The following is a 57,671-nucleotide window of genomic DNA, read 5'->3' as shown; positions in this document are numbered from 1 at the left end:
GGGCCCTCGGTGAGCGCGGTGCCCAGGCCGTACCTCTGCCGCTGCCCGGGGCCGCCACGCGCGCCACGGTCGCCCAGCGGCTGCGCACGGCGCTGGTGAGCCACGGCGCCCCGGCCGGTGTGCTGTCGCTGCTGGCCCTCGATGACAGCCCGCACCCCGAACACCCCGCCCTCTCCGCCGGACTGGCCCTCAACCTCGGGCTGGTCCAGGCGCTGGGCGACACCGGGATCGACGCCCCGCTGTGGCTCGCCACGGTCGGTGCGGTGTCGGTGGGCGGCGCCGACCCCGTTGCCAGTCCGGAACAGGCGGCCACCTGGGGCATGGGACGGGTCGCCGCCCTGGAACATCCCGGGCGCTGGGGCGGGCTGGTCGATCTCCACGCGCGTGCCGGTCTCCACGCGGATGCCGACCTCCACGCGGAGGTCGACGACCGGACCGCGGACCTGCTGTGCGCCGTCCTGGCGGGCATCGCCGGAGAGCGCGGCACCGAAGACCAGTTGGCGATACGTGACGCGGGGGTGTTCGCCCGGCGGCTCGTCCGGGCGCCGCTGCGCACACCGGGCGGCGAGAGCTGGAAGCCGCACGGCACGGTGCTGATCACCGGCGGCACCGGAGGGCTCGGCGCCCAGGTGGCCCGGCGGCTGGCCCGTACCGGCGCCGAACACCTGGTGCTCACCAGCCGCCGTGGTCTCGACGCGCCCGGCGCCGCCGAACTGCGCGACGAGCTCATCACGTTGGGCGAGGGCGCCGTACGGGTCACGGTGGCCGCGTGCGACGTACGCGACCGGGACCAGGTCGCCGCGCTGCTCCGCGGTGTCACGGCCGGGGGCGATCCGGTCAGCGCGGTCTTCCACGCCGCCGGTGTGGTGGCGTTCTCCCAGCTCGCCGACAGCACCGTGGCGGACTTCGCGGAGATGGCGGACGGCAAGGTGCTGGGCGCACGCCACCTGGACGAGCTGCTCGAGCCGGACCACCTCGAGGAGTTCGTGCTGTTCTCCTCGATCGCCGCCTCCTGGGGGAGCGGCGGACAGAGCGCCTACGCCGCCGCCAACGCCTTCCTGGACGCCCTCGCCGAACACCGCGCGGCGCGCGGTCTGCCCGCCACCTCCATCGCCTGGGGGCCGTGGGCCGACCGGGGCATGATCGAGCAGGGTGAGGTGGCGGAGCATCTGAGCCGACGCGGTCTGCCCGCCATGTCACCGGAGTTGACGGTCACGGCGCTCGGTGAGGCACTGCACACCGGGGAGACCTCGCTCGTCCTCGCCGATGTGTGCTGGGACCGGTTCGTCCCCGGATTCACCGCGGCGCGCCAACGCCCGCTGATCGGTGAACTGCCGGAGGTGCGCGCGGCCCTCGCCGCCACCGACGGGACCGACGGCGCGGCACCGGACGACCACGGGCACGGCTTCGTCGGCAGCCTGGCGGGCCTGTCGGACGACGAGGTGGACCGGGCCCTGCGGGACCTGGTGCACACCCAGGCGGCGGCCGTGCTCGGCCACTCCTCGTCCGACGCGGTCGCCACCGGACGTGCGTTCAAGGAGCTGGGCTTCGACTCGCTCACCGCCGTCGAGCTGCGCAACCGGCTGAGCGCCGTCACCGGGCTCGACCTTCCCGCGGCCCTCGTCTTCGACTATCCGGCGCCCGCGCCACTCGCCGCCCATCTACGGGCCGAACTGTCGCTGAACCGGACGGTGGACGCCGACAGCGTCCTCGACCACCTGGACACCTGGGAGTCAGCGCTGCCGGAGCTGCTGGCCGACGACGCGGTGCGCGAGCGGGTGACCGCCCGGCTCCACACCCTCATGACGAAGCTGGGCGGGCCGCCCGCGGAGTTCACCGCGGAGCCATCCGCCCACACCGATCTTCTGTCCGCGACCGCCGACGAGGTCTTCGACTTCATCGACAACGAATTCGGGGCCTCCTGATGGCGAACGAAAACGAAGAGAAACTCCTCAGCTACCTGAAGCGGGTCTCCTCCGACCTCAAGCAGGCCCGTCACCGTCTCGACGAGATCGAGCACGCGGAGCGGGAACCGATCGCCGTCGTCTCGATGGGCTGCCGCTTCCCCGGCGGTGTCCGCTCCCCGGAGGACCTGTGGCGGCTGGTGGCCGACGGACGGGACGCCATCGCGGAGTTCCCCGCCAACCGGGGCTGGGATGTCGAGGGGCTGTACGATCCGGATCCCGGCCGTTCCGGCACCTGCAACACCCGCGAAGGCGGATTCGTCTACGACGCCGACCGGTTCGACCCCGCGTTCTTCGGGATCTCCCCGCGCGAGGCCCTGGCCATGGACCCGCAGCAGCGGCTGCTGCTCGAAGTGTCCTGGGAGGCCATCGAGCGCGCGGGCATCGACCCGCTGTCGCTGAAGGGGGCCGAGGCCGGGGTCTACGTCGGCCTCGCCTCGTTCCACTACGGCGGAGACCCGCAGTACGCGCCGCGGAGTGTCGAGGGACATCTGCTCATCGGCAATGTCACCAGTGTCGCGTCCGGCCGGATCGCCTACACCCTCGGCCTCGAGGGGCCAGCGATCACCCTGGACACCGCGTGCTCGTCCTCCCTGGTGACACTGCATCTCGCGGCCCAGGCGCTGCGCCGTGGCGAATGCTCGCTGGCGCTCGCGGGCGGTGCGGCGGTCATGTCCACCCCGGGTGTTTTCGTCGAGTTCAGCCATCAGCGCGGACTGGCCGCCGACGGCCGCTGCAAGTCCTTCGCCGCGGGCGCCGACGGCACCGGCTGGGGCGAGGGCGCGGGCATGGTGCTGCTGGAACGGCTGTCGGACGCGCGAGCCAACGGCCACCCGGTGCTCGCGGTGCTGCGGTCCAGCGCCATCAACCAGGACGGTGCGAGCAACGGCCTCGCCGCGCCCAACGGCCCCGCACAGCGCCGGGTCATCGAAGCGGCGCTGTCCGGCGCCGGACTGTCGGTGGACGACATCGACGCCGTCGAGGCCCATGGCACCGGAACGGCACTGGGCGACCCCATCGAGGCGGGCGCCCTGCTCGCCACCTACGGAAAGGGCCGCTCGTCCGGCCATCCGCTGTGGCTGGGCTCATTGAAGTCCAACATCGGCCACACCCAGGCGGCGGCCGGAGTCGGCGGGGTCATCAAGACGGTGATGGCGCTGCGCCACGGAGTGCTGCCCAAGACCTTGCACGCCGACGTGGCGTCGCCCGCCGTGAACTGGTCCTCGGGCGCGGTCGAGCTGCTCACCGAGGCCCGGCCGTGGCCGGACCGGGGCCGTCCGCGCCGCGCCGGGGTGTCCGCGTTCGGGGTGAGCGGCACCAACGCGCATGTGATCCTCGAACAGGCCCCGGCCGACGAGGAGAACGAGCCGGAGCACACCGACCCGGAACCCGGTGGGACCGCCCTCGGCGGTGCCGCGGTGCCCTGGGTGCTCTCGGGCCGCGGCGAGGCCGCCCTGCGGGCGCAGGCCGAACAACTGCTGTCCCAGGTGGTCCAGTGCCCGGAGCTGCCCCCGGCCGCTGTCGGCCACTCACTGGTGGCGGGCCGGTCGGCCTTCGAGTACCGCGCCACCGTGGTGGGCGGCGACCGTGACACCCTGCTCGGCGGGTTGGAGGCGCTGGCCTCCGGTACCGCGGCCCCGCAGGCCGTACGGGGCGAGGGCGCGACGGTTGCCGAGGCGCGTCCGGTGTTCGTGTTCCCCGGGCAGGGCTCGCAGTGGGCCGGGATGGCGGTCGAACTCCTCGACAGCTCTCCGGTGTTCGCGCGCCGGTTCGCGGAGTGCGAGATCGTCCTGTCGGTGTTCGTGGACTGGTCGCTGACCAAGGTGCTGCGGGGCGACGGCCCGGGGCTGGACCGGGTGGATGTGGTCCAGCCCGCTCTGTGGGCGGTGATGGTGTCGCTGGCCGAGGTGTGGCGGACGCACGGAGTGACACCCGCCGCCGTCACGGGCCATTCACAGGGTGAGATCGCGGCGGCCGTGGTGTCCGGTGCGCTGACGTTGCAGGACGGGGCCCGGGTGGTGGCGCTGCGGTCGCAGGCCATCGCCCGCGGACTCGCGGGCCACGGCGGCATGATGTCCGTCGCGCTGCCGGTGGAGGCACTGCGCGAGCGCATCGAGGCGTGGGACGGGCGGATCTCGCTGGCCGCGGTCAACGGCCCCGGTGCGATGGTCGTGTCCGGCGAGCCGCAGGCGCTGCGCGAATTCCAGGCCGAGTGCGAGTCCGAGGACATCCGCGCCAAGCTGATCCCGGTGGACTACGCCTCGCACTCCGCACAGGTGGAATCGATCCACGACGAACTGCTCGGCCTCCTCGCCCCCATCCGGCCGCGCACCTCACGCGTCACCTTCCACTCCACCGTCACCGGTGAGGCGATGGACACCGCGGGGCTCGACGCCGCGTACTGGGCGCGCAACCTGCGCGAGACCGTACGGCTCGAAGCGGCCACCCGTGGACTGCTCACCAGTGGCCACCGGCTGTTCGTCGAGGTCAGCCCGCATCCCGTACTGGCCGCCGCCATCGAGTCCACCATCGAGGACGCCAAGGGCGCGGCGGCCGTCATCGGCACCCTGCGTCGCGAGGAGGGCGGTCCGCGGCGGATGCTGCTCTCGCTCGCCCAGGCGTACGCCCACGGCGCGGAGGTGGACTGGCGGGGGCTGTTCGCCAACCGCGGCACGGCCCGGGTGGACCTGCCCACCTACCCGTTCCAGCGCGACCGCTACTGGGTCGAGCCCCAGAGGGCGCACACCGCCGCCACGGCGGCGGGCCCGTCCGACGCCGACTTCTGGGCCGCCGTCGACAACACCGACCTGGAGACCCTGACGGCTGAGCTGGGCGCCGAGGCGGACACCCCGCTCAGCGCCGTGGTCCCCCTGCTGTCCTCCTGGCGGTCCCGGCGGAACGACCAGGCCGAGCAGGACGCCTGGCGCTATCGCATCGGATGGCAGCCCCTCGGCGCCCCCCGGAACCCGGCCGTGTCCGGGGCATGGCTGGTGGCGGCCCCCGCAGACGGCGCCACGGCTCCGGTCGTCGAGGCCGTCACGGCCCATCTCGCCGAATGCGGCGCCACGGTCGTCCTCGTCGGCGTCGGCGCCGAGGACACCGACCGCGCCCGGTTCGCCACCCGGCTCACCGACGTCCTCGGCCGGGCCCAGGACCTCGGTGGCGTACTGTCGCTGCTCGCCCTCGACGAGACCCCGCACCCCGCGTGGCCGGACGTCCCCACCGGCTGCGCCACCACCCTCGCCCTCGTCCAGGCCCTGGGGGACACCGGAGTCGACGCGCCCCTGTGGTGTGTCACCAGCGGCGCGGTCTCCACCGGTGGCGCCGACCGCCCGGCCGCCCCACGCCAGGCCCTGATCTGGGGGCTCGGCGGTGCGGTGGCCCTGGAACACCCGCAGCGCTGGGGCGGTCTGGTCGATCTGCCCGGAACGCTCGACACCTCCGCGCTCATGGCCCTCGGCGGCGCCCTCACCCGCCAAGACGGTGAGAATCAGCTGGCGATCCGCCCATCCGGCACCCTCGCCCGGCGGTTGCGGCGAGCCGGTGCCACCCCGCCCGGCGCGGGCTGGCGGCCCCGTGGCACCGTCCTCATCACCGGTGGCACCGGCGGTGTCGGCGCCCAGCTCGCCCGCACCCTCGTCCGCGACGGCGCCGAACACGTGGTGCTGGCCGGCCGCCGCGGCCCCGACGCCCCGGGCGCATCCGAGCTGGCGGCCGAACTCACCGCCCTCGGCGCCCGCGTGACCGTCGCCGCCTGCGATGTCGCCGACCGCCACGCCCTGGCCACCCTGCTGGACACCCTCACCGGCGACGAGGTGGGCCGCCCGCTGACCGCCGTGGTACACGCCGCGGGCACGCTGGACGACGCCACCGTGGACGCGCTCACCCCGGCCCAGCTCCAAGGGGTGCTGCGCCCCAAGGTGGCGGGCGCCCACCATCTGCACGAACTCACCCGGGATCTGGACCTCGACGCGTTTGTCCTGCTCTCCTCGATCGCGGGCACCGTGGGCGCCGCGGGCCAGGGCAACTACGCGGCGGCCAACGCCTGTCTCGACGCACTCGCCCAGTCGCGCCGCGCCGACGGTCTGCCCGCCACCTCCGTGGCCTGGAGCGCATGGGCCGGAGGCGGCATGATCGACGGCGAGGTGGCGGACCAGCTCCGGCGCCGCGGGGTGACCCCGATGGACGGCGAACGGACCGCCGGGATCCTGAGCCGGACGGTCGCCCGGGGCGATGCCTTCCTCGTGGTGGCCGACATCGACTGGGAGCGGTTCGCCCCGGCCCTGTCCGCCACCCGGCGGCTGCCGCTGCTGGCCGACATCCCCGAGGCCGGTGGCGCCACCGGAGCGGAGACTGAGGGGGCCGCCCAGGAGGAGAACGGTGGCGGCGCCGCGCTGCGCAGGCGGCTCGCCGAACTGAGCCCGGCCGACCGCGACACCGCGCTGGCGGAACTGGTGGCCGAACAGGCCGCCGCCGCGCTCGGCTACACCGACGCCGCGGCGGTCGAGCCCGGACGGCCCTTCAAGGAACTGGGTTTCGACTCACTCACCGCCGTCGAGCTGCGCAACCGGCTCAACGCCGCCACCGGGCTCCGGCTGCCGGTCACCCTCGTCTTCGACTACCCGACCGCCGACGACCTCGCCGGACTGCTGCGCGATGAACTCCTGCCATCACACGGGGTCACCGGGAGCACCGAGGGCACCGGGGTCACCGGGGTCACCGGGGTCACCGGGGTCACCGGCGAGGACACCGCCCTCGCCGTGCTCGACCGTGTCCAGTCCACGCTCGCCGCACTGGAGATGGACGACATCGAAGCGGCCACCGACGACGAGATGTTCGACCTGCTCGACGAGGTGTTCGAGCTGCTGGAGCGGGACCTCACGGCCTCATGACCCGCCGCCCGACCCCCACGGCCGCCACCGGCATTCCGGCCCTCTTGAGGAGCTGACGACAGATGGACAACGAGAAGAAACTGCGCGACTACCTCAAGCGGGCCACCGGTCACCTCCGCGCCGCCCACCGGCGCATCCAGGACCTGCAAACGCCCGAACCCATCGCCATCGTGGCCATGAACTGCCGTTACGCGGGCGACATCCGATCCCCCGAGGACCTGTGGGACGCCGTCGCCGAAGGCCGCGACGGCATCGGCGACTTCCCCGCCGACCGCGGCTGGGACCTCGCCAACCTCTTCGACCCCGACCCCGACAGCGAGGGTCGCACCTACGCCCGCCAGGGCGGATTCCTCTACGACGCCGACCGGTTCGACCCCGCCTTCTTCGGGATATCACCGCGTGAGGCCCTGACCATGGACCCGCAGCAGCGGCTGCTGCTCGAGGTCGTCTGGGAGACCTTCGAACGGGCCGGGATCGACCCCGGCACCCTGCGCGGCACCGACACCGGCATCTTCATGGGTGCCACCGACTTCGACTACGCCCGCGGCCTGACCCGGCTCCCCGAAGGGCTCGAGGGCCACATGTCCATGGGCGCCTCCGGCGCCATCCTCTCCGGCCGGGTCGCCTACACCCTGGGCCTCGAGGGCCCCGCCGTCACGGTCGACACCATGTGCTCGTCCTCGCTGGTGGCCCTGCACATGGCCTGCCAGGCGCTGCGCCAGGGCGACTGCGCGATGGCGCTCACCGGTGGCACCACCGTGATGTCCACCCCGGGCGGCTTCATCGAGTTCAGCCGCCAGCGTGCGCTTTCCGCCTCCTCCCGCTGCCAGGCGTTCTCCTCCACGGCCGACGGCACCGCCTGGGGTGAGGGCGTCGGTGTGCTGCTGCTGGAACGGCTGTCCGACGCGCGTCGCAACGGCCATGAGGTGCTGGCGGTCGTCCGCGGCTCCGCCGTCAACCAGGACGGTGCCAGCAATGGCCTCACCGCCCCCAACGGCCGTGCACAGCAGCGGGTGATCCGCCGGGCACTGGCCAACGCCGCCCTCTCCGGGGGCGAGGTCGACGTCGTGGAGGCACACGGTACGGGGACCTCGCTCGGCGACCCGATCGAGGCCACCGCGCTGCTCGCCACCTACGGCCGGAACCGGCCCTCGGACCAGCCGCTGTGGCTGGGCTCGCTGAAGTCCAACATCGGCCACACCGCGGCCGCCGCGGGTGTCGGCGGTGTCATCAAGATGGTGCAGGCCATCCGCCACGGCATGCTGCCCAGGACGCTGCACATCGAGGAGCCGTCGCCCAACGTCGACTGGTCGTCCGGCGCCGTGGAATTGCTCACGGAGGCACGCCCGTGGCCGGAGACCGGCCGCGTCCGCCGCGCCGGGGTGTCCGCCTTCGGCGCCAGTGGCACCAACGCCCACGCCATCATCGAACAGGCCGCAGAGGGACAGCCGTTGACGGACGGCTCCGCCGTCAGCCCGGTGGGGGACGTGGCGGTGGCGTGGATGGTGTCGGCGAAGAGCGAGGCCGCCCTGCGGGCGCAGGCGGAGCGGCTGCTGTCGCATGTGGAGGCGCGGCCCGAACTGTCGCCCATCGATGTGGGGTACTCCCTGGCCACCAGCCGCGCCACCTTCGACCACCGCGCGGTGGTGGTCGGGCAGACCCCAAAGGACTTCCGCGCCGGTCTCACCGCGCTCACCCGCGCCGAGCCGGGGGGCTTGGTGGCCCAGGGTATCGCGGGGCCCGTCGGCAAGCCCGTGTTCGTCTTCCCGGGGCAGGGGTCGCAGTGGGCTGGGATGGCGGTTGAACTCCTCGACTGCTCCGTGGTGTTCGCTGAGCGGTTGGGTGAGTGCGAGTCGGCGTTGTCGGCGTTTGTGGACTGGTCGCTGGCGGGTGTGTTGCGGGGTGAGGGTCCGGGGTTGGAGCGGGTGGATGTGGTGCAGCCCGCGTTGTGGGCGGTGATGGTGTCGTTGGCCGGGGTGTGGCGGGCGTGTGGGGTGGAGCCGGCGGCGGTGGTGGGGCATTCGCAGGGTGAGATCGCGGCGGCTGTGGTGGCGGGCGCGTTGTCGTTGGAGGACGGGGCGCGGGTGGTGGCGCTGCGGTCGCAGGCCATCGCCCGTGGACTCGCGGGCCGCGGTGGCATGATGTCCGTCGCCGAGACGGCCGACCGGGTCCGTGAGCGGATCGCGGCGTGGGACGGGCGGATCTCCGTCGCGGCGGTCAACGGCCCCGGTTCGGTGGTGGTGTCCGGCGAGCCGGAGGCGCTGCGTGAACTCCAGGCCGAGTGCGAGGCCGAGGACGTACGCGCGAAGCTGGTCCCGGTGGACTACGCCTCGCACTCCGCACAGGTCGAGGAGCTCCGCGAGGAACTGCTCGGCCTTCTCGCCCCCATCCGTCCGCGCACGTCACGCATCACCTTCCACTCCACCGTCACGGGTGCGCCGGTCGACACCGCCGGGCTGGACGCGGGGTACTGGTTCACCAATCTGCGGGAGACGGTGGAGCTGGAGTCGGCGGTGCGGGGGTTGTCGGCCGCTGGGTTCGGGACGTTCCTGGAGATGAGTCCGCATCCGGTGTTGACGCTGCCGGTTCAGGCCGCGGTCGAGGATGCGGTCGTGGTGGGTTCGTTGCGGCGTGATGAGGGTGGTCCGGCGCGTTTGCTGGCCTCGCTGGGTGAGGCGTTCGTGCGTGGTGTGGCGGTGGACTGGGGTGCGGTGCTGTCGGGGGTGGGCGCGTCGGTGGTGGAGCTGCCGACGTACGCCTTCCAGCGGCAGCGGTACTGGCTGGAGGGTTCGGCCCAGCCGTCGGCGGCCGAAGTCGACCCGGCGGACGCGGAGTTCTGGGATGCGGTGGAACGGCAGGACCTCGAAGCCCTCGTCACCGAACTGGACGTCGACCCCACCGCCGAACGGTCCCTCGGGGCGGTGCTGCCCGCACTCTCCTCGTGGCGCCGGGCCCGCCGTGAGCGTTCCGTTCTCGACTCGTGGCGCTACCAGCTCACCTGGAACCGCGTACCGGACCCGTCCTCGGCCACCCTCGGCGGCACCTGGCTGCTGGCGGTCCCCGCGGCCCGCCACCGCGACACCGGCCCGGCCGACACCGGCCTGACCGACATCGATCTGATGCACACCGATCTCATCGACGCCGTACGCACCGGGCTGAGCGATCACGGCGCCACCGTCCTCACCGTCGAGCTGGACGAGGCCGACCGCGCCGCGACCGCCGCCCGGCTCACCGAGGCCACGGCCGGTGCCGCCCCGTCCGGAGTGCTCTCGCTGCTCGGCGTCGCCGACACCCCGCACCCCGTACGCCCGGGGGTGCCCACCGGCCTCGCGCTCACCCTCGCCCTCGTCCAGGCCCTCGGCGACACCGGTATCGAGGCCCCGCTGTGGCTCGCCACCCGGGGCGCGGTGTCCACCGGCGGCACCGACACCCTGGACAGCCCGGCCCAGTCGGCCGTCTGGGGACTCGGCCGGGTCGCCGCCCTCGAACACCCCCAGCGCTGGGGCGGCATGATCGACCTGCCCGGCACGGTCGACGGCCGGGTGACCACCCGGCTGTGCGGAGCGCTCGCGGGCGGCCTCGGCGACGAGGACCAGCTCGCGCTGCGACCCTCCGGAGTGTTCACCCGCCGTCTGGTGCGCGCCGCCCCGGACCGGTCCCGGTCCGGCCCCGCCTGGACCCCCAAGGGCACCGTGCTGCTCACCGGCGGCACCGGTGGTGTCGGCGCCCAGATCGCCCGCTGGCTGGCCCGTAACGGCGCCGAGCACCTGGTGCTCACCAGCCGCCGAGGCCCCGAGGCCCCCGGCGCGGACAAGCTCACGGCCGAACTCACCGAGCTGGGCGCCAAGGTGACCGTGGCCGCGTGCGACGTGGCCGACCACCGGGCGCTGGAAGCCCTCGTACGGCGCGTCGAGGCCCAGGGCCCGCCGATCCGCACCGTGATGCACATCGCCGGGGCGGGTGTCCTCGTCCCGCTCGCCGACACCGACCTGGAGGAGTTCGCGGACACCGCGGAGGCCAAGGTCGCGGGCGCCGCCAACCTCGACGCCCTCTTCGACCGGGACACCCTCGACGCGTTTGTGCTCTTCTCCTCCATCTCGGCCGTCTGGGGCAGTGGCGAACACGGCGCCTACGCCGCGGCCAACGCCTACCTCGACGGGCTCGCCGAACACCGGCGCGCCCGCGGTCTGACCGCCACCTCGGTGGTGTGGGGCATCTGGAGCCCGGAGGAGGGCGGTATGGCCGCCAACCTCGCCGAGGAGCAACTGCGCGGCCGGGGTATCCCGTTCATGTCCCCGAAGCTGGCCATCGACGGCTTCCAGCGGGTGCTCGACCGCGACGAGACCGTGGTCGTCGTCGCCGACGTCGACTGGGAGCGGTTCGTCCCCGTGTTCACCTCCGCACGGCCCAGCCCGCTGTTCGGCCAGGTGCCCGAAGTGGCGCGGATCCTCGCCGCCGACACGGACCCGGCGCCGGCCGGGGCCGGGGAGTCCGCCTCGCTGCGCGACCGGCTGGCCACGATGCCCGCGGCCGACCGGCGGACGGCCGTGCTCTCCCTGGTACGCGCCCAGATCGCCACCGTGCTGGGCTATCCGGGCCCCGAGGCCGTCGAGGTCTCCCGTGCCTTCCGGGAGCTTGGGTTCGACTCCCTCAGCGCCGTCGATCTGCGCAACCGCCTGGGCACCGCCACCGGACTGCGTTTCCCCGTCACCGTCGTCTTCGACTATCCGAGCGCGGCGGAACTCGCCGGACACATCGGCGCCGAACTCTTCCCCGGCGACACGGCGGACACCGCGCTGGATCCCGAAGAGGCGGAGGTCAGGAAGGCGCTGACGGCCATTCCGGTGCACCGCCTCCGGGCGTCTGGGCTGCTGGACGAACTGCTGCGGCTCGCCGACGCCCGCGAGCCCGCCACCGGACCGGCGGACGAGGAAGCCACGGAGTCCATCGACGACCTGGACGTGGATGACCTCGTCCGCATGGCCTACGACAAGAACGACCTCTGACGAGACGCGAGTGCGGAGCTGACCATGGCAAACCCCACCGACAAGATCGTTGGCGCACTGCGGGAGTCTCTGAAGGAGACGGAACGACTGCGCCGGGCCAACCAGCAACTCACCGCGGCCTCCCGCGAACCCATCGCCATCGTGGCGATGAGCTGCCGCTACCCGGGCGACGTACGCGGCCCCGAAGACCTGTGGGAACTGGTCACCGGGGAACGCGACGCCATCTCCGGCTTCCCCGGCAACCGCGACTGGGACCTGGAGAACCTCTACGACCCGGACCCCGACCGCCAGGGCACCGTCTACGCCACCGAAGGCGGCTTCCTCCATGACGCCGACCGGTTCGACCCGGCCTTCTTCGGGATATCGCCCCGCGAGGCCACCGTAATGGACCCCCAGCAACGGCTGCTGCTGGAAACCTCGTGGGAGGCGTTCGAACGCGCCGGAATCGACCCGGGCACCCTGCGCGGCAGCCGGACCGGTGTTTTTGTGGGCGCGGCCTACCAGGGCTACGTCCCCGACTGGCCCCATATGCCCGAGGGGCTCGAAGGCCACCTGGTCACCGGTATCTCCGCCAGCATCATGTCCGGCCGGATCGCCTACACACTGGGCCTGGAGGGCCCGGCCGTCACCCTCGACACCGCGTGCTCGTCCTCGCTGGTGGCCCTCCACCTGGCCTGCCAGTCACTGCGCCAGGGCGACTGCTCCCTGGCGCTCGCGGGCGGCGCCGCCGTGATGGGCGCCCCCATGGGGCTCATCGGCTTCGCCCGGCAGCGCGGCCTCGCCCGGGACGGCCGCTGCAAGGCGTTCGCCGAGGGCGCCGACGGCATGGGGCTCGGTGAGGGCGTCGGCATGCTGCTCCTGGAACGGCTGTCCGACGCGCGTCGCAACGGCCATGAGGTGCTGGCGGTCGTCCGTGGCTCCGCCGTCAACCAGGACGGTGCCAGTAACGGCCTCACCGCTCCCAACGGCCGTTCCCAGCAGCGGGTGATCCGCCAGGCGCTGGCCAACGCGTCCCTGTCCCCGGAGCAGATCGACGCGGTCGAGGCACATGGCACCGGCACCCCGCTGGGCGACCCGATCGAGGCCGGTGCGCTGCTCGCCACCTACGGCCAGGACCGGCCGTCGGACCGTCCCGTGCTGATCGGCTCGCTGAAGTCCAACATCGGCCATCCGCAGGCGGCCGGAGGCGTCGGCGGTGTCATCAAGATGGTCCAGGCGATGCGCCACGGGGTGCTGCCCAGGACCCTGCACGCCGAGGAGCGCTCCTCCCGGATCGACTGGTCCGCGGGCGCGCTGGAACTGCTGACCGAAGCCCGGGCCTGGCCGAGCACCGAGGAGCCCCGCCGCGCCGGTGTCTCGGCCTTCGGGGCCAGCGGCACCAATGTGCACACCATCATCGAGGAGGCGCCCGAGGTCCCCGAGGCCACCTCCGAACCGTCCGCGGGCCCGGCCGAAGTGGCCCCGGTGGGCGGGGGAGTGGTGCCGTGGACACTGTCGGCCAAGAGCGGCGCGGCGCTGCGGGCGCAGGCGGAGCGGCTGCTGTCGCATCTCACGGCGCGGCCCGAGCTGTCCCCGGCCGATGTGGGGTACTCGCTCGCCACCAGCCGCGCCACCTTCGACCACCGCGCGGTGGTGGTCGGCGACAGCCGTGCCGCGCTGATGAGTGGCCTGGAGTCCCTGGCGTCCGCGGGCGCGTCGTCGGCGGTCGTACGCGGCGAGGGCACCCTCGCCGCCGACACCCGGCCCGTGTTTGTGTTCCCCGGGCAGGGGTCGCAGTGGGCTGGGATGGCGGTTGAACTCCTCGACAGCTCCGTGGTGTTCGCTGAGCGGTTGGGTGAGTGCGAGTCGGCGTTGTCGGCGTTTGTGGACTGGTCGCTGGCGGGTGTGCTGCGGGGTGAGGGTCCGGGGTTGGAGCGGGTGGATGTGGTGCAGCCCGCGTTGTGGGCGGTGATGGTGTCGTTGGCCGGGGTGTGGCGGGCGTGTGGGGTGGAGCCCGCGGCGGTGGTGGGGCATTCGCAGGGTGAGATCGCGGCGGCTGTGGTGGCGGGCGCGTTGTCGTTGGAGGACGGGGCGCGGGTGGTGGCGCTGCGGTCGCAGGCCATCGCCCGCGGGCTGGCGGGCCGGGGCGGGATGATGTCCGTCTCGCTGCCCGTGGACGAGGTGCGCGAGCGCGTCACCGCCTGGGACGGGCGGATCTCCGTCGCGGCGGTCAACGGCCCCGGTTCGGTGGTGGTGTCCGGCGAGCCGGAGGCGCTGCGTGAACTCCAGGCCGAGTGCGAGGCCGAGGACGTACGCGCGAAGCTGGTCCCGGTGGACTACGCCTCGCACTCCGCACAGGTCGAGGAGCTCCGCGAGGAACTGCTCGGCCTTCTCGCCCCCATCCGTCCGCGCACGTCACGCATCACCTTCCACTCCACCGTCACGGGTGCGCCGGTCGACACCGCCGGGCTGGACGCGGGGTACTGGTTCACCAATCTGCGGGAGACGGTGGAGCTGGAGTCGGCGGTGCGGGGGTTGTCGGCCGCTGGGTTCGGGACGTTCCTGGAGATGAGTCCGCATCCGGTGCTGACGCTGCCGGTTCAGGCCGCGGTCGAGGATGCGGTCGTGGTGGGTTCGTTGCGGCGTGATGAGGGTGGTCCGGCGCGTTTGCTGGCCTCGCTGGGTGAGGCGTTCGTGCGTGGTGTGGCGGTGGACTGGGGTGCGGTGCTGTCGGGGGTGGGCGCGTCGGTGGTGGAGCTGCCGACGTACGCCTTCCAGCGGCAGCGGTACTGGCTGGAGGGTTCGGCCCAGCCGTCGGCGGCCGAAGTCGACCCGGCGGACGCGGAGTTCTGGGACACCGTCGAGCGCGGAGACCTGGAAGCCCTCGCCACCGCACTGGACGTGGACGCCGAGGAATCTTCGCTGGCGATGGTGATGCCGGCGCTCGCCGCATGGCGCCGGGCGCGCCGTGAGCGTTCCGCCCAGGACGCCCTGCGGTACCACATCACCTGGAAACCCCTGGGCGATGTGCTCGCCACCTCGCAGATTCCGCCGTCGTCCGGTGCCACGTGGCTCATCGCGGCCCCGGCCGGTGTCCCCGAGGGCGAGCTCATCGCCGGGGCGCTGCGGGCCCACGGCGCCGCTGCCCGGGTACTGGAACTGACCGAGGCCGACGCCGTACGGGGCACGCTCGCCCAGCGCCTCGGCCCGGAGACGGCGGACACCCCGCCGACCGGTGTGCTCTCCCTCCTCGCCCTCGCCGAGCAGCCGTACGGCGCGGACACCGCCCAGCCGACCGGCCTGGCCCTCAACCTCGCCCTGCTCCAGGCCCTCGGCGACACCGGCGCCGACATCCCGCTCTGGTACGCCACCCGCGGGGCGGTGTCCGTCGGCGGCGCGGACCCGCTGGACCACCCGCTCCAGGCCCTGACCTGGGGGCTGGGCCGGATCGCGGCCGTGGAGTACCCCCAGCGGTGGGGCGGACTGCTGGACCTGCCCCATACGCTCGACGACCGCGCCACCGCCCGGCTGTGCGCGGTGCTCGCGGGCGCGCTGGACGGCGAGGACCAGGTGGCCGTCCGCGGCTCCGGCACCTACGGACGCCGGCTGGTCCACGCCGCCACCGCGGCCCCCGCCACCCCCGGCCGATGGCAGCCGCGCGGCACCGTACTGGTCACCGGCGGAACCGGCGGTCTGGGCGCCCATGTGGCGCGCTGGCTGGCGCACGGCGGCGCCGAACGCCTGGTGCTCACCAGCCGCCGCGGCCCGGACGCCCCCGGCGCCGTCGAACTCGCCGACGAGCTGCGCGCGTCGGGCGTCCGCGTGACCGTGGCCGCGTGCGACGTGGCCGACCGCGACGCGCTGACGGCACTCCTCGCCCGGCTGGACCACGACGAGGCGCCGCTCGACGCCGTGGTGCACGCCGCGGGCGTCCTGGACGACGGGGTGCTCGACACCCTCACCCCGGAGCGGGCCGACGGTGTGCTGCGTCCCAAGGTGGACGCGGCCCTGCATCTGGACGAACTGACCCGGGACCGCGAGCTGTCGGCCTTCGTGCTCTTCTCCTCCTTCGCGGGCACGCTCGGCGGCCCCGGACAGGGCAGCTACGCGGCCGCCAACGCCTTCCTCGACGCCCTCGCCCAGCGGCGCCGCTCCCAGGGCCTCGCCGCCACCTCCGTCGCATGGGGCGCGTGGTCCGGTGGAGGTCTGGTCGACGAGGCGGTCGAGGCACGGCTGCACGCCACCGGTATGCCCGCGATGGCACCGGAATCAGCCATCAGCGCCCTTCAGCGCGCCCTCGGTGTGGCCGACACCTACGTGGCCGTGGCCGACATCGCATGGGACCGGCTCATCGCCGCCACCCCGGCGTCGGCGTCCGCCGCCGTTCTGCGTGAACTCCCCGAGGTGCGAGAGCTGTCGGAGCGGGGAGCGGACACGGTGGACACCACCGCGGGCGACGCGGCGGCCCCCCTCGCGCGGCGGCTCGCCGGACTCTCCCCCCAGGAGGCAGAAGAGGCCCTGACGGACCTCGTCAGCACCGAGGTGGCCGCCGCGCTCGGCTACCCGGACGCCTCCGCCGTCGAAGCGGGCCGCGCCTTCCGCGAGCTGGGCTTCGACTCCCTGACCGCCGTCGATCTGCGCAACCGGCTCGGCGCCGCCACCGGGCTGCGGCTGCCGGTCACCCTCGTCTTCGACTATCCGAACGTCACCGCCCTGACGGGCTTCCTGCTGGCCGAGACCGGTGCCGCCGGTCCCGACGAGGCCGACGCCCCGGTGGGTACGGCAACCGTGGGCGCGGCGGCGGACGCCGACCCGATCGCGATCGTGGCGATGAGCTGCCGTCTCCCCGGTGGGGTCCGTACCCCCGAGGAGCTGTGGCAGCTGCTCATGGACGGCCGCGACGCCATCGGTGACTTCCCCACGGACCGTGGCTGGGACATCGACGGCCACTTCGACCCCGACCCCGACAAGCCCGGCACCTTCTACGCCACCGGTGGCGGTTTCCTGTACGACGCCGATCACTTCGACCCCGAGTTCTTCGGTATCTCCCCGCGCGAGGCCCTGGCCATCGACCCACAGCAGCGGCTCCTGCTCGAGACGACCTGGGAGGCCTTCGAACGGGCCGGGATCGACCCCGCCACGGTGAAGGGCAGCCGCACCGGCGTGTTCATCGGCGCGAGCTACAACGACTACGGATCGCGATTCCAGCGCGCGCCCGAGGAGTTCGAGGGCTACCTCGCCACCGGCAGCGCGAGCAGCGTGGCCTCCGGCCGTATCTCGTACGTCTTCGGGCTGGAGGGCCCGGCCGTCACCACCGACACCGCCTGCTCGTCGTCGCTGGTCGCCCTCCACCAGGCGGCGCAGGCACTGCGGCAGGGCGAATGCTCGATGGCGCTCGCGGGCGGGGTGGTGGTGATGTCCACCCTGGACACCTTCATCGAGTTCAGCCGTCAGCGCGCCATGGCCCCCGACGGCCGCTGCAAGGCGTTCTCCGCCGACGCGGACGGCGCCGGGTGGGCCGAAGGCGTCGGCATGCTGCTGCTGGAACGGCTGCCGGACGCGCAAGCCAACGGCCATGAGGTGCTGGCCCTCGTCCGCGGTTCCGCCGTCAACCAGGACGGTGCCAGCAACGGCCTGACCGCTCCCAACGGACCGTCCCAGCAGCGGGTGATCCGGCAGGCGCTGGCGAGCGCGGGACTCACGGCCACCGGGGTGGACGCGGTCGAGGCACACGGCACCGGCACCTCTCTGGGCGACCCCATCGAGGCCCAGGCTCTGATGGCGACCTACGGCCAGGGGCGGGACACCGACCGGCCGCTGTGGCTGGGCGCGCTGAAGTCCAACATCGGCCACACACAGGCCGCGTCCGGTGTGGCCGGGGTCATCAAGATGGTGCTGGCGCTGCGGCAGGGGCTGCTGCCCAGGACGCTGCATGCCGATGAGCGCTCGCCGAACGTGGACTGGTCGGCCGGTGCCGTGGAGCTGCTGACCGACGCCCGGGACTGGCCCGAGACCGGAGGACGGCCACGGCGCGCGGGTGTCTCCGCCTTCGGTGTCAGCGGGACCAATGCGCATGTGGTGCTGGAGCAGGGCCCGGTGGCGGAGCTCGCTGAACCGGCCGTGCGGCCGTCGGTGGTCACGGACGTGGTGCCGTGGGTGGTGTCGGGTCGTGGTGAGGGGGCGTTGCGGGCGCAGGCGGAGCGGTTGCGGGCGTATGTGGTGGCGCGGCCGGAGCTGTCGCCGGTGGATATCGGCTACTCACTGGCGCTGAGCCGTTCCGCGTTCTCCCACCGGGCCACGGTGGTCGGCTCCGACCGTGAGGAACTGCTGCGTGGGCTGGCGGACCTGGCCTCGGGTGTGGTGCCGGGGGCCGCGGCCGTGGACGGAGCGACCGCGTTTCTGTTCACGGGTCAGGGTGCGCAGCGGTTGGGGATGGGGCGTGAGTTGTATGGCGTTTTCCCGGTGTTCGCTGAGGCGTTTGATGAGGTGTGTGGGGAGCTGGATCGTCATCTGGATGGTTCGGTGCGGGAGGTGGTGTTCGGCCAGGATGCCGGGGTGCTGGATCGGACGGTGTTCACGCAGTCGGGGTTGTTCGCCTTCGAGGTGGCGTTGTTCCGGCTGGTGCAGTCCTGGGGTGTGGGTGCGGACTTCCTGGTCGGGCATTCGGTGGGGGAGCTGGTGGCGGCGTGTGTGGCGGGGGTGTTCTCGTTGGAGGATGCCTGTGTTCTGGTGGCGGCTCGGGGCCGGTTGATGCAGGCGTTGCCGGAGGGTGGCGCGATGGTGTCCCTCCAGGCCGCGGAGGCCGAGGTGCTGCCGCATCTGGAAGGTCTTGAGGGCCGGGTGAGTGTGGCCGCGGTCAACGGGCCCGCCGCGACGGTCATCTCCGGTGATGAGACCACCGTGTTGGAGATTGCGGAGGCGGTGGGTGTCAGGAGCAGGCGGCTGCGGGTGTCGCATGCGTTCCACTCGCCGCTGATGGAGCCGATGCTCGCCGAGTTCGCCACGGTCGCGCACAGCATCGGCTATGGGGCACCTGCGGTCCCGGTCGTGTCGAATGTGACCGGTGAGCCGGCGGGTGGGGAGTTGTGTTCGCCGGAGTACTGGGTGCGTCATGTCCGGCGGGCGGTGCGTTTCGCCGACGGTATCCGCACCCTGCAGGCCCAGGGCGTGAGCCGTTTTGTGGAGCTGGGTCCGGCCGGTGTGCTCTCCGGTATGGGTCAGGAATCCGTGGCCGGGACCGAGGCCGTGTTCGTTCCGTTGCTGCGCAAGGACCGTGGTGAGGTCGAGGCGCTGCACTCCGGGATCGGCCGGGTGCATGCTCATGGTGGTCCGGTCGACTGGGAGCGGGTGTTCGCCGGCCGTGGCGCCCGTCGCGTCGAGCTGCCCACCTACGCCTTCCAACGTCAGCGCTACTGGCTGGACGCGCCCGCCACCGTGGGCGATATGACCTCGGCCGGTCTGGGGGCGGCGGAGCATCCGCTGCTGGGCGCCTCCGTCGAACTGGCCGGTACCGACGGTCTGGTGCTGACCTCGAGCCTGTCCGTGCGCAGCCAGCCGTGGCTGGCCGACCACGCCGTGTCCGGTGTGGTCCTCTTCCCCGGCACCGCCTTCCTGGAGCTGGCCCTCCAGGCCGGTGACCAGGCCGGCTGCGACCATGTCGAGGAACTGACCCTCCAAGCGCCACTGGTCCTCCCCGAGCGCGGCGCCGTCACCCTCCAGCTGGTCGTCGATCCGCCGGACGAGAGCGGCGTCCGTTCGCTGACCGTCTACTCCCGCCCGCAGGACACCAGCACGGGCGCGGGCGCGAACACCGGTGCGGAGCTGCCGTGGACCCAGCACGCCAGCGGTGTGCTGGCCCCCGGCGCGGCCGACGGCTCGTACGACCTGGGTGGCGTATGGCCCCCGCGCGGTGCCGAACCGATCGATGTCACGGACCTGTACGAGCGGTTCGCCGAGCACGGCTTCGACTACGGCCCGTCCTTCCGGGGGCTGCGCGCTGCCTGGCTGCGCGGGGACGAGGTGTTCGCCGAGGTGCGGCTGGCCCCGGAGCGGCAGTCCGACGCCACCGCGTACGGGCTGCATCCGGCCCTGCTGGACGCCGCGTTGCACACCATCGCGCTCGGCCCGATGCTCCAGGCGGGAGAGGGACGGCTGCCGTTCTCCTGGACCGGGGTCTCGCTGCACGCCGCCGGGGCGGGCGAGGTGCGGGTGCGGCTGACGCCGAACGGCACCGACACGGTCGCGCTGACCGTGGCCGACGCCATCGGGCGACCGGTGGCCACGGTCGAGTCCCTGGTGCTGCGCAAACGTCCCGAACGGCTCGGCGACGCGGGCCCCGGCGGCCTCGGCGATGCGCTCTACCGGCTGGACTGGGTGGCCGCGTCCGGGGAGCCCGCCGAGCCGGAGCGGCTCACCACCGAGGACTGGGGCCTGCTCGGCGACGACGATTTCAAGCTGGTCGGCCTCGATGTGCGCGGCTACCGTGACCTTTCGGCGCTGCTCGCCGAGGCCGCCGAGATGCCCGCCACCGTGCTGGTGCCGTGTGTGCCGGAGCCCGGGGGAGTGGCCGACTCGGTACGGACCGCATGCCGCCGGGCGCTGGAACTGGTGCGGGCGTGGCTGACCGAGGAGCGGTTCGCGGATTCCCGGCTGGTGTTCGTGACCCGTGGCGCGGTGACCGTCGAACCCGGCGCCGATGTCCCCGATCTGGCGCACGCCGCCGTCTGGGGGCTGGTGCGCTCCGCGCAGTCGGAGAACCCCGACCGGTTCACCCTCGTCGACCTTGATGAACACGACCGCTCCAGCTCCGCCCTGACCACCGCCCTGGCGCTGGACGAGCCGCAGTCGGCGATCCGTGAGGGTGTTGTCAGCGTGGCTAGGCTGACCACGGCAAGCAGGTCCGCCACCACCCTCACGCCCGCGGAGTCCACTGACGGGGCGCCCGCGTGGGATCCGCGGGGCACCGTGCTCATCACCGGCGCCACCGGCACCATCGGCGGGGTCATCGCCCGCCACCTGGCCGCCGAGGGAGGTGTGCGCCATCTGCTGCTCGCCGGGCGGCGTGGCCCGGAAGCCGACGGTGCCGCCGAACTCGTCGCCGAGCTCACCGAGTTGGGTGCCGATGTCACCCTGGCCGCATGCGATGTGTCCGACCGGGAGGCGCTGGCGAAGCTGCTGGCCACCGTCCCCGAAGCACATCCGCTGACGGCGGTCGTGCATGCGGCCGGGGTACTGGACGACGGTGTGGTCTCCTCGCTCACCCCCGAGCGGGTGGACCGGGTGCTGCGGCCGAAGGTCGACGCCGCCGTGAACCTGTACGAGCTGACCCGCGAGCTGAACCTCTCCGCCCTGGTGCTGTTCTCCTCCATCGCGGGCACCTTCGGCGGTATGGGCCAGGGCAACTACGCGGCGGCCAACGCCTTCCTGGACGCCTTCGCCCAGCACTGCCGTACCCGGGGCCACCCTGTCCAGGCGCATGCCTGGGGGCTGTGGGCCCAGCGCAGTGAGATGACCGGCAAGCTGGCGGACACCGATCTGACCCGGCTGGCGCGCGGTGGCATCGTGCCGTTCTCCTCGGCGGACGGGGCCCGGCTCTTCGACGCCGCGCGGGCCGTGGACATCGCGGTCGTCCTGCCGATGCGGCTCGACACCGCCGCGCTGAGGGCGCGCTCCGGGCCGGTCCCGGCGCTGCTGCGCGGGCTGGTGCGGACCTCCGCGCGGCCGCCCGTCCGGCGGGCCGCCGCGGGCACCGCAACCGGTGGCGGCCCCGACGGGCCCGAAGGGCTCAAGAGGCATCTGTCGGGCCTGCCGGAGGCCGAGCGCGGCCGCTTCCTGCTGGATCTGGTCCGTACGACCGTGGCCGGGGTGCTCGGCTACGAGGGGGTGTCGGCCGTCGAGGCGGAGCGCGGACTGCTGGATCTCGGCTTCGACTCGCTCACCGCCGTCGAACTCCGCAACCAGCTGGGCAAGGCCACCGGGCGTCGGCTGCCGGTGACCCTGCTCTTCGACTACCCGACCTCGAAGGCGATCGCCCAGTTCCTGGAAGCCGAGATCGCGCCGGAGGCGTTCTCCGCCGCCGGCACCGGCTTCCCCGAACTCGACACCCTGGAACGGGGCCTGGCCCGTATCACCGCGGACGACGGGGCGCGCGAGGCCCTCGCCTCCCGGTTGCAGGACCTGCTGGCCCAGCTCGGCCAGGTCCAGGAGAACGCGGACGACGCGGTCTCCACCCGCATCGACGCCGCCTCGGACGATGAAATCTTCGACTTCATCGAGAACGAACTCGGCCTGTCCTGACGGTGCTCAAGTGCTCACGAACGGAATTCAGACAGATGGGCGGTAAACGGTGAGCGAGGCAAAGCTCCGCGACTACCTCAAGCGCGTGACCACGGATCTGCACCGTACGCGCCGGCGCGTTCAGGAGCTCGAGGACAGGGACCGGGAGCCGATCGCCATCATCGGGATGGCGTGCCGCTACCCCGGTGGGGTGGCGTCGCCCGAGGAGCTGTGGGAGCTGGTGGCGAACGGCCGTGACGCGGTGTCCGCCTTCCCCGCCGACCGCGGCTGGGACCTGGACGCGCTCTACGACCCGGACCCGGACAAGCCGGGGACCAGCTATGCGCGCGAGGGTGGTTTCCTCGACGGCGCCGACCTCTTCGACCCGGCGTTCTTCGGGATCTCGCCGCGCGAGGCCCTGGCCATGGACCCCCAGCAGCGGCTGCTGCTGGAGACCGCGTGGGAGGCCATGGAGCGCGCCGGGATCGACCCCGCCACGCTGCGCGCCGGCCGCACCGGTGTGTTCGCCGGGGTGATGTACCAGGACTACGCCACCCGGCTGCGGCAGGTGGCCGACGATGTCGAGGGATACGTCGGCAGCGGTGGTTCGGGCAGTATCGCCTCCGGCCGGATCGCCTACACCTTCGGTCTGGAGGGCCCCGCCGTCACCGTCGACACGGCCTGCTCCTCCTCGCTGGTGGCCCTGCATCTCGCGGCGCGGGCACTGCGCAACGAGGAGTGCGGGCTCGCCCTGGTCGGCGGGTCGATGGTGATGTCCACCCCGGTGGCCTTCGTCGACTTCAGCCGCCAGCGCGGACTGGCCTCCGACGGCCGCTGCAAGGCGTTCTCCGCTGACGCCGACGGCACCGGCTGGGGCGAGGGCGTGGGCATGCTGCTGGTGGAACGCCTGTCGGACGCACGGCGCAACGGACACCGGGTGCTCGCGGTCGTCCGGGGCAGCGCCGTCAACCAGGACGGTGCGAGCAGCGGGCTCACCGCACCCAACGGCCCCTCCCAGCAGCGGGTCATCCGCCAGGCGCTCGCCGACGCCGGACTCACCGCCGCCGAGGTGGACGCGGTGGAGGCACACGGCACCGGCACCTCACTGGGCGACCCCATCGAGGCGGGCGCGCTGCTCGCCACCTACGGCCGGGAGCGGCCCGGGGGCCATCCGCTGTGGCTGGGCTCGCTGAAGTCCAACATCGGCCACACCCAGGCGGCGGCCGGGGTCGGCGGGGTCATCAAGACGGTGATGGCGCTGCGCCACGGGGTGCTGCCCAGAACCCTGCACGCCGAGAAGCCGACCCCCAACGTCGACTGGTCCACTGGCGCGGTGGAGCTGCTGTCCGAGGCCAGGGCGTGGCCCCGGCCGGAGGACGAACGGCCGCGCCGCGCCGCGGTGTCCGCCTTCGGATTCAGCGGCACCAACGCCCATGTGATCCTCGAGCAGGCACCTCCGGAAGAGACCACCGAAGCGGAGACCACCGAAGCGGAGGGCACTGCCACGGCGGAGGCCACGCGGCCCGTCGCCGTGGGCGGTGTTGTCCCCTGGCCGGTGTCCGGGCGGTCCGAGGAGGCGCTCCGGGAGCAGGCCGAACGGCTGCGCGCGTACGTGGAGCGTTCGCCCGAGGTGTCCCCGGTGGACATCGGCTACTCGCTGGCGGTCACCCGCTCCGTCTTCCCGCACCGCGCCGTCGTCACCGGACGTGACCGGGAGGAGCTGCTGAGCGCGCTGGAGCGGCTGGCCACGGGCGTCGACTCCGGCGCGGTGGCCGCCGCCGGCGGGACCGCGTTCCTGTTCACCGGGCAGGGCGCACAACGGCTCGGCATGGGACGTGAACTGCACACCGCCTTCCCCGTGTTCGCCACCGCCTTCGACACCGTCTGCGCCGCACTCGACCGCCGTCTGGGGGGCCATGCCGACCGCCCGGTGCGCGATGTGGTCTTCGGCGAGGACGCCGGGGCCCTGGATCGGACCGTGTACACCCAGACCGGCCTGTTCGCCGTCGAGGTGGCGCTCCACCGGCTGGTCGAATCCTGGGGAGTGGCCCCGGACTTCCTGGTCGGCCACTCGGTGGGCGAACTGGCGGCGGCCCATGTGGCGGGCGTGTTCTCGCTCGAGGACGCCTGTGCCCTCGTCGCGGCCCGCGCGCGGCTGATGGACGCGCTGCCCGCCGGGGGTGCGATGGTCTCCCTCCAGACCGGTGAGGCCGAGGTGCTGCCCCATCTGGAGGGCTACGAGGACCGGGTGACCCTGGGCGCGGTCAACGGCCCGGCCGCCACCGTGATCTCCGGCGAGGAGCGGGCGGTCCTGGAGGTCGCCGCCGCCGTCGGCGCCAGGAGCAAGCGGCTGCGGATCTCCATCGCCTCCCACTCCCCGCTGGTGGACCCCATGCTCGCCGCGTTCGGCGAGGTGGCCGCCTCGATCACCTACGCCGCGCCCCGAACCGCGGTGATCTCGAACGTGACCGGGAAACCGGCGGGCGAGGAGCTGTGCACCCCCGAATACTGGGTGCGCCATGTGCGCCAGGCGGTGCGGTTCGAGGACGGCATCCGTTCCCTCGAGGCCCAGGGCGTGACCCGCTATGTGGAGATCGGCCCCGCCGGTGTGCTGTCCACCATGGCGCAGGAGTGTGTGTCCGACGCCGAGGCCGCCGCGTTCGTACCGCTGCTGCGCAAGGACCACCCCGAGGCCGAGGCGCTGCTGTCCGGCATCGGCCTGCTGCACGCCCATGGCGGCCACATCGACTGGGAAAGCGTGTTCGCGGGCCGTGGCGGGCACCGCGTCGAGCTGCCCACCTACGCCTTCCAGCGGCAGCGCTACTGGCTGGACGCACCCGCCACCGCGGGCGACATCGCCTCCGCGGGTCTGGGGGCCGCCGGCCATCCGCTGCTGGGCGCCGCCGTCGAACTGGCCGAATCCGACGGTCTGGTGCTCACCGGAAGGCTGTCGCTGGCCGCCCAGCCGTGGCTGGCCGACCACGCCGTCGCCGGCACGGTCCTCTTCCCCGGGACCGCCTTCCTCGAACTGGCCGTCCAGGCGGGCGACCAGGTCGGCTGCGACCAGGTGGAGGAGTTGACCCTCCAGGCGCCGCTGGTCCTCCCCGCACGGGGCGCGCTGACCCTCCGGGTGACCGTCGGCGCGCCCGACGACGGTGGAAGGCGCCCGCTGCACGTCCACTCCCGCCCGGACGGCGCCGGGTTCGGCGAACCGTGGACCCCGCACGCCAGCGGCACCCTCGCCACCGGCGAACCGGTGACCCCGGAGGAGCTGACGGCCTGGCCCCCGCCGGACGCCACCGCACTCGACGTCGACGACATGTACGAGCGGTTCGCCGCGAGCGGCTTCGGCTACGGCCCCGCCTTCCAAGGCCTGCGGGCGGCCTGGCTGCGCCGCGACGAGGTGTTCGCCGAGGTGCGGCTCGGCCAGGAGCAGCGGCAGTCCGCCGCCGGGTACGGCATCCACCCCGCCCTGCTCGACGCCTCGCTGCACGGCATCGCCCTGGGCACGCTGTTCGACGGCGAGGCCCCGGACACCGCGCAGGGGCGGCTGCCGTTCTCCTGGACCGGGGTGTCCCTGCACGCCACCGGGGCCGACGAGGTCCGGGTACGGATCTCCCCGGCCGGAGCCGACACCGTGGCGCTCGCGGTGGCCGACCCCGAGGGCCGCCCGGTGGCCACCGTCGACGGCCTGCGGCTGCGGAAGATGACCGGTGACCAGCTCAGCGGGGCCCGCGCGGCCGCCAGTGAGTCGCTGTTCCGGCTCGACTGGCCCGTCCTCGCCACCACCGCACCGGCCCCTCCGCTCAGCCGCGCCGCACTCATCGGCGACGACGGGCTCAAGGTGACCGAGGACCTCTTCGAGGCCGGGGTCCACCTGGAGTCGTACGCGGACCTGGAGTCGCTGGGGGCCGCGGTCGACGCGGGTACGGCCGCGCCCGCCGCGGTCCTGATCTCCTGCGCCCCCGAGCCCGCCGAACTGGCCGGTGCGGTACGGACGTCGGTACACACCGCGCTGGATCTGGCGCAGAGGTGGCTGGCCGACGAGCGGTTCGCGGATTCCCGGCTGGTGTTCGTGACCCGTGGCGCGGTGGCCGCCGGACCCGGCGCCGATGTCCCCGATCTGGCGCACGCCGCCGTCTGGGGGCTGGTGCGCTCCGCGCAGTCGGAGAACCCCGACCGGTTCACCCTCGTCGACCTCGATGAACACGAGGACTCGGTGCGCGCCCTCCCTGCCGCGCTGGCCTCCGGTGAACCCCAGACGGCGCTGCGCGCCGGGCGGCCGCACACCCCGCGGCTGGCCCGAGCGCAGGGCGGCGGTGCCACGGACCGCGTACTGGACCCCGAGGGCACCGTCCTGATCACCGGCGCCACCGGCACCCTCGGCGGTCTGCTCGCCCGCCATCTGGTGACCGGGCACGGTGTCCGCCATCTGCTGCTGACCAGCCGCCGCGGGGCCGCCGCCGGGGGTGCCGGTCAGCTCCGCGACCAGCTCGTCGCGTTGGGTGCCACGGTGACGGTCGCGGCCTGCGACACCGCCGACCGGGAGGCCCTGGCGGCGCTGGTGGCCCAGGTGCCCGCCGACCGTCCGCTGACCGCGGTGTTCCACACCGCCGGGGTACTGGACGACGGGGTGGTCTCCTCCCTCACCCCGGAGCGGGTGGACCGGGTGCTGCGGCCGAAGGTCGACGCCGTGCTCAATCTGCACGAGGTGACCCGGGACCTGGATCTGTCGGCGTTTGTGCTCTTCTCCTCCGCGGCCGGTGTCCTCGGCGGCGCCGGACAGGGCAACTACGCGGCGGCCAACGGCTTCCTGGACGCCTTCGCCCAGCACCGCAGGGCGCTGGGGCTGCCCGCCCACTCCCTGGCCTGGGGGCTGTGGGCGCAGACCAGCACGATGACCGGGGCGGTGGACACCGCCCAGGCCGCCCGTTCGGGAGTGGCCGCGCTCTCCTCCGAGCAGGGCATGGAACTGCTCGACACCGCCCTCGCCCTCGACACCCCGCTGCTGGTCCCGATGCGGATCGACCTCGTGGCGCTGCGCGCGGGCGCCGGATCGGGATCGGTGCCGCTGCTGCTGCGCGGACTGGTCCGCACCCCGGCCCGGCGGGCGGGCGCGGCCGCCCGGGAGGGCGCCTCCGGTGGCACAGCGGCGCTGTCGGACCGGCTGGCCGGGCTCTCCGAGGACGAACAGTCCGCGATGCTGGTCGAGTTGGTGTGCGCCCAGGTGGCCACCGTGCTCGGCCATCCGGACCCGTCCGCCGTCGGTCCCGGCCACGAGTTCGTGGACTCCGGCTTCGACTCGCTCACCGCGGTCGAACTGCGCAACCGGCTGAACGCGGCCACCGGTCTGCGGCTCCCCGCCACGCTGGTGTTCGACCACGAGACCCCCACCGATCTGGCCGCCCGGCTCCGCACCGAGCTGGCCGCCGCCCGGCAGTCGGCGCCCGCGGACGGCGGTGCGGCACCGGCGCGGACCGCATCCGCCGGGTCCGGGGAGTCGACCACGCTCAGCGCGCTGTACACCCAGGCGTTCGAGACCGGGAAGTGGAAAGAGATCTTCGATCTGCTGCACGCCACCGCCGCGCTGCGGCCGAGGTTCACCTCCACCGCCGAGCTGGAGAGGCTGCCCACGCCGGTCAGACTCAGCAAGGGCCCGGCCGAGGAGCACCTGTTCTGCTTCTCCTCCTGCCTGGCGGTGGCGGGCATCCACCAGTACGCCCGGTTCGCCGCCTCACTGCGCGGCCGCCGCAATGTGTCGGCCCTGGCGCTGCCGGGCTTCGGCCGCGGTGAGGCGCTGCCGGAGACCGCGGGCGCGGTGGTGGCCGCGCAGGCCGAGGCGGTGGCCCAGGCAGCCGACGGGGCGCCGATCGTACTGCTCGGCTCCTCGGCGGGCGGCTGGTTCGCCCAGGCCGCGGCCGGACATCTGGAGCGGATGGGCCTCAGCCCCGCCGCCGTGGTGCTGGTGGACACGTACGTGCCCAAGAGCAGCATCCTCAACCAGTTCGGACTGTCCCTGATGGACGGGATGACCGAGCGCGAGGGCGTGTTCGTCACCATGGACGACGACCGGCTGTCGGCCATGGGGTGGTATCTCAACCTGTTCGGCAGCTGGGAGCCGGAGCCGATCCGCACCCCCACCCTGCTCGTCCGCGCGCTGGAGCCGCTGTCCACCGGGTCCCTGAAGCTGGAGGAGCTGCCCGACTGGCGGTCCTTCTGGGAGCTGCCGCACGACATCGTCGATGTGCGGGGCAATCACTTCACCATGATGGAGGACCACTCCACCCCCACCGCGCAGGCCATCGAGGACTGGCTGGAACGCCTCGCGCGCGACCGGCGCTGATCCGCGCCACGGGTGCTGACCGCCTCCGCACGGCTCCGTACGCACCGCTCCCTGCCCACCGTTCCGCCCCGCTCCGTACGCACCGCGAAAGGAACACCGACAGCCATGGCGTTGCCCGCTGCCGACGAGAGCCTGTGGTTCCGCCGGTTCCACCCCCGCCCGGAGGCCGAGATCAGCCTGGTCTGCCTGCCGCACGCCGGAGGGGCCGCGAGCTTCTGGTTCCCGCTCTCGGAGCTGCTGCCGCCGACCGTGGAGGCCCTGGCCGTCCAGTACCCGGGGCGGCAGGACCGGCGGCACGATCCGCATATCGAGAGCGTCCACGAGATGGCCCGCGAGGTCTTCGAGGCGCTCGAACCCCTGGCCGCCGAACGGCCGTTGGCGCTCTTCGGCCACAGCATGGGCGCCAGCGTGGGGTTCGAACTGGCCCGGCTGCTCGAAGCGGAGCGGGACACCGTGCCCGCGGTGCTCTTCGCCTCGGGCCGGCCCGCGCCCTCACGCCACCGCAGCAGGGGCATCCACCGGCTCGACGACGCCGGGATCATCTCCGAACTCCAGCTCGTCAGCGGCACCGACGCCCGGATCCTCGGCGACGCCGAACTGCTGCGACTGGCGCTGCCGTCCATCCGGAGCGACTACAAGGCGGCCGAGACCTACGCGTACCGGCCCGGCCCCAGGCTGCGCTGCGACATCGTCGGGCTCATCGGCGACAGCGACAACCGGGTCGCGGTCGAGGAGGTGGCGAGCTGGCAGGAGCACACCTCCGGCTCCTTCCGGCTCGAGGTCTTCCCCGGCGGCCACTTCTACGTCGGGGAACAGAAGGCAGCGGTGGCCGGGGTCATCGCGGACACCCTGCGGGCGTACACCGCCCGCGACGGTCTACCTATCGACTGAGAGAGAAGCCGACGATGCGTATCCTTTTCACGACGGTGTCCGAGAAGTCGCACCTGTACACCATGGTGCCGCTCGCCTGGTCCCTGGTGGCCGCGGGCCACGAGGTGCGGGTCGCCAGCAACCCCGCCCTCACCGAGGCCATCAAGAGCACCGGTCTGACCGCCGTTGCGGTGGGCAAGGACCACAACCTGCACGAGATGCTGACCCAGAACCGGGACTCCCTGGAGAACCCGCTGTCCGACTGGTCCACCCCGGACCTCGAACACCACTCCTGGGAACAGGTGCTGATGAAGTTCAGGGTCAGTGTGATGTTCGCCTACCAGACCTACAACGACTGCATGGTCCACGAGCTGGTGGCCTACGCTCGCGACTGGCGGCCGGACCTCGTCATCTGGGATCCGGTCACCTATGCCGGACCGGTGGCGGCCAAGGTGTCCGGCGCCGCCCACGCCCGGCTGCTGTGGTGCATCGACATCTACTCCGCGATGCGCGACGTGTTCCTGGAACGGCTCGCGGAGCAGCCCGAGGAACGCCGGGAGGACCCCCTCGCCGACTGGCTCGGCGGCATCCTCGCCCGCTACGGCTGCGCGCTCGACGAGGAGGACGTGGTCGGTCAGTGGACCATCGACCAGATCCCCGCCAGCCTCCAGCTCCCGCTGACCGTCGACCGCGTCCCGGTGCGCTATCTGCCCCACAACGGCCCCTCCGAGATCCCCGACTGGCTGAGCGAGCCCCCGGCCCGCCCGCGGGTCGTCCTGACCTCCGGGGTGTCCGCCCGCGCCGCGCTGGGCGGCACCTTCATGCCCCTCGCCGACATGATCGGCACCCTGGGGGAGATGGACATCGACGTGGTGGCCGCGGTGCCGCCGGAAGAGGTGGCGGCCCTGGAGACGGTCCCCGCCAACACCCGCGTCGTGGACTTCGTCCCGCTGCACGCCCTGCTGCCCGGGGCCTCGGTCCTCATCCACCACGGCGGCTTCGGCTCCTGGGGCACCGCACTGGTCAACGCCGTACCGCAGTTCATCCCCACCATGCGCTACGCCGACTGGTGGAACAAGGCGACGAGTCTGGCGGAGGCCGGGGCCGGGCTGGCCGTCCACGCCTCCGAACTGACCGCCGAGGGGCTGCGGGAGAGCGTGACCCGGCTGCTGGAGGAGGACTCCTTCACCAAGGCCGCCGAACGGCTGCGGGAGGAGAACCTGGCCGCCCCCACCCCACACGACCTGGTGCCCGTACTGGAGCGACTCACCGCGGAGCGCCGCCGGTGAAGATCCGTGAGCTGGCGGTGCCCGGCGCCTGGGAGATCACTCCGGATGTGCACCGCGACGACCGCGGCGCGTTTGTCGCGCACTACGTGGCCTCCGCGTTCACCGAGGCCATCGGCCACCCGCTGCGGCTGGGCCAGAACCACCACAGCGTCTCCCGGCGCGGTGCCGTCCGCGGGGTGCACTACGCGGACGTTCCACCCGGCCAGGCCAAGGTGGTGACCTGCACCGGCGGCGAACTGCTCGATGTGGTGGTGGACCTGCGGACCGGATCGCCCACGTTCGGCCGCTGGGACAGTGTGCTGCTGGACCCGGTGTCCTGCCGCGCGGTCTATCTGGAGGAGGGGCTCGGCCACGCCTTCGTCGCCCTCCAGGACACCACGGTGGCCGCCTATCTGAACTCCGAGGAGTACCACCCGGCCGCCGAGCACGAGATCAACCCCTTCGATCCGGCGCTCGGCCTGCCCTGGCCCGACGACATGGAGCATCTGGTCTCCGAGCGCGACCGGAACGCCCCGACGCTGGCCGAGGCCGAGCGCGCCGGAGTGCTCCCGTCCTACGCGGTGTGCCGGGCGCCGCACCGGCGGGGTGGCTGATCCGGTATCCACCGATCGGCTGATGCGGCCCATCGGCCGGTCGGTGGAGGGAGGATCAGCCCGGCGGGCGGCCGATGGGCCGATCCGCCGGGGGCACCCCGTTCCTACGGTGGAAGGGTGGGCGAACCGAGCGAGGAGGACGCGGACCGATGCCGCTGATCGAGGTAGAGAACCTCCGGAAGGAATACCGCAACCACGTCGCCGTGCAGGACGTGTCCTTCTCCGTCGAGGAGGGCGAGATCTTCGGCATCCTCGGCCCCAACGGCGCGGGCAAGACCACCGCCGTGGAGTGCGTCGAGGGCATGCGCAAACGGGACGGCGGGCGGATCTCCGTGATGGGCCTGGACCCGCTGAAGGACGTGGCCGAGCTGCGCGAGTCCATCGGGATCCAGCTCCAGCAGAGCGAACTGCCGCCGAAGATGAAGGTGTGGGAGGCGCTGGAGCTCTACAGCACCTTCTACCGCGACCCCGCCGACTGGCGCGAGCTCATCAAGGACTGGGGCCTTTCGGCCAAGGCCGACGCCGCCTACGGCTCGCTCTCCGGCGGACAGCAGCAGCGGCTGTCCATCGCCCTCGCCCTCGTCGGCAACCCCAGGATCGCCGTCTTCGACGAGCTGACCACCGCACTCGATCCGCACGCCCGCCGCGAGACCTGGAAGCTGATCGAGAAGGTCCGCGAACAGGACGTCACCGTGCTGCTGGTCACCCACTTCATGGAGGAGGCCGAGCGGCTCTGCGACCGGATCGCCATCATCGAATCCGGCCGGGTCGTGGCCCTGGACACCCCCTCCGGACTGGTCTCCCGGGTCAACGAGCAGCAGATCATCCGCTTCAAGCCGTCGGTGCCGCTGGACGACGCCCTGCTGACCGCGCTGCCCGAGGTGGACAGCGTGACCCGGTCCCGCTCCCAGGTGACGGTGACCGGCAGGGGCAATGTCGTCTACGCCGTGATCTCCGTCCTGGCCCGCAATCAGATCGTGGCGAACGAACTGCGTCTGGAACAGGCCAGCCTCGATGACGCCTTCGTCGCCCTGACCGGCGCCCAGCCCGCCGCCCACTGACCCCCCGAGGAGATCCGTCCCATGTCCGGGCGCACCAAGCTCACCTACGTCGAGAGCAAGCTGTTCCTGCGCGACCCCACCGCGGTGTTCTTTGTGATCGCGCTGCCGATCATGCTGCTGACCATCTTTCACTTCGTCACCGCCAAATCGGACGACGACGCCGCCACCAAGGCGTCCATGGCCGCGTTCGTCCCCGCGATGGCCATGTCGCTGTGTCTGACCATGCTGGCCCTGAACCTGCTGCCGACCACCCTGGCCACCTACCGGGAGAAGGGCATCCTGCGGCGCATGGCCGCCAGCCCCGTCCACCCGGGCAATCTGCTGGTGGCCCAGCTGGTCATCAACCTGGTCACCGCGGCCGTCTCCGCCGTGCTGGTCATCGCCGTCGGCACCGCCGCCTTCGACACCGATCTGCCGGGCGACATCCCCGCGTTCCTGATCAGTTTCGCCCTCGGCACCTGGGCACTGTTCTCCGTGGGCCTGGTGGTGGCGGCCGTGGCGCCCAGCAGCAAGTCGGCCACCGCGATGGGGCTCTCGCTGCTCTTCCCCAGCCTCTTCTTCGGCGGGGCGTTCCTCCCCAAGGAGGACCTGCCCGGGACCGTCGCCACCATCGGCGACTACACCCCGCTCGGCGCCGCGCTCCAGGCGCTGCGCGACTCCTGGGAGGGCCAGTGGCCGCAGAGCCTGCATCTGTCCGTGCTCGGCGCGATCGCCGTGGCCGCCACCGTGGCGGCGGCCAAGCTCTTCCGCTGGGAGTGAGGTGAGCGCGGCCAAGGACGACGGCGGACGGTGGGAGCGGCACTCCGACATCCTGTTCGGAGGGCTGCCCTACCTCCTCCTGCTGCTGTCCACCGGGCTGAGCCTGCTCCACGGCGGCCAGGCGGACCGGCACCGGCTGACCACCCTCGGTCTGGCGGCGGTGGCCGCCGCCTGGATCCTGGGCACCTACACCCTCCAGACCGGACGGCGCAGCCGCCAGGCGTACGGCACGGTGCGGACGGCCGTGTACTTCGCCGGGCTGCTGGTCGTCGCCGCCGTGCTGATGGCCCGCGACACGGTGTTCATGCTCTTCGCCGCCACCGGCTTCCTCCAGGCCCTGGTGCTGCTGCCCACGGTCTGGGCGTTCGTGTGCGTGGCGGCCACCTCGTTCGTCGTCAACACCGTGCCGGACGGCTTCCCCGAGCCCTCCACCACCGCGGTCGTCGGCTATCTCGCCGGTATCGCCTTCCAGACCGTGGTGATCGGCTGGATCAACCTCCTGTCGAGCCGGCTGAACGAACAGCACCAGCGGCGCAAACGCACGGTGGCCGAACTGCGGTCCGCGCTCGCCGAGAACGCGGGACTGCACGCCCAGCTGATCACCCAGGCCCGTGAGGCCGGAGTGCACGACGAACGCCAGCGGATGGCGGGGGAGATCCATGACACCCTCGCCCAGGGGCTGGCCGGAATCATCCGCCAGCTCGAGGCCGCCGAGGACGCCGAACACGACCGCGAGCGCTTCCGGCGTCATGTGGTCGCCGCCAAGGACCTGGCCCGGGAGTCCCTGGCCGAGGCGCGCCGCTCGGTGCAGGCGCTGCGCCCCGAGCAGCTGGAATCCCGGACCCTGCCAGACGCCCTGGAGGCGCTGGCCCACGGGTGGTCGGACGAGCGCGAGCTGAGCGTCGGGTTCGAGACCCACGGCACCGCCGCACCCCTGCACGCCGAACTGGAGGCCACCTTGTACCGGGTGGCACAGGAGGCACTCACCAACATCGCCAAACACGCCGAGGCGTCGAAGGTGGGCATCACCCTGTCCTACATGGACGACCTCGTGGTCCTGGACGTCCTCGACGACGGCGTCGGTTTCGACCCGGTGTCCGCGGCGGCCGCGGCGGGCCGCTCCGGCGGCCACGGCCTCGGTCTGGTCGCGATGCGCCGCCGACTGCGCCGGGTCGCCGGTACGTTGGACATCGAAAGCGCCCGCGGAGAGGGCACCGCCATCAGCGCGGCCGTCCCCGTCATCCCCCTGGAAGCCGGTGAATGAGCGGAAACCGTCACAGCAGGAACAGCGCTCCGCACACCCCCGTCCGCATCCTCATCGTCGACGACCACCCCGTGGTCCGCGACGGGCTGCGCGGGGTGCTGGAGCGGGACCCGGACTTCACGGTCACCGGCGAGGCCGGTGACGGCGCCGAGGCCGTCGAGCTGTACACCTCGGCGCCGGCCGATGTGGTGCTGATGGATCTGCGGATGCCACGGATGGGCGGGGTGGAGGCCATCAAACGGCTGCTCGGCCAGGACCCGGAGGCCCGCATCCTGGTCCTGACCACCTATGACACCGACAGCGACGTCATGGGCGCGCTCGCCGCCGGGGCGACCGGCTATCTCCTCAAGGACACCCCGCGCGAGGAGCTGACCCGGGCCGTGCGGTCCGCCGCCGCCGGCCAGTCCGTCCTGTCCCCCGCCGTCACCGGACGGGTCCTGGGCCAGGTGCGCAAACCCACCCAGGGCCCCTTGAGCGAACGCGAACTCGAAGTCCTGAAACTCATCGCCGACGGCGCCACCAATCGACAGGCCGCCGCCCAATTGTTCATCAGTCAGGCGACCGTCAAGACACATCTTCTCCATGTCTACGAAAAGCTCGGGGTGAAGGACCGGGCGGCGGCTGTCAGCGAGGCCCATAAGCGCCATCTGTTCAGCTAGGAAAGCCTGCTCGCACCCGGGGTAGGGGTACCGGATAGGGGTGGGTCAGGGTAGGGGTTGTTCGGCGCGAAGCGGCGACCGTACGGTTGACGATATGGCCATTTCGCGCAATCGGCGGGCCGTCGTCGTCGGCGGCACCGGATTCATCGGGCGGCATATCTGCCGGGCTCTGGCCAGGCAGGAATATGACGTCCTGGCAATGGCGAGAAAACCCGCTGAAGCGATTCCCGGAGTCGCGTTTCTGGCGCTGGACGCGGTGGCCGCGCCGATCGGCGAGATCGCCGCGGCGATGGGGTCCGCCGACCTCGTCGTCAATGCCGCGGGCGACAGCTGGGAGGGCGACGGGGAGCGGATGACGGCCTCGCACATCCCGCTGGTCGACCAATTGGTGAGCGCCGTCGCCACCCTTCCCCGGCGGCCCCGGCTGCTGCACCTGGGCTCCGTGCACGAATACGGCCCCGTCCCCGACGGCACGGCCATCGCCGAGGACCACCCGACCGCCCCCGGCACCCCCTACGCCCGCACCAAACTGGTCGGCAGCCGGATCGTGCTGGACTCCGCGGACGCCGGGCGGGTGGACGGCGGTGTGCTCCGGGTGACCAACGTCTGCGGACCGGGCGCCCCGTACGGCAGCTTCCTCGGCCGGCTCGCCGCCCGGCTGCGCGAGACCGGCGAGGACACCCCGCTCACCCTCACCCTCGTCGACGACCGGCGGGACTTCATCGACGTACGCGATGTCGCCGACGCCGTGGTGCTCGCCGCCGGCGCACCGGTGACCGGCCGGGCGGTCAACATCGGCCAGGGCACCGCCACCGGGATGCGCGAACTGGTCGGGCTGCTGATCTCCGCCTCGCGGGTGCCCCCGCGGCTGGTGCGCGAGGAGGACGCCCCGGTGCACAGCAAGGGCGGCAGCTGGACCCAGGCCGACATCCGGCTCGCCCGCACCCTGCTGGGCTGGTCCCCGAAGGTGCCCCTGAAGGAATCCCTGTACGACCTGTGGGCGGCCTCCGCCCGGCGTCGACCGGCCGCCGCGGCGGCCCGTACCGAAGGACACTGATGCAGTACACCCATCTCGGCCGCACGGCCCTCATGGTGAGCCGGGTCTGTCTGGGCACCCTGAACCTCGGGATCCGGGCGAGCGACGAGGAGAGCTACGCCATCCTGGACACCGCCCTGGAGCGCGGGGTCAACTTCGTCGACACCGCCAACCAGTACGGCTGGCAGAAGCACAAGGGCTACACCGAGGAGTTCCTCGGCAGCTGGTTCGCGCAGGGCGGCCGCCGCCGCGAGAAGACCGTACTGGGCACCAAGGTCTTCAACCCGATGAGCGACTGGCCCAATGAATCCGGGCTGTCCGCCCGTCACATCATCGCCTCCTGCGAGGACTCGCTGCGCAGGATGCGCACCGACTGGATCGACCTGTTCCAGATGCACCACATCGACCGCCATGCCCCGTGGGAGGAGGTGTGGCAGGCGATGGAGACACTGACCCGGCAGGGCAAGGTGCGCTATGTCGGCTCCTCCAACTTCGCGGGCTGGCACATCGCCGAGGCCCAGGAGGCCGCCACGCGCCGCCACTTCCTCGGCATCGTCTCCGAGCAGAGCGTCTACAACCTGGTCACCCGCCATATCGAACTGGAGCTGATCCCCGCCGCCCAGCGCTACGGGGTCGGGGTGCTGGCCTGGTCACCGCTGCACGGCGGACTCCTCGGCGGAGCGCTGCGCAAACTGGCCGACGGCACGGCCATGAAGACCGCCCAGGGCCGCGCCGCCCAGGCGCTGGAGCGGCACCGGGACGCCATCACCGGCTACGAGAAGCTGTGCGCGGACCTCGGTACCGACCCCGCGGAGGTGGGGCTCGCCTGGGTGATGCAGCGCCCCGGCATCACCGCGCCGGTCATCGGACCGCGCAGCTTGGACCAGCTGGAAGGGGCCTTCCGGGCGCTCGAACTCACCCTCCCCGACGAGGCGCTGACCGAACTCGACACGCTCTTCCCGCCGATCGGCAACGGCGGCCCGGGGCCGGAGGCATGGGCGTGGTGAGCACGCTCCAGGAGCGGCTGGTCCGGTCCGCGGCCGCCGTGGACAGCCCGGTCGGCCAACTGGCCGACGCCCAGGAGTGGTTCCGTGAGCGCGCCGCGGCCGATACCTCCCGCGTCGAGGTCATTCCGTTCGAGGCGCTGCGCGGCTGGCACTTCGCGGCGGACACCCACAACCTGGTCCATGAGACCGGCCGGTTCTTCACCGTCGAGGGGCTGCGGGTCCGGATGCCCGGCGCCCCGGTGGAGAAGTGGACCCAGCCGATCCTGCACCAGCCCGAGATCGGCATCCTCGGCATCCTCGTCAAGGACTTCGACGGTGTACCGCACTTCCTGATGCAGGCGAAGATGGAGCCCGGCAACCACGGCGGGCTCCAGCTCTCGCCCACCGTGCAGGCGACCCGCAGCAACTACACCCGGGTGCACCGGGGGCGGGCGGTGCCGTATGTGGAGTACTTCCAGCGCAGGGACCGGCACCGGGTGCTCGCCGATGTTCGCCAGTCGGAACAGGGCAGCTGGTTCTTCCGCAAGCGCAACCGCAACATGCTCGTCGAGGTCGCGGCCGACAGCGATGTCGAGGCGCATGACGACTTCCGCTGGCTGACCCTCGGCCAGCTGCACCATCTGCTGGCCGTGGAGGACCTGGTGAACATGGACGCCCGCAGCGTCCTGGCCTGTCTGCCGCGGATGACCGGCGGCAGCGATGGCACCGGCGGCACCGGCAGCCCGGCCCGAGAGCGCCGGGGGAGTGTCCACCGCACCGCCGACCTCCTCAGCTGGATCACCGGACTGCGCACCGACCGCGAGGTGGAGACCGAGCGGATCCCGCTGCGCGAGACCGACCGGTGGCACCGCACCGACCACCGGATCTCCCATGAGAGCGGACGCTATTTCAGCGTCATGGCCGTGGACGTCCGGGCGGGCGGCCGGGAGGTGCGGAGCTGGACCCAGCCCATGATCGAGCCGCATGGCCCGGGGGTGGCCGCCTTCCTGCTGGCCCACGCCGACGGGGTGCCGCATGTGCTGGTGCAGGCCCGCGCCGAACCCGGCTACACGGACGTCGTGGAATTGGCGCCCACCGTGCAGTGCACCCCGCGCAACTACGCCCATCTGTCCGGGGCGGCCATGCCGCGCTTCCTGAGCGAGGTGCTTCAGGCCCCGGCGGACCGGGTGCGCTTCGACACCGTGCTCTCCGAGGAGGGCGGACGTTTCTACCACGCCTCCAACCGCTATCTGGTGGTGGAGACCGCCATGGACATCGCCCCGCCCGAGGATCCGGATTTCCGCTGGATGGCACTGCACCAACTGCTCGATCTGATAGGCCACAGCCACTACGTCAATGTCGAGGCCCGCACGCTCATCGCCTGTCTGCACAGCCTCCTCGTGAAATAGGGGCCCCTTTCAGGGGTCCCCCGGCTAGGGGTTATTCGGGCCGCGTTCGCTGCCCTAGCCTCCTCAAGCGTCGGGCACCCGGACCGGTACAACGGAGGACACGTCATGCAGGAGATCATCAGCGCCGCGTTGGCCGATGACGCGGAGGACGGGGATTTCTCCGCCGCGAAGATTCCGGATTCCTATCGGGGCGCGGTGATCCTCAAGGAAGAATCCGAGATGTTCCAGGGGATGGCCACCTCGGACAAGGACCCCCAGAAGTCACTGCACGTGCGTGAGGTGCCGACCCCCGAACCGGGGCCGGGCGAGGCGGTGATCGCGGTCATGGCGAGCGCGATCAACTACAACACCGTCTGGAGCGCCATCTTCGAACCGCTGCCCACCTTCGGCTTCCTGGAGCGCTACGCACGGTCCGACGACCCCCAGGCGGCCCGCCACAACCAGCCCTACCACGTCCTCGGCTCCGATCTGTCCGGCATCGTGCTGCGCACCGGCCCCGGGGTGCGCCGCTGGAAGCCGGGTGACCGGGTGGTGGCCCACTGCCTGTCCGTCGAACTCCAGTCGCCGGACGGCCACGACGACACCATGCTCGACCCCGAACAGCGCATCTGGGGCTTCGAGACCAACTTCGGCGGCCTGGCCGAACTCTCCCTGGTCAAGGCCAACCAGCTGATGCCCAAGCCCGAACACCTGACCTGGGAGGAGGCCGCCGCCTCCGGTCTGGTCAACTCCACCGCCTACCGGCAGCTCGTCTCCCGCAACGGCGCCCAGCTGAAACAGGGTGATGTGACCCTCGTCTGGGGCGCGGCCGGTGGCCTCGGCTCCTACGCCACCCAGCTGGCGGTCAACGGCGGGGCGGTTCCGGTGTGCGTGGTCTCCGGCGGACACAAGGCCGAGCTGGTGCGTTCCATGGGCGCGGAGCTGGTGATCGACCGCGCCGAGGAGGGCTACCGCTTCTGGAAGGACCCCGCCACCCCCGACCCCCGGGAGTGGAAGCGGTTCGGCGCCCGGATCCGCGAACTGACCGGCGGCGAGGACCCGGACATCGTGGTGGAGCACCCCGGCCGGGAGACCTTCGGCGCCAGTGTCTACGTGGCGCGCCGCGGCGGCACGGTGGTCACCTGCGCGGCAACCTCCGGCTACCGGCACGAGTACGACAACCGCTATCTGTGGATGGGGCTCAAGCGGGTCGTCGGCACCCACTTCGCCAACTACCGTGAGGCCTGGGCGGCCAACCGCCTGATCGAGAAGGGGATGGTCCATCCGACCCTGTCCACGGTCCATCCGCTGGACTCGGTCGGCACCGCCACCCAGGACGTCCACCGCAACCGCCACTCCGGCAAGGTGGGGGTGCTGTGCCTGGCTCCGCGGGAGGGCCTGGGCGTACGCGACCACGAACTGCGCGCCCGCCACCTGCCGTCCATCAACCGCTTCCGCCGGGACACCGTCGCGCCGGAGCTCACCGGGCCGGTGTGACCGGCCGTCAGGACGGTACCACCGGCCGCCAGGGTGCGAACGGGCTCACGCCGCGCGGCAGCAGCCCCGCCAGCTCCGGGCAGTGACGCAGGATCACCGAACTCATACTGCCCTTCTCCACCCAGTCCAGCCCCAGCGGGGTGTACACCTCGGGACGGAAGTCCGCGGTGAGGAAACGGTCGCTCTGGATCCGCCGGGTGGCCATGAGCAGGAAGATACGGAACGCGGTGTCGCTGAAGCCGAAGCCTTCGGGCGGGTTCTCCGCGAACAGCCCCACCATGGTGTCGATCTCGTCGACCGAACCGTAGACGTCCTCGAGCCGGGCGGCGGTGTCGGGGTCGCCGGCCAGTTCCCCGAAGGAGCGGATCCGCGGCTTGTGCAGCCCGGCCCGGAAGTCGTTGTACCGCGGCACACCCCGGCGCCGGGTCCGCACCAGATCGACCACCGACAGATCGATGATCTCGCCGTCCCGTTCGAAGCGGCGCAGCGCGTGCGGGAAGTTGTTGAGGGTGATCGCACCGGGGTGGGCGATCCCGAAGGAGTAGAGGGTGCTCGTGAGCCCCGTCTTGCGCAGCACCACCTCCGCCGCCGGGCCCCGCACCCCGTTGAAGTCCAGCGACTCCAGCCGCTGCCCGAAGCGGTGGTCGCACAGCTCGATGTCGTCCGGGATCAGCGGATGCATCCGGTAGACGGTCACGAAGTCCTCGGTGAGCGCGTACGGGACGCCGTGGTGCTCCGGCAGGGTCCGCGGGATACCGCCCAGCGCCTTCGCCTCGAACAGCCACAGCCCGAGTTTGCTCAGCCAGCGGTCGGGCGGGCCCTGCCAGTTGGTCTTCAGCCCGATGTCGATGACCTCGGTGGCGAGGATGGCCGGGGTCCACTCCACCGTATGGATCTTGGCGATGAGCGCGGAGACCACCAGCCGGGCCGTGTGGTACACCGATTCCTCGCCCATCGCCGGATAGCTGCGGCGCAGCGCCTCGCAGACCGCGTTGTGCTCCCGGGCGAAGAGGGTGTGCAGCACGCTCAGGCCCAGCCACCAGTTCTGGGTGAAGCCGGTGAGCGGCACCCCGCCCGCGCCCAGCGGCAGATGGCCGTCCTCCAGGCGCAGTGCGGCGCCACCGTCCGGTTCGCGCAGTGCGGTCGCGGTCCGCTCGTCGCCGCCGTACACCTCCGAGCCGTCCCACCAGTGCGAGGCGGCGTTGGGGAAGAGGATCGGCGGCTGGTCGCCGGGCAGGTCGATGCCCTCGTTCTCGGCGAACCGCATCACCCTCTCGGCCGGTCCACCGGGGGTGTTGCGCCAGGTGGCACCCGGTGGCAGCGGTACCTCGACCGTTCTGCCACCGGCCGGACAGCGGCGGTGGTCGACCCAGTCGTGGACCTGGAACTGGATCCACGCGGCGGCCAGGACGTTGAGCGAGGCGGCCGGGATGAAGCGCTCCCGGGCCAGCAGGGTGTCGCTGACCGTGACCGGGTTCGGGACGTGGAACAGATCCGGCCGGTAGACCGGCGGGAGGTTGCGACCGAAGGCGGCGCCGACCGCGCCCATCCGCGGTGCGGACAGATCGTTGCCGGTGCCGTCGTAGGAGCGTCGCGTGCGCAGCTTCTCGTCGGGCTGCGCGGGCGCCGGGTCGGGCCGCGGCGGGGCCTCCGGGGCCTCGGGGTCGATGAGGTTGAACCGGCGCAGGGTCTGGCGGAGCGCCACGAGGTTGAGCAGGCCCAGCGGGACCGGCAGCCGGTGCCAGGGCACATAGCGGTTGACCAGCCCGAAGGCCGCCCGCATCGGCACTCCGAGCAGGGTGTTGTGGCGTGGCTCGGGACTGGCGAAACGCAGTCCGAGGCGGTGCGCGGCGGCGGCCTCGTACGCGGCCTTGCGGGCCCGGTTGAGATTGCCCAGCGGCCGGAACTCCTCGGTGGTGTGCCATGGGTTGAACGCCAGCTGCTCGACCCTGCGGGCCGCGCAGCGGGCCCCGGCGGAGTCCAGATCCTGGCGCGGCACGGTCAGCAGGGCGACCGGTACGACGGGGGCGTCGCTCTCCAGCCATTCCACCGAACCGTCCTCGACCGGTGTGCGGTGCTCGTCCCGGTAGCGCTGCACACACAGCTCGAAGGCGATGTCACCGGTGGCCAGCCGCAGCGCCAGCTCGTGGTGGAGGTAGTCGGGGTCGCCGCGGTCGGGCGGGGGGGCGGGGGTGCCGCCGGGCGCCGGGCGCAGTTGGTAGCGGACCGGTCCCGCGCCGCCCCAGAGGATCGCACCACGGCTCCAGAAGGTCTCCCGGGCGAGTGAGCCGACGGTGTGCCGGGTGGCGGTGCGCACATTGCGGCGCATCCGGTCCGCGGTGCCCCAGCCCACGGCCAGCGGCAGCCGGACGAAGAGCCCGAACGCCTGCTCGACGGTGCTGGTCGCGCCCGCCATGGCCTTGGCGAACGCCACGAACTCCCGGGCGTCGGCGGCATGGGACACCGGGAAGCTGGTGGCCAGCAGATCGTGGGTCTCCTCGGGCCCGGCCTGCACCCGGACCGCCATCCCGCGCAGATCGGGCGAGGCGTCGTGCCGCTCGGTGCCACCGGCGTTGGACAGCCGGACCACGGCCGGATATTCGGCGCCCGGCCGGGCGTACCCCACGCACAGTTCGGGCGGGAGATCGTCACGGAACCGCAGCCGGGCGTTCTCCACGCCGAGCGCCGCCTTGGCGTGGAAGGTGCGCAGCAGCTGGGTGGCGCCCGCGGTGTCCCGGTGGGTGTGCTGCACCCGCACCAGCTCACGCGCCAGCTTCTCGAAGACCACCCGTTCGGCCTCCGGACTGCCTCCCTCGTACGCCTCGTAGTGCCCGGGTGCCGGATGTGCCGCCGCGTCGTGCCCGTGACGGGGCACGGACTGCTCCTGCTGTCCGGTGTCGACCATGGGGACCTCTCCATGCGGAAACGAACGCGGCAAACAATGCGGCAAACAACGCGGCCAAGAACAAAACAAAAAGCATCAAAGGGGATAAGAAATACAAAGGAGACAGTAGGGGAGGGAGCCCGGGGGCGCAGCCCGGAACGGTGGCGGGGGTGGCCGCCTCCGGCGGCGGCGCGGCCGTCGGAGCCCTGCGGCACACTGGGAGCATGCCGGAACTGCCCGAGGTGGAGGCCCTCGCCGGGATCCTGGCCGAGCGCGCCGTCGGCCGGGAGATCGACCGTGTCCTCCCCGTCGCGGTGAGCGTGCTCAAGACCTACGATCCGCCGCTGACCGCCCTCGAGGGCCGGACCGTCACGGCCGCGCGGCGCCACGGCAAGTTCCTGGACCTGGCCACCGACGGACCGCATCTGGTCGTCCATCTCGCCCGTGCGGGCTGGCTGCGCTGGAAGGAGGGCCAGCCCGAGGCCCCGCCGCGTCCCGGCAAGGGCCCGCTGGCGCTGCGGCTGGTCCTGGCCGGTGCGGAGCGCTCCGGATTCGACCTCACCGAGGCCGGGTCGCGCAAGGGGCTCGCGGTGTACTGCGTGCACGCGCCCGAGGAGGTTCCGGGGATCGCCCGGCTCGGCCCGGACCCGCTGGACGGCTCGTTCACCCCGGAGGCGTTCGCCGGACTGCTGCGCGGGGTGCGGCACCGGATCAAAGGGGTACTGCGCGACCAGAGCGTCATCGCCGGAATCGGCAACGCCTACTCCGACGAGATCCTGCACGTCGCGCAGATGTCGCCCTACCGGCTCGCCTCCGATCTCGGCGAGCAGGAGATCGCCGCCCTGTACGAGGCGATGGACACCACGCTGCGCTCGGCCGTCGAGCGCTCCCGCGGGCTCGCCGCCGGAGACCTCAAGGCGGAGAAGCGCAGCGGGATGCGGGTGCACGGGCGCACCGGCGAACCGTGCCCGGTGTGCGGCGACACGGTCCGCGAGGTGTCCTTCAAGGACTCCTCCCTTCAGTACTGCCCCACCTGCCAGACCGGCGGTAAGCCGCTCGCCGACCGCAGGATGTCCCGACTGCTCAAATAACGCACAGGAACGGTCAGTTGGCGACACCCTCTTGACCCGGGCCAGTCAACCCCGCCATATGGTGGCCATGACCACAGCCCTGATCATCGGTGGCGGCATCGCCGGCACGGTGACCGCGATGGCCCTGCACAAAGCCGGGATCGAAGCGGTCGTCCACGAGGCATACCCCACGGACGCCACCGACACGGGTGCGTTCCTCGTCCTCGCGGCCAACGGCCTGGAGGCGCTGCGCACGATCGACGCCCATGGACCCGTGCTGGACCACTCCTTTCCGGCCGGCCATGTCGACTTCATCAGCAACACCGGCAAACGGCTCGGCCGCAAGCCGGTGTCCGGCTCGGAGGACGGCGGCCTCGGGGCCCGCACCATCACACGCGCCACCCTGGTACGGGTGCTGCGCGAGGAGGCGGCGCGCCGCGGAGTGCGCTTCGAGTACGGCAAACGGCTGCTCGCCGCTCACACCAGCCCCGACGGCACGGTGGTCGGCTCCTTCGCCGACGGCGGCCGGGCGGTGGCCGACGTGCTCATCGGCGCCGACGGCATCCACTCCCTGATCCGCAGGACCATCGACGCCGCCTCGCCCCGTCCGCGCTACACCGGACAGCAGACCGTCTGCGGCTACGCCCGTGACGTCCCCGCGCCCCCGGACCCCGACACCTACACCATGATCTTCGGCAAACAGGCGTTCTTCGGCTGCACCACCGCGCCGGACGGCGAGATCTGGTGGTTCACCAACGCCCCCGCCCCCGAGCTGTCCAAGGCGGAGCTGGCCGCCGTCACCCCCGAGCAGTGGCGCGAACGGCTCACCGGGCTGTTCGCGGAGGACCAGACCGCGGCCGCCGGGATCATCGGCGCCACCGGCGAGAACATCGTCGCCACCGGCGCCTATGACATCGTCTCCACCCCCACCTGGTCCTCCGACGCGATGGTCATCGTGGGGGACGCGGCCCACGCCTGCGCCCCCAACGCCGCACAGGGCGCCTCCCTGGCCATCGAGGACGGGGTGGTGCTCGCCAAGTGCCTGCGCGATCTGCGCCGCCCCCGGTCCGCCTTCACCACCTACGAGGCACTGCGCCGCGAACGCGTCGAGAAGGTGGCCCGGACCAGCGCGGGCATGGCCCGCCGCACCGCTCCCGGCCCGGTCAAACGCGCCCTGCGCGACGCGACCCTGCCCCGGCGGCTGGACCGGGCGGGTGGCGCCCCCACCACCGACTGGCTGACCGGCTACCGGGTCGACTGGGACGAGCCCGTCGAGGAGACGGCCGCCCGAAAGCGCGGCTGAGCGGCCTCGCTGACGTCCGGTGCGGTGGGGTCGCGCCCCGCAGGAGCGCGGGGAACTTCCGGACATTGTCCCCGCGGCCGGGGCCACCCGCCACACAGGTTTGGCCCCAGCCGGCACGGGCACTTGGAACCCTCTGGTTCCGTACGTCCGGGAGTCCCTGTGAGCCCAGTGCGTATCGTGATCGTCGGTGCCGGTTTCGCCGGTTACCAGGCCGCCCGTACGCTCTCCCGCACCCTGCGCGGCGCGGCCGACATCGTCCTGATCAACCCCAATGACTACTTTCTGTATCTTCCGCTGCTGCCCGAAGTGGCCGCCGGGGTGCTGGAACCCCGGCGGGTCTCGGTCTCCCTCACCGGGACGCTGCCACGCGTCCGGCTGGTGCTCGGCGAGGTGCACTCGGTGGACCTCGCGGGCCGCCGGGTCGGCTGGGAGGACCCCGAGGGCAACCGCGGCGAGATGAGCTACGACCGGCTCGTCCTGTCCGTCGGCAGCGTCAACAAGCTGCTGCCGATCCCCGGTGTGGCCGAGCACGCCCACGGCTTCCGCGGTATGCCCGAGGCGCTCTATCTGCGCGACCATGTGACCCGCCAGATCGAGATGGCGGGCACCACCGAGGACCCCCGCGAGCGGGCCGCCCGCCGCACCTTCGTGGTGGTCGGCGCCGGTTACACCGGCACCGAGGTGGCCGCCCACGGGGTGCTGTTCACGGACACGCTGGCCCGGAAGAACACCGCGCTGCGCGGTGCGCCACCGCCCCGCTGGGTGCTGGTCGACATCGCCCCCCGGGTACTGCCGGAACTCGACAAACGGCTGTCCCGCACGGCCGACCGGGTGCTGCGCAAACGCGGCGTCGAGGTCCGCACCGGCACCACCGTCAAGGAGGCCACCTCCGAGGGGGTGCTGCTCGACGACGGCGAGTTCATCGACACCCGCTCCCTGATCTGGTGCGTCGGGGTGCGCCCCGACCCCCTGGTGGAGGACCTGGGCCTGCCCACCGAACGCGGACGGCTGCGGGTGGACCGGTACCTCGCCGTACCCGGCCATCCGGAGGTGCTGGCCTGCGGCGACGCCGCCGCGGTGCCCGATCTCACCCGGCCGGGCCAGTTCACCCCGATGACCGCGCAGCACGCCCAGCGCCAGGGCAAGGTCGCGGCCCGCAACATCCTGGCCTCCCTCGGCCATGGCACACCCAAGCCCTACAAACACCACGACCTGGGGTTCACGGTCGACCTGGGCGGAGTGCAGGCGGCCGCCGACCCGCTGCACATCCCGCTGGCCGGGCCGCTCGCCAACGCGGTCACCCGCGGCTACCACCTGATGGCCATGCCCGGCAATCGCGTCCGCGTGGCCGCCGACTGGCTGCTCGACGCGGTGCTGCCACGCCAGGCGGTGCAACTCGGAGTGGTGCCCTCCTGGGCGGTCCCGCTGGACACCGAGTCCCCCGAGATCGCCGAGACGGCCCGCGTGTCCGGCCGCTGACCGCCCCGGCACCGATAGGGAAGGAGAACCATGCAACACGAACAGCTCAGCGAGCTCGGGCAGCAGCTCCGCGTGGACTCGGTGCGCGCTGCCGCGGCCGCCGGGTCGGGCCATCCGACGTCCTCGATGTCGGCCGCGGACCTGATGGCCGTCCTCATGGGGAACCATCTGCGCTACGACTTCGAACAGCCCGACCGCCCCGGCAACGACCACCTGGTCTTCTCCAAGGGCCATGCTTCCCCGCTGCTGTACTCGGTCTACAAGGCCGCGGGCGCCATCAGCGACGAGGAACTGCTCACCTTCCGCACCCTCGGCAGCAGGCTGGAGGGCCACCCCACGCCCCGGCTGCCGTGGGTGGACGTGGCCACCGGCTCACTGGGTCAGGGACTGCCCTTCGGCGTCGGTATGGCGCTGAGCGCCAAACGGCTGGACCACGTGGCCAGCCGGGTCTGGGTGCTCATCGGCGACAGCGAGATGGCCGAGGGGTCGGCCTGGGAGGCCTTCGAGCAGGCGGGAGTCGGCCATCTCGACAACCTCACCGCCATCATCGACGTCAACCGGCTCGGCCAGCGCGGCCCGACCCGCCACGAATGGGACCTCGACGCCTACGCCCGGCGCATCCGCGCCTTCGACTGGCACACCATCGAGATCGACGGCCATGACATCGCCGCCATCGACCGCGCGTACGGCGAGGCGATGTCCACCGTCGGCCGCCCCACCGCCATCATCGCCCGCACCCTCAAGGGCCGCGGTGTGGCCTCGGTGGAGAACCGCGAGGGCATGCACGGCAAACCGCTGAAGGATCCCGAGGAGGCCATCGCCGAACTCGGCGGGATACGGAACATGGCGGTGCCGGTGCTCGGCCCGCCCACGGTGACCCCCACCCGCCCGGCCTCCGAGGGCCCGTTGAGCCTGCCGCGGTTCAACCCCGGCGACACCGTCCCCACCCGGGACGCGTTCGGGGAGGCCATGGCCGCCATCGGCACCGCCCGCGGCGATGTGGTGGCGCTCGACGGCGAGGTGGGCGACTCGACCCGGCTGGAGTACTTCCAGAAGGAGCACCCCGAGCGGTACTTCGAGTTCTACATCGCCGAACAGCAGCTGGTGGCCGCCGCCGTCGGCATGCAGACCCGCGGCTGGACCCCCTACGTCTCCACCTTCGCCGCGTTCTTCACCCGGGCCCACGACTTCATCCGGATGGCCGCCATCAGCCGGGCCGACCTCAACCTCGTCGGCTCCCACGCGGGCGTGGCCATCGGCGAGGACGGCCCCTCCCAGATGGGCCTGGAGGACCTGGCCGCCCTGCGCGCGGTGCACGGCAGCACGGTGCTCTACCCCTGCGACGCCAACCAGACCGCCCACCTCACCGCCGCCATGGCCCGGGAGTCGGGCATCCGCTATCTGCGCACCACCCGCGGCGCAACGCCGGTCATCTACCCGCCCACCGAAGAGTTCCCGATCGGCGGCAGCAAGGTTCTGCGCGCCACCGAGGCCGACCGCGTCACCCTCGTGGCGGCCGGGGTCACCGTGCCCGAGGCCCTCGCGGCCGCCGACCGGCTCGCCCAGGAGTCCATCCCCGCACGTGTCATCGACCTCTACTCGCTCAAGCCGGTGGACGCCGAGACGCTGCGCACCGCCGCCGAGGAGACCGGCCGGCTGATCACGGTGGAGGACCACCACCCCGAGGGCGGACTGGGCGACGCGGTCCTCGACGCCTTCACCGACGGCCGTCCGGTGCCCCGGCTGGTCCGGCTCGCCGTACGCACCATGCCGGTCTCGGCGACCCCGGCCGAGCAGCTGCGCGAGGCCGGGATCGACGCGGACGCCATCGTGGCGGCCGCCCTCGGGCTCGTCGGCCGGAGCGCCTGACCGGGCCGGCCACCGCGAGCATCCACCCGTTGAGACAACTCCATGTGATCCGCACCACCTGAGACGGGCCCGGGGCGCCAACGCCCCGGGCCCGTTCCGCTGTGCGCGCGCCCCGCCTCTCGTACCCCGCGAGGCGACTCCCGTACGCTACTGCCCAGTTGTGTACCGGACGTCGACAAAGGGCGGGGACCATGGGGCACTTGGGCAGAACGGCGGGCGTCAGGGCCCGGCGCACGGGCACGGCGGCGGTCGTCACGGCGGCCGCCGCGCTGTGTCTGGCGGCACCGGCGGGCGCACGGCCCGCCGACACCACGGACGATCCGTCCTACTCCGCCACCACCTCGGTCGGCGTGCACAACGCGTACGAGAAGGACAAGTACCCGTACTTCGCCGACGCGCTCGACTCCGGCGCCTCACTGCTCGAACTCGACGTGTGGACCAACGCGTTCGGCTCCGGCTGGCGGGTCTCGCACAGCAATCCGCTCGGCAACGACAACAACTGCGCCAACGCCGGATCCGCGGCCGAACTGCGGACCGCGTCCCGCAACCAGAGCCTGGCCGGATGCCTGGCCGACCTCAAGGCATGGCACGACGCCCACCCAGGACACCGCCCCATCGTCATCAAGACCGAGCTGAAGGACGGCTTCAACGGCAAGGGCGGCCGCGGCCCGGCCGATCTGGACGCGCTGCTGACCAGCAAACTGGGCGACGCGCTGCTGCGCCCGGCCGATGTGACAGGCGGCCACGCCACCCTGGACGAGGCGGTCCGGGCCGATGGCTGGCCGTCCCGCTCCGCGCTCGCGGGCAAGTTCGTCTTCGAGCTCATCCCGGGCACGGTCGAGCAGAACAACCCCCTCGACCACCTGTGGACCGACCGCGAGTACGCCACCCACCTGCGCGACCTGGCCGCCGCCGGAAACCTGAAGCAGGCGGCCGCCTTCCCCGCGGTCCTCAAGGCCACCGCCGGTGATCCGCGCACCCGTTACACCGACGCCGCCATCCGCCCCTGGTTCGTGTTCTTCGACGGGGACGCGTCCACCTACGTGGGCGGCGGGATCGACACCGCCTGGTACGACGACCGCCACTACCTACTGATCATGACCGACGCCCAGAGCGTGCCCCCGGCCATCGACGGCACCCACCCCACCGAGGAACAGGCGAAGGCGCGGGTGGCCCAACTCGCCACCCAGCATGCCAGCATCGTGACCGCCGACTGGTACCCGCTGCCGTCCGTACTGTCCTCCGTCCTGCCCCGTGGCTGACACCACGCCCCCGGCGGGCCGGTTAGGCCTAGGTCCTGTGCTGTCGATCTTCGTGGATCAGCCCGCGGCGTCTGGTGAGGGGGCACCTCCCAGCGGTAGCTGGGGGCGGATCGCAAGGCGGAGGGTCGTCCTCGTACCGGGCGTACTCGGATGATCCCGACAACGCAGCGAGGCGCGGTGCCAGGCGTCGCGGGCCCGCGAAGATCGGCGGGACAGGGCCTGGCGGCCGGGCCCGTCCAGCGGGTCCGGCCGCGGTCAGCCCGGCAGATCGCCCGTACCGCCGTCGGAGTCCTCCAGCCGGAAGCCGACCTTCAGCCCGACCTGATAGTGAGCGATCCTGCCGTTTTCGATATGCCCGCGGACCTGGCCCACCTCGAACCAGTCGAGATTGCGGAGCGTCTTGGAGGCGCGGCTGATACCGCAGCGGATCGCGTCGTCGACGCTCTCGGTGGACGAGCCGACGATCTCGGTCACCCGGTAGATGTGGGACATGACAGTCTCCCCGGTCCGTGGGGCGGTCCGATTGCTCCTCCCACCGTGCCTCACGGCGCCGCCGTCCGCGAGCCGGACGGCCGCTCAGGGCACCACGGTCACCGGCCAGCGCCCCGCCTTCACCAGCCGGACCGCCACCGAGCCGACGATGCGGTGCCCGGCCTGCTCGGACGCGCCCACCACCACCGCGTCCGCGGTGAGCTCGTCCGCCGCCTGCACCAGACCGCCATAGGGGTCGCCGCGGAAGGTGTGGAACTCCCAGCGGACCTCGAACACCCCGCGCAGTCGCTCGGTGGCCTCCCTGATCTGCTGGATCAGCTCCTCGGCCACCTCGCCCGTGGTGTCGGCCACCGCCGCGCCGAGCGCCCCGCCCGCGGGCAGCACCGGCTGCACATACACCACGGCCAGCAGCGCGTTCTGTCGTCTGGCCAGCCCGGCGGCGTACGCCGCGGCGCGCCAGGAGGAATCGGAGCCGTCCACTCCGACCACGATGACCTTCGGCCCGTCGGTGCCACGTTCAAAGGACGCCGGGAGTTTGTCCATCACATCTGCGAGGCTAGCGCCAGGGACGGACCGGCGATCACCCGGCCCGTGCCCAGGAACGACCGCACCGCCATCGCACCATGACCGCCACCGTACGACAGGAGAAACAATGGGCGGCACGCACCGCGGCGAGCTTCTCGCCATCAGCGACCTGCACGTGGCCTATTCGGAGAACCGGGAGATCGTCGAGCGGCTGCGGCCGGGCTCCGAGGACGACTGGCTGATCGTCGCCGGAGACGTCGGCGAGGTGTTCTCCGAGATCGAGGAGACGCTGGGGCTGCTGAGCGAGCGCTTCGCCAAGGTCATCTGGTCGCCGGGCAACCACGAGCTGTGGACCCACCCCAAGGACCCGCTGGAGGCCCGTGGCGTGGCGCGCTACGAGGCGCTGGTGGAGATGTGCCGCGCCAAGGGCATCGTGACGCCCGAGGACCCGTACCCCCGCTGGGAGGGCATCGGCGGACCGCTGACCATCGCCCCGCTGTTCCTGCTCTACGACTACACCTTCCGCCTCGACGGCATCACCAGCAAGGAAGCCGCCCTGGCCCACGCCCATGAGTCCGGAGTGGTCTGCACCGACGAACACTTCCTGCACCCCGACCCGTACCCGACCCGCGACGCCTGGTGCCGCGCCCGGGTGGCCGAGACCGAGGCGAAGCTGGCCGCGTGCGACCCGACCGTGCAGACCGTGCTGATCAACCACTGGCCGCTGACCCGGCTGCCCACCCGGGTGCTGCGCTACCCCGACTTCGCCCTGTGGTGCGGCACCGAGCTGACCGCCGACTGGCATGTGCGGTTCCGCGCCGCGACCGTGGTCTACGGCCATCTGCACATCCCCCGCACCACCGTGGAGGACGGGGTGTCGTTCCAGGAGGTGTCGGTGGGCTATCCGCGGGAGTGGAAGGCGCACGGCCGGCTGCCGGAGGACCCGCTGCGCCGGGTGCTCCCGGTGCCGGTGCCCTGATCCTGACGAACGGTCTCTTGACGGGCCCGGCGGGTGGCGCCGTACGGTCTCGGCTGTGAACCCTGTCGAGGCGTTCCTCCCCGAGACCTACGCCACCGGTGTCCCCCACGCCCTCTTCCGCGAACTGCGCGCGACGCGCCCCGTCTGCCGGATCGAGGAGCCCGGGGTCGGGGCGTGGCCCGCGGGCCCCGGTTTCTGGGCGGTGTTCCGGCACGCGGACGTCAAACACGTGCTGCGCACTCCCGAGATCTTCTCCTCGTGGCTGGGCGCCACCCAGATCCGCGACCCCGACACCCCGGCCGACCTCGACTTCGTCCGGGCGATGATGCTCAATCAGGATCCGCCCGACCACTCCCGGCTCCGGCGTATCGTCGCCGCGGCGCTCACCCCGCGGGCCGTGCGCGAGCTGGAAGCGGACATCGAGCGACGCGCGACGGCGCTCATCGACTCCGTGGCCCACCGCGGCGAGGCCGACTTCGTCGAACTCGCGGCCGATCTGCCGGTCTGGACCCTGGCTCGGGTGATGGGCGTACCCGAGAGTGACCGGCGGCTGCTGTTCGACTGGTCGAACCGGATCATCGGCTACCAGGACGCCGACCACGCCGGGTCCAGCACCGCGGACCCGGGGGAGCTGAGCCCCATGGGACGCGCCACCCTCGCCCTGCGGCCCGACTCGGCGGTCCGCCCGGACGGACGGCTGATGAACCCGCGCTCCCGCGAGGCCCTGGCCGATATGTTCGGCTACGCGCACGCCCTGGCCGAACACCCCCGGCCCGGCAGTGTGATGGCGCGGATGCGGGAGGGCGGTCTGCGCCGCGAGGAGTTCGAGAACATGTTCTTCCTGTTCGCGGTGGCGGGCAACGAGACGCTGCGCAACGGCATTCCGGGCGGGCTGCTCACCCTCCTCGACCACCCCGGCAGCCACCGGCTCCTGCTCGACCGGCCCGAACTCACCGGCTCCGCGGTGGAGGAGATGCTGCGCTTCTGGCCGCCGGTCATCGACTTCCGCCGCACCGCCACCCGCGATGTGGAGCTGGGCGGACAGCTGATCCGGCGTGGTGAGAAGGTCGTGGTCTTCCACGCCTCCGCCAACCGCGACGAGACGGTCTTCCCCAACCCCGACCGCTTCGACCCCACCCGCTCACCCAACGACCACGTCAGCTTCGGCTACGGCCCGCACTTCTGCATGGGCGCCCAGCTGGCCCGCGTCCAGATGCGGGCCATGCTGCGCGGCGCCCTCGACCGGCTGCCGGGACTGCGGCTCGCCGGGGAGCCGGTGCGGCTCACCTCCAACTTCCAGAACGGGCTCAAACACCTCCCCGTGCGCTGGGAAACAGATCGGTGAACGGCGCGGTCGCGTCGCCGACCGAGCGCCCGAAGGGATCGTCGAAGTCCCAGACCAGGAAGAGCAGAAAGACGATCAGGCCGGTGAACATCACCGACAGCATCAGCTCCCGCGGTGAGCGGCGGATCTGCAAGGTGAAGATCAGCCCCACGACCAGGGCCGCCCCCAGCGCCAGGCCGATCCAGACCACCGCGGGCATGGTCGGCCCCGCGTTCTGCTGCCGGGCGGTCCGGGCTGCGTCGGCCGCGGCCACCTCGTCCACCATCGGCTGATACGCCTGCGACTGGAGCAGGGTCTTCGGCCGGGCGTGGGTGACCTCGTGGCGCACGGCGTCCAGCAGCACCGTGCCGTGCTCGGTGAGCTCACCCTTGTCGATCATCACCTGCCACTCCTTGGACACCACATGGTCCACGTACGCGTCGATGTCCGCACGGATCCGGTCGCGTACGGACTGCGGGTAGACGGCGGCCCGTTCGTTCACCTCGTGCAGCGCCTGTGCCTCCGTCCGCACCCCGTCCTGGGCGGCGCCGCGCGCCTCCCAGACCCCGGCGATGGCCAGGCCCAGCACGATCGCGTAGACCACACCGATCATCATGATCATGTAGTCGAGGACATCGGGGGTCTCGCTCGGGTCGTCGTCGCTGCCGAGACGGCGGGCGTTGAGGACCGCGGCCAGCACAACAACCGAGCAGACCCCGGCCATCAGAAGAGTCAGAATCAGCCATTCGGGCAAGGCAACCTCCGAAGCGGGTCGGCAGGGCGGATCAGCCGCGCCGTCCGCCGCGCGAGGCGGAGCGCGAACGCGGGCGGAGAGCGGCGGCCGCGAGCACCGCGGGCGCCGTGAGCAGCAGGGTGAAGGTGACCAACGAGGTCCCGTCGGGGGGCTCCTCGCGGCTGGGCGGGCGATACGCCTGCGCCTGGACCCGGCGCGGCCGGGTCGGGACGGGCGTGGGCTCGGCGGACGGCGCCGAGGGCTCACCGGGGGCGGGCTCGGCCGGTCGCGGAGGCGTGGGCCGGGGTGCGGGGGGCCAGTTGAGCGCGGGGCGCGCCGGAGCGGGCGCCGGAGCCGGGGCGTCCGAGGCCCGCGGGGGACTCGGGGTCGGGGTCGGGGTGGGCGTCGGGGTGGGCGTTGGCGTGAGGGTGGGTGTCGGGGTCGGGGTCGGCGTGGTCGTCGGGGTCGGCGTGGGTGTGGGCGTCGGAGTCGGGGTAGGGGTAGGGGTCGGTGTGGGAGTGGGAGTGGGAGTGGGAGTGGGAGTGGGAGTGGGGGTGGGCGTCGGTGTCGGTGTCGGTGTCGGTGTGGGAGTGGGAGTGGGCGTGGGGCACTGCCCGTACCGCACGAAGGCGCCGTCCGTCCCGGCCGACGCGACGGCGCACACACAGAATCCGGGGCGGACCTCGACCCGCACGGCCGCGTGTGCCCCCTCGTCCGTCACCCCCGCCCTGACCCGGACGTCCACCGTCCGCCGGGGAGCGGGGGTGACGGACGCCGGACCGCCGCTCCCACCGGTCCCGTCGGCCGCGGCTGTCGCCCCCGCCGAGGCGCAGACAAGGGCCGTGACGAGGACCCCTGAACGCCATGCGCGATGCCATCGGTTCACGAGGAAGATCTTTGGCCGATCGGACCCGTGCCAGCCGTACGGCCCCGTGATTTCCCCCGAATAGGTGACGTAGTACGGGAGTTCACCGCGTCGAGGTTGACGTCAGGGGCGGTTCCGCCCTGACGTACCCGCCTCCCGCCTCCCGCCTCCCGCCTCACAGCTCCTTGAAGCTGCCGTGCCGTCCGGCGCCCGCCGCGAACCGCGCGGCGCCGTCCAGTCCCTCCGCCAGGGTGGCCCGGCCGTGGCGCAGTTCCCGCGCCATCGCCTCCTCCTCCGGCAGTCCCTCCTGTTCGAGCAGTGCGGCACGGTCGCCGCGCAGACATGTCTGCGGGAAGCGGGCGATCGCGGCGGCCAGCCGCTCGGCCTCCGCACGGGCCGCGCGCGGTGGCACCAGCCGGTTGGCCAGCCCGATGTCGTACGCCTCCCGGGCCGGTACCGCACGCCCCGTCAGCACCAGGTCCATCGCCCGGCTCGCGCCGATCAGCCGGGGCAGCCGTACCGTGCCGCCGTCGATCAGCGGTACGCCCCAGCGGCGGCAGAACACCCCGAAGACCGCGTCCTCCTCCACCACCCGCAGATCGCACCACAGGGCCAACTCCAGCCCGCCCGCGACCGCGTGGCCGCTGACCGCGGCGATCACCGGTTTGGACAGCCGCATCCGGGTGGGCCCCATCGGCCCGTCGCCGTCCTCGGCCACGCGGTTGCCGCGCTCGGTGCCGACCGCCTTGAGGTCGGCACCGGAGCAGAAGGTGCCGCCCTCGCCCCACAGCACCGCGACCCGCGCCCCGGGGTCGGCGTCGAAGGCGCGGAAGGCGTCGGCGAGGGCGGTGGCCGTCGCGCCGTCCACGGCGTTGCGGACCTCGGGGCGGGCGAGCACCACGGTGGTCACCGGGCCCGCCCGCTCGGTACGGATCGCCGACCGCTCCGCCGTCGCGCCGTCTCCCGACGTCACCGCAGGTCCTTGGGCCGGGCCCGCTCCAGGATCGGACCGGTGTCGGTCCCCGGCGGCAGCGTGCCGAACGCGTGCCCCCAGTCGCCGTCCAGCCGCGAGGCACAGAACGCGTCGGCCACCGCCGGATGGCTGTACCGCACCAGCAGGCTGCCCTGGAGTACCAGCGTCATCTGCTCGGCCAGACGGCGGGCCAGCAGTGGCGCCCGCTGCGGATCGCCGAGCTGCGGCAGCAGCGCACGCAGCCGGGCCACGGCGGCGTCCAGCCGCGCATCGGCCCCCGCGGCGGTCTCGACCTCGGCGAGGAAGGCGTCGAGCGCGCCCTCCTCGCGGCCGAGCGCGCGCAGCACGTCGAGCGCGGCCACATTCCCCGAGCCCTCCCAGATGGACAGCAGCGGTGCCTCGCGGTACAGCCGCGGCATCCCCGAGTCCTCCACGTACCCATTGCCGCCGAGGCACTCCAGGGCCTCCGCGGCATGGGTGGAACCGCGCTTGCACACCCAGTACTTGCTGACCGCCAGCCCGAGCCGGCGCAGCGCCGCCTCCGACGCGTCCCCGGCCTCCGACCGGTCCAGGGCCGCCGCCAGCCGCATCGCGAGGGTGGTGGCCGCCTCCGACTCCACCGCCAGATCCGCCAGCACATGGCGCATCAGCGGCTGGTCGATCAGCTCGGCGCCGAAGGCCCGGCGGTGCTCGGCGTGGTGCAGCGCCTGCCGCAGCCCGGCGCGCATGCCCGCCGCCGAGCCGATGACACAGTCCAGCCGGGTCATGTTCACCATCTCGACGATGGTGCGCACCCCGCGGCCCGGCTCGCCCACCCGCCAGGCCAGGGCGTCCTCGTACTCGACCTCGGACGAGGCGTTCGAGTGGTTGCCCAGCTTGTTCTTCAGCCGCTGCAACCGCAGGGCGTTACGGGTGCCGTCCGGCAGGACCCGCGGCACCAGGAAGCAGGTCACCCCCTCCTCGGCCTGGGCGAGGGTCAGGAAGACATCGCTCATCGGCGCGGAGGTGAACCACTTGTGGCCGGTGAGCACATAGGTGCCGTCGGCGGTGGGGACGGCCCGGGTGGTGTTGGCGCGGACGTCCGAGCCGCCCTGCTTCTCCGTCATCGACATGCCCGCGATCAGGCCCTGCTTGCCCAGCGGCGCACGCAGCCCGAAGTCGTACTCCCGGGAGGCCAGCAGCGGTTCGTACGCGGCGGCCAGCTCCGGTTCGGCGCGCAGCGCCGGGACCGCGGCGTACGTCATGGAGATCGGGCAGCCGTGCCCGGCCTCGGCCTGCGCGAAGGCGTAGAACTTGGCCGCGCGCACCAGATGGGCGCCGGAGCGGCTCTCGCCCCACGCCGCCGCGTGCTGGCCGCTCGCCACGGCCTCCGCCATCAGCTGGTGGTAGGCCGGGTGGTACTCGACCTCGTCGATGCGGTGCCCGTACCGGTCGTGGGTGTGCAGCACCGGCGGGTGCTCCTCGGCCATCCTCGCCCGGTCCTGGACCTCGGCGGAACCGGCCCGCGCGCCCACCTCCCGGACCTCCGGCTCGCCCCAGGCGCCGCCGTCCCGCCGCAGCGCCTCCAGCAGGGCGGGGTCGTCCGCCGTGCTGAAGCCGACGAGTGGCGGGGCCTGGTTGAGAACTTCGTGTGTCGGGCTCATGGCAGGCAACTCCTCGGTCATGGTGGTCTCGCTGGTCTCACCGGTCTCGCTGGTCTCACCGGTCCCGTCCGAGCGGTCTCGCCCTTCCAGTCTTACACTTCCATCATGCGCGATGAAGAACTGTAATGGATAGGGTGCAAGGAGACATGGATGACACCGGAACCCTCACCCTGCGGCCGCTGACCGCGCGCTCGATCGTGCTCAGCACCCTGCTCGGCCTTCATCCGCCCCGGCTGCCCGCCCGCGTCCTGGTCCGCGTCGGAGCGCTCTTCGGCGCCGCCGAGGGCACCATCCGGGTCGCCCTCACCCGGATGGTCGCCGCCGGTGACCTGGAACAGCGCGACGGCGGCTACGGCCTCACCGACCGGCTGCTGGCCCGCCAGGCGCGCCAGGACGACAGCCGCGCCCC

The 57,671-nt window shown here is 72.5% G+C and carries 31 protein-coding genes (2 of these 31 only partly in view); 24 read left to right on the top strand and 7 right to left on the bottom strand.

Annotated elements, in window-relative coordinates; genetic code table 11:
* From HUT19_RS42780 to ccrA, 16 genes are all read left to right on the top strand, one after another.
* Window positions 1–1,925, top strand: the final stretch of a protein-coding gene (locus HUT19_RS42780; protein ID WP_176179121.1) for a type I polyketide synthase. It extends 11,179 nt beyond the left edge of the window; the window shows 1,925 of its 13,104 coding nt (coding positions 11,180–13,104); its start codon lies off the left edge, out of view; it ends in the stop codon at window positions 1,923–1,925.
* Window positions 1,925–6,856, top strand: coding sequence for a type I polyketide synthase (locus HUT19_RS04135; RefSeq protein WP_176179120.1), 4,932 nt, complete (start codon window positions 1,925–1,927; stop codon window positions 6,854–6,856). The genes HUT19_RS42780 and HUT19_RS04135 overlap by 1 nt, the downstream gene beginning before the upstream one ends.
* Window positions 6,857–6,918: 62 nt before the next feature.
* The gene (locus HUT19_RS04130; RefSeq protein WP_176179119.1) at window positions 6,919–11,862 is read left to right on the top strand and encodes a type I polyketide synthase; all 4,944 of its coding nucleotides are present in this window, start codon (window positions 6,919–6,921) and stop codon (window positions 11,860–11,862) included.
* 24 nt (window positions 11,863–11,886) lie between these two features.
* On the top strand, window positions 11,887–22,137 hold the full coding sequence (locus HUT19_RS04125; RefSeq protein ID WP_176179118.1) for a type I polyketide synthase: 10,251 nt from the start codon (window positions 11,887–11,889) through the stop codon (window positions 22,135–22,137).
* A gap of 49 nt (window positions 22,138–22,186) precedes the next feature.
* A complete protein-coding gene (locus HUT19_RS04120; protein ID WP_176179117.1) occupies window positions 22,187–28,459 on the top strand; it encodes a type I polyketide synthase in 6,273 nt (2,090 codons plus the stop codon).
* 105 nt (window positions 28,460–28,564) lie between these two features.
* The gene (locus tag HUT19_RS04115; RefSeq protein ID WP_176179116.1) at window positions 28,565–29,350 is read left to right on the top strand and encodes a thioesterase II family protein; all 786 of its coding nucleotides are present in this window, start codon (window positions 28,565–28,567) and stop codon (window positions 29,348–29,350) included.
* Window positions 29,351–29,364: 14 nt separating this feature from the next.
* Entirely contained in the window at window positions 29,365–30,618 is a 1,254-nt protein-coding gene (locus tag HUT19_RS04110) for an activator-dependent family glycosyltransferase (protein ID WP_176179115.1), read from the top strand.
* Window positions 30,615–31,211, top strand: a complete 597-nt coding sequence (locus HUT19_RS04105; protein ID WP_176179114.1) for a dTDP-4-dehydrorhamnose 3,5-epimerase family protein — start codon at window positions 30,615–30,617, stop codon at window positions 31,209–31,211. Before HUT19_RS04110 ends, HUT19_RS04105 begins: the two co-directional genes overlap by 4 nt.
* 149 nt (window positions 31,212–31,360) lie before the next feature.
* Window positions 31,361–32,272 (top strand): ABC transporter ATP-binding protein, encoded by a 912-nt coding sequence (locus HUT19_RS04100; protein WP_176179113.1) that lies wholly within the window; start codon window positions 31,361–31,363, stop codon window positions 32,270–32,272.
* Window positions 32,273–32,293: 21 nt separating this feature from the next.
* Window positions 32,294–33,031: an ABC transporter permease gene (locus tag HUT19_RS04095; protein WP_176179112.1), complete on the top strand. Its 738-nt coding sequence runs from the start codon at window positions 32,294–32,296 to the stop codon at window positions 33,029–33,031.
* 1 nt (window position 33,032) lies between these two features.
* The gene (locus HUT19_RS04090; RefSeq protein WP_176179111.1) at window positions 33,033–34,295 is read left to right on the top strand and encodes a sensor histidine kinase; all 1,263 of its coding nucleotides are present in this window, start codon (window positions 33,033–33,035) and stop codon (window positions 34,293–34,295) included.
* Complete coding sequence (locus tag HUT19_RS04085) at window positions 34,292–34,954, top strand: response regulator transcription factor (protein ID WP_176179110.1); 663 nt, start codon at window positions 34,292–34,294, stop codon at window positions 34,952–34,954. The genes HUT19_RS04090 and HUT19_RS04085 overlap by 4 nt, the downstream gene beginning before the upstream one ends.
* Window positions 34,955–35,048: 94 nt before the next feature.
* The gene (locus tag HUT19_RS04080) at window positions 35,049–36,011 is read left to right on the top strand and encodes an NAD(P)-dependent oxidoreductase (protein ID WP_176179109.1); all 963 of its coding nucleotides are present in this window, start codon (window positions 35,049–35,051) and stop codon (window positions 36,009–36,011) included.
* On the top strand, window positions 36,011–36,997 hold the full coding sequence (locus tag HUT19_RS04075) for an aldo/keto reductase (protein WP_176179108.1): 987 nt from the start codon (window positions 36,011–36,013) through the stop codon (window positions 36,995–36,997). The genes HUT19_RS04080 and HUT19_RS04075 overlap by 1 nt, the downstream gene beginning before the upstream one ends.
* Window positions 36,991–38,385: an NDP-hexose 2,3-dehydratase family protein gene (locus HUT19_RS04070; RefSeq protein WP_254885429.1), complete on the top strand. Its 1,395-nt coding sequence runs from the start codon at window positions 36,991–36,993 to the stop codon at window positions 38,383–38,385. The genes HUT19_RS04075 and HUT19_RS04070 overlap by 7 nt, the downstream gene beginning before the upstream one ends.
* A gap of 105 nt (window positions 38,386–38,490) precedes the next feature.
* Window positions 38,491–39,861, top strand: coding sequence for a crotonyl-CoA carboxylase/reductase (gene ccrA, locus HUT19_RS04065; RefSeq protein ID WP_176179106.1), 1,371 nt, complete (start codon window positions 38,491–38,493; stop codon window positions 39,859–39,861).
* A 7-nt stretch (window positions 39,862–39,868) separates the two neighbouring features.
* On the opposite strand, the gene HUT19_RS04060 is transcribed toward ccrA, so the two are convergent.
* Entirely contained in the window at window positions 39,869–42,766 is a 2,898-nt protein-coding gene (locus HUT19_RS04060; protein ID WP_176179105.1) for a peroxidase family protein, read from the bottom strand.
* Window positions 42,767–42,969: 203 nt separating this feature from the next.
* On the opposite strand from HUT19_RS04060, the gene HUT19_RS04055 reads away from it, so the two are divergent.
* The 5 genes from HUT19_RS04055 (at window position 42,970) to HUT19_RS04035 (ending at window position 49,728) form a co-directional block, all read left to right on the top strand.
* Window positions 42,970–43,836 carry an Fpg/Nei family DNA glycosylase gene (locus HUT19_RS04055; RefSeq protein WP_176179104.1) on the top strand — a complete coding sequence of 289 codons (867 nt, stop codon included), beginning with the start codon at window positions 42,970–42,972 and terminating at the stop codon, window positions 43,834–43,836.
* A gap of 67 nt (window positions 43,837–43,903) precedes the next feature.
* Window positions 43,904–45,118 carry an FAD-dependent monooxygenase gene (locus HUT19_RS04050; RefSeq protein ID WP_176179103.1) on the top strand — a complete coding sequence of 405 codons (1,215 nt, stop codon included), beginning with the start codon at window positions 43,904–43,906 and terminating at the stop codon, window positions 45,116–45,118.
* Window positions 45,119–45,277: 159 nt separating this feature from the next.
* Complete coding sequence (locus HUT19_RS04045; protein WP_176179102.1) at window positions 45,278–46,597, top strand: NAD(P)/FAD-dependent oxidoreductase; 1,320 nt, start codon at window positions 45,278–45,280, stop codon at window positions 46,595–46,597.
* A 30-nt stretch (window positions 46,598–46,627) separates the two neighbouring features.
* A complete protein-coding gene (locus tag HUT19_RS04040) occupies window positions 46,628–48,466 on the top strand; it encodes a transketolase (RefSeq protein ID WP_176179101.1) in 1,839 nt (612 codons plus the stop codon).
* A gap of 191 nt (window positions 48,467–48,657) precedes the next feature.
* On the top strand, window positions 48,658–49,728 hold the full coding sequence (locus HUT19_RS04035; RefSeq protein WP_176179100.1) for a phosphatidylinositol-specific phospholipase C domain-containing protein: 1,071 nt from the start codon (window positions 48,658–48,660) through the stop codon (window positions 49,726–49,728).
* Window positions 49,729–49,983: 255 nt separating this feature from the next.
* Here the strand turns inward: HUT19_RS04035 and HUT19_RS04030 are convergent, their stop codons facing one another.
* Both HUT19_RS04030 and HUT19_RS04025 read right to left on the bottom strand, forming a co-directional pair.
* Window positions 49,984–50,220, bottom strand: coding sequence for a dodecin (locus HUT19_RS04030; protein ID WP_176179099.1), 237 nt, complete (start codon window positions 50,218–50,220; stop codon window positions 49,984–49,986).
* A gap of 84 nt (window positions 50,221–50,304) precedes the next feature.
* Window positions 50,305–50,763, bottom strand: coding sequence for a universal stress protein (locus tag HUT19_RS04025; RefSeq protein ID WP_176186455.1), 459 nt, complete (start codon window positions 50,761–50,763; stop codon window positions 50,305–50,307).
* A gap of 109 nt (window positions 50,764–50,872) precedes the next feature.
* Here HUT19_RS04025 and HUT19_RS04020 point away from each other — a divergent pair, with 109 nt between their 5' ends.
* Together HUT19_RS04020 and HUT19_RS04015 are read left to right on the top strand one after the other, a co-directional pair.
* Window positions 50,873–51,724: a metallophosphoesterase gene (locus HUT19_RS04020; protein ID WP_176179098.1), complete on the top strand. Its 852-nt coding sequence runs from the start codon at window positions 50,873–50,875 to the stop codon at window positions 51,722–51,724.
* Window positions 51,725–51,779: 55 nt separating this feature from the next.
* A complete protein-coding gene (locus HUT19_RS04015) occupies window positions 51,780–53,069 on the top strand; it encodes a cytochrome P450 (protein ID WP_176179097.1) in 1,290 nt (429 codons plus the stop codon).
* On the opposite strand, the gene HUT19_RS04010 is transcribed toward HUT19_RS04015, so the two are convergent.
* The 4 genes from HUT19_RS04010 to HUT19_RS03995 all read right to left on the bottom strand — a co-directional run bounded on the left by HUT19_RS04010 (window position 53,032) and on the right by HUT19_RS03995 (window position 57,262).
* Window positions 53,032–53,802, bottom strand: coding sequence for a DUF4239 domain-containing protein (locus HUT19_RS04010; RefSeq protein ID WP_176179096.1), 771 nt, complete (start codon window positions 53,800–53,802; stop codon window positions 53,032–53,034). The two genes, HUT19_RS04015 and HUT19_RS04010, sit on opposite strands and share 38 nt — an antisense overlap.
* A 242-nt stretch (window positions 53,803–54,044) precedes the next feature.
* Window positions 54,045–54,392, bottom strand: coding sequence for a hypothetical protein (locus tag HUT19_RS04005; protein ID WP_176179095.1), 348 nt, complete (start codon window positions 54,390–54,392; stop codon window positions 54,045–54,047).
* Between the two features lie 429 nt (window positions 54,393–54,821).
* On the bottom strand, window positions 54,822–55,619 hold the full coding sequence (locus HUT19_RS04000) for a crotonase/enoyl-CoA hydratase family protein (protein ID WP_254885428.1): 798 nt from the start codon (window positions 55,617–55,619) through the stop codon (window positions 54,822–54,824).
* Window positions 55,616–57,262, bottom strand: a complete 1,647-nt coding sequence (locus HUT19_RS03995; protein ID WP_176179094.1) for an acyl-CoA dehydrogenase family protein — start codon at window positions 57,260–57,262, stop codon at window positions 55,616–55,618. Before HUT19_RS03995 ends, HUT19_RS04000 begins: the two co-directional genes overlap by 4 nt.
* A gap of 146 nt (window positions 57,263–57,408) precedes the next feature.
* Between HUT19_RS03995 and HUT19_RS03990 the strand changes: the two genes are divergently transcribed.
* On the top strand, window positions 57,409–57,671 hold the start of the coding sequence (locus HUT19_RS03990) for a PaaX family transcriptional regulator C-terminal domain-containing protein (RefSeq protein ID WP_176179093.1). Its footprint extends 478 nt past the window's final position; 263 of the gene's 741 nt are visible here — the first part of the coding sequence; it begins with the start codon at window positions 57,409–57,411; the stop codon falls past the right edge of the window.

Source organism: Streptomyces sp. NA02950 (genome assembly GCF_013364155.1).
Lineage (GTDB): Bacteria > Actinomycetota > Actinomycetes > Streptomycetales > Streptomycetaceae > Streptomyces.
Note: the sequence above shows the minus strand (reverse complement) of the source record. Positions and strands in the feature narration are given on the sequence as shown.

Bases quoted from the DNA above. Each gene is read 5' to 3' on its own strand.
- HUT19_RS04135 (WP_176179120.1), top strand. From the start codon at position 1,925: ATGGCGAACGAAAACGAAGAGAAACTCCTCAGCTACCTGAAGCGGGTC.
- HUT19_RS04130 (WP_176179119.1), top strand. From the start codon at position 6,919: ATGGACAACGAGAAGAAACTGCGCGACTACCTCAAGCGGGCCACCGGT.
- HUT19_RS04125 (WP_176179118.1), top strand. From the start codon at position 11,887: ATGGCAAACCCCACCGACAAGATCGTTGGCGCACTGCGGGAGTCTCTG.
- HUT19_RS04115 (WP_176179116.1), top strand. From the start codon at position 28,565: ATGGCGTTGCCCGCTGCCGACGAGAGCCTGTGGTTCCGCCGGTTCCAC.
- HUT19_RS04110 (WP_176179115.1), top strand. From the start codon at position 29,365: ATGCGTATCCTTTTCACGACGGTGTCCGAGAAGTCGCACCTGTACACC.
- HUT19_RS04100 (WP_176179113.1), top strand. From the start codon at position 31,361: ATGCCGCTGATCGAGGTAGAGAACCTCCGGAAGGAATACCGCAACCAC.
- HUT19_RS04095 (WP_176179112.1), top strand. From the start codon at position 32,294: ATGTCCGGGCGCACCAAGCTCACCTACGTCGAGAGCAAGCTGTTCCTG.
- HUT19_RS04085 (WP_176179110.1), top strand. From the start codon at position 34,292: ATGAGCGGAAACCGTCACAGCAGGAACAGCGCTCCGCACACCCCCGTC.
- HUT19_RS04080 (WP_176179109.1), top strand. From the start codon at position 35,049: ATGGCCATTTCGCGCAATCGGCGGGCCGTCGTCGTCGGCGGCACCGGA.
- HUT19_RS04075 (WP_176179108.1), top strand. From the start codon at position 36,011: ATGCAGTACACCCATCTCGGCCGCACGGCCCTCATGGTGAGCCGGGTC.
- ccrA (WP_176179106.1), top strand. From the start codon at position 38,491: ATGCAGGAGATCATCAGCGCCGCGTTGGCCGATGACGCGGAGGACGGG.
- HUT19_RS04060 (WP_176179105.1), bottom strand. From the start codon at position 42,766: ATGGTCGACACCGGACAGCAGGAGCAGTCCGTGCCCCGTCACGGGCAC.
- HUT19_RS04055 (WP_176179104.1), top strand. From the start codon at position 42,970: ATGCCGGAACTGCCCGAGGTGGAGGCCCTCGCCGGGATCCTGGCCGAG.
- HUT19_RS04050 (WP_176179103.1), top strand. From the start codon at position 43,904: ATGACCACAGCCCTGATCATCGGTGGCGGCATCGCCGGCACGGTGACC.
- HUT19_RS04040 (WP_176179101.1), top strand. From the start codon at position 46,628: ATGCAACACGAACAGCTCAGCGAGCTCGGGCAGCAGCTCCGCGTGGAC.
- HUT19_RS04035 (WP_176179100.1), top strand. From the start codon at position 48,658: ATGGGGCACTTGGGCAGAACGGCGGGCGTCAGGGCCCGGCGCACGGGC.
- HUT19_RS04030 (WP_176179099.1), bottom strand. From the start codon at position 50,220: ATGTCCCACATCTACCGGGTGACCGAGATCGTCGGCTCGTCCACCGAG.
- HUT19_RS04025 (WP_176186455.1), bottom strand. From the start codon at position 50,763: ATGGACAAACTCCCGGCGTCCTTTGAACGTGGCACCGACGGGCCGAAG.
- HUT19_RS04020 (WP_176179098.1), top strand. From the start codon at position 50,873: ATGGGCGGCACGCACCGCGGCGAGCTTCTCGCCATCAGCGACCTGCAC.
- HUT19_RS03995 (WP_176179094.1), bottom strand. From the start codon at position 57,262: ATGAGCCCGACACACGAAGTTCTCAACCAGGCCCCGCCACTCGTCGGC.